Below are 57,671 nucleotides of genomic sequence, written 5' to 3' on the forward strand. Positions count from 1 at the left end.
GCTTCTGAATCGTCTCCAGATCGAACTTGGGAAAGATCTTTGCCAGCCCTTCGCGCGTGAGGCGCACGGCCGGAATGCCGCAGTCCACGTACGGTTCGTCTGTGCGCGGCATGTCCAGAACTTCTTTCTCCTTGTCGGCGTAGATCGGCCCTTCCACGATCAACAGGGCGGTCGCGCCCTTCAGTTTGGCATTGCCGACCTTGGCCCGTAAACCGGAATGTGCCGTGTAGTTGAGCCCTTCGAACTTGGAGGTCGAATCGAATTCGCCGGGCTCACCTGTGAAGCAAAGCACAATCTTGCCGGTTGCATCAATGTGCGCGAAATCATCATAGTTGTATTCCGGTGCAATAATGCCGTACCCGGCAAAGACCACCGTTCCCGTTACACTGGCGGCGGCGGAAAAACCGAGAGGCATAAAGCCCGAGGCCGTGTCCAGTTTGACCGTACCTGCCGTGAGTGTGTTGTTGGGGCCGAGTTTGACGCCCCAACCCATGTCGAATACTTGGAAATAACTGCCGTCAAACGCCGGTGCCAGGCCGATAGTCTTGAACTGCTCGGCAATATAATCGGCGGACTGGTCCAGTCCCTTGGTGCCAATACCGCGGCCCTCCCGGGCATCCGCCGCAAGGAAGTTCTCATGCTGCCGCAGATTGGCTTCAATGTCATCGCTCTTCGCGGCACAAACAGAGGCCAGCAGGACAACGCTCAGCGCGGCCCGCAAAAAATGTGAGATCATGCTTTAATCGCTACGGTTGTTTGGGAAGTGAATTGACCAATTTGGCAAGGTTTTCCGAGACTTGCAAGTCATTTGCCAAAGTGAAGGAAATTTGTATATTGCGGGCGTGAGTTTGCGGATAAACCAGACAAGCCGCCTATGACCGTACCTATCCGGCGAAGAGCCGATTTTCGCGATAATCCGATTCTTTTTGTGGAACTTGCCCATGAATGGGCAGCGGGCGGGCCGAGGCCGGAGCCCCAGTATGAGGCGTGGTTGCGCGAGCTGCCGCGCCCTATTATTTCCAAACCTGCCCTTGCCCGCGAGGCCCTCTGGGGAACCCTGTCCTATCCCCAGCGTGCCCAGTCGCTCGAGTGGCTGGACAGCGTCGGCCTCCTGCAGGAAATTCTTCCGGTGTGGGACGGCGATCCCCTGAGACGGGCATTGCGTTTGCAGGCTGCAGATGAAGTGCGGCGTGAACGCTGGTCCGGCGGACTTTCCGACACAGCCTTTGACTGGCTGAGCGTCTATCAGGATCAAAGAGTGGATGGCCGTCTCGGCGGCTGGGCCATGAGCGGCCTTACAACCCTGCTGCTCATCGGCGATAATCCGCCGGACATCCATGCGGCGCGCGTTGCCGCGGATCTGAAAACCCTCGGCGCCAATGATGGCGAACGTGAGCGCGTGCTTACGGCGATTCGTGAGGCCCCGGAACTCTTCCGGACCATCACCACCTGTTCGACCCCCGCCCGCACCTTCAGCCCCACCGTCATCGTGGCCGTGCTCTCCAGTTTGATGATCGAACCCGACATCAGCGAGGAAACCATGCACCGCTGGATTACCTGCGCCGACCGCCTGCTGACCCGCTATGCCGCCCCCGACCACGCCCCCGGACGGCTGCGCTAAGCGCGCAAGAGTCACTTTCCCGCACCCTCCGGCCACAACGCGTTACTACCCCGCCCCCTCTGGGTGCGGATGAAAAACTGAATTTCTTATCCTTGCGTGCCTCGTCTCTATCCTTCGCGGCGGCAGGGCTCTTCAGTTTTGCCCTGCCCTGCTTGGCATTCCCGTCACCAAGCCATTCGACCTCCGCCGACGGGGATCAAAGGGGTTCGCATCTCCCCCCGTTCACGGGGGGATTCAGGGGGGCGCTCGGGTCTCCCCCCTTAGAATAAGGGGGGACTAAGGGGGGTATTTCACACACACAAGGCTCTCGTTGCAATTCAATTCCATCATCTTCGCGGTCTTCTTCACCGTCATCTTCACCGGCTGCTGGACCATCGGCGGCCAGCGCCGCAGGCTGCAAAACCTGTGGCTGCTAACGGCCAACTGCCTCTTCTATGGCTGGTGGGATGCACGCTTCCTCGCGCTGATCTTCGGTGCGGCCCTGATCGATTTTGCTCTCGGTCTGAAGCTGGACAAAACCGAAGGACTTTCCTCCCGTCGGTTGCTGTTGGGCATCAGCCTGCTGGTGAACCTTGGGCTGTTGGGCTTCTTCAAATACTTCAACTTCTTTGCCCAGAGTGCTACCGACGTTCTGCACACTCTGGGGATGCAGGCCGACCTGCCCACGCTGCGGTTGGTTCTGCCTTTGGGCATCAGCTTCTACACCTTCAGCCGCCTAAGCTACAGCCTCGACCTCTACCGCAAACAGATCCCTGCCAGCAAAGACCTCCTAAGCTTCTTAGCCTTCTCCAGTTTCTTCCCACTGATCGTGGCCGGACCCATCGAACGCGCCAAGCGCCTGCTGCCGCAGTTCGAAAAGCCCCGGACTTTCACTGTCGATCAGGCCAAAGACGGCCTGCGCCAGATCCTCTGGGGACTCTTCCGCAAAATCGTCATCGCCGATAATCTGGTCGCCCCGGTCAATGCCGTCTTCCGCGACTATTCCACTATGACCGGCATAGACCTTTTCCTCGGCATCTTTCTCTATTCGATTCAGATCTACGTGGACTTTTCGGCTTATTCGGATATGGCGATGGGCGTGGGTAAGCTCTTGGGCTTCCGCCTGATGCGCAACTTTGCCTATCCCTACTTTTCCCGTGACATCGCCGAATTCTGGCGCCGCTGGCACATCAGCATGTCGAGCTGGTTTCGGGATTATGTCTACACTCCGCTGTCGATGAAAGTAAGTTTAGCGGCTCGCTGGCGGCGGATGCTGAACATCGTCATCACCTTCACCGTCAGCGGCCTCTGGCACGGGGCCAACTGGACCTTTGTCAGTTGGGGCTTGCTGAATGGTCTCTTTTTCGCCCCACTGATTCTGGGCAAAGCTCCCGAGCGTGACAGCGCCATGGTCGCCGAAGGCAAACTCCTGCCGTCCCTTGCCGATGCACTGCGCATTACCGCGACCTTTCTCGTGGTGATGCTCGCCTGGGTCTTCTTCCGCGCCGACTCGCTCTCGCAGGCCTTCGGCTATCTGCTGGCCATGACCACTCACACGTGGCTGGCCGTGCCGCACTATGGAACACAAATCCTCTGCTGCCTCGCTCTGCTCGCCCTCGAGTGGTTGCGGCGCGACAAAGTCTATGCTCTCGAAAAGATCGGCTTGCCCGTGCCCGCGCGCTGGGCACTCTATGTGACCATGTTGCTCGCCATTCTGGTCCTCGGAAACTTCGGCAGTCAGGAATTCGTCTATGCGCTTTTCTGAGTTCCGGCTGTTACGGTTTCTGCTGCGAGTTGCGGTCTTTGCCCTGCTGGCGCTGGTTGTGGGAGAACTCTTCTTCCGCACCGTCGTCCCCGCCGGCAACACGGCCTTTCGCGTGCATGATCCCGAATTCGGCATCCTGATCTATGACACCACTTCGATGCGCGAGGGCTTCTTCACCGCCGGACGTTTCGCGCAGCAGAAAGCCGTGTGGCATGTCAACAATTACGGCTGGCGCAGCGCGTGGAACTACCTGCCGCCGTCCCCGTCACGCAAGCCGGTGATCGCCCTCATCGGCGATTCCTACATCGCCGGCTTTCACGTCAGCGAGCAGGATCATATCGCCTCCGTGCTGCAGAACGGTCTAAAGGATTCCTATGACGTGTACACCTTCGGGGAAGGCGGCGCGCCGCTCTCCGAATTCGTCTGGATAGCCCGCTATGCCGCCAAACATTTTGATCCCGACGTCTACGTCATCGAAGTCGGTGACGGCGACTGGCGCTCCAGCATCACCAACTATCGTCATGATCCCCGTGTGCATCAGGTCACCTTCCGTGACGGACAGTTTGTGGATGCGCCGTTCTCCTATGATGACCGCCCCCGTGGCCGCCTGCCCAAGTACAGTGCGCTCATCCGCTACCTGACCTTCAATGCCGATCTGCAAATTTTCGATGCTCTGAAACGCACGCGCCCCAAACCGCCGCAAGCCGAGCAGCAGAAGAAAGCGTCGCAGGAAGAACTGATGCAGGTCATCGAACAGGAAGCCGTCTTCTTCGTGCAGCGGATCGCGTCTGAACATCCCGGCAAGCAAATCGTCTTTATGGTGGACGGCCAGCGCGATTCCATCTATGCCGGAAGCTCCGCCATTTCCCAGGCTTCGGTAGCCCGGTTGCAGCGGGTCTGCGCCGATTATTCCACCGTTCACGTGCTCGATCTGGCTCCCGCGCAGGCGGCGCGCTTCGCGGCGGATCACCGCCGTTTCGAATTTCCGTTTGATGATCACTGGAATGAGCATGGCCATCAGGTGATCGGTCAGGCGCTGGCGGATTTCCTGCAGCGCGAACACATTCTCAAACCGTAGAACCCGACTCTTGCAGTTCAACTCCGTCATCTTCGCCCTCTTCTTTACCGCAGTTTTCTTCGGCTATTGGTTGCTGGGCGGCCAGCGCCGCAGGCTGCAAAACCTGTGGCTGCTAACGGCCAACTGTGCCTTCTACGGCTGGTGGGACGGACGCTTCCTCGCGCTGATCTTCGGCGCGGCCCTGATCGATTTTGCGGTCGGTCTGAAGCTTGAGAAAGCCGAAAGACTTTCCTCTCGTCGGTTGCTTTTGGGCATCAGCCTGCTGGTGAACCTCGGGCTGTTGGGCTTCTTCAAATACTTCAACTTCTTTGCCCAGAGTGCCGGTGACGTACTGCATACGCTGGGGATGCAGGCCGACCTGCCCACGTTGCGGTTGGTTCTGCCTTTGGGCATCAGCTTCTACACCTTCAGCCGCCTAAGCTACAGCTTAGACCTCTACCGCAAACAGATCCCTGCCAGCAAAGACCTCCTAAGCTTCTTAGCCTTCTCCAGTTTCTTTCCGCTGATTGTCGCCGGACCCATCGAACGGGCCAAGCGTCTGCTGCCGCAGTTCGAAAAGCCCCGGACTTTCACTGTCGATCAGGCCAAGGACGGCCTGCGCCAGATCCTCTGGGGACTCTTCCGCAAAATCGTCATCGCCGACACCCTCGCCGTGCGCGTCGACAATGTCTTTGCCAACTATGCCACCACCAGCGGCATCGATCTCGCGGTCACCCTGTTTCTCTACTCGATTCAGATCTACGTGGACTTTGCCGCCTATTCGGATATGGCGATGGGCGTGGGCAAGCTCTTGGGCTTCCGCCTGATGCGTAACTTTGCCTACCCCTACTTTTCCCGTGACATCGCCGAATTCTGGCGCCGCTGGCACATCTCCATGTCGAGCTGGTTTCGGGACTATGTTTACACCCCCCTGTCGATGAAGGTCAGCTTAGCGGCTCGTTGGCGGCGGATGCTGAACATCGTCATCACCTTCACCGTCAGCGGCCTCTGGCATGGAGCCAACTGGACCTTTGTCAGTTGGGGCTTGCTGAATGGTCTCTTTTTCGCCCCACTGATTCTGGGCAAAGCTCCCGAGCGTGACAGCGCCATGGTCGCCGAAGGCAAACTCCTGCCGTCGCTTACCGAACTCTGGCAGATGCTCTCCACCTTCGTCGTTGTCACTCTGGCCTGGGCTTTCTTCCGTTCCGATTCCCTCGCCGCCGCCCTGGACTATTTTCGCGCCATGCTCACCGGCAACTGGGCCGTTGCCCCGCAGGGCGGCCTGCTCATTCTGATGTCGCTGGTTCTGCTCGCCATCGAATGGCTGCGCCGCGACAAAATTCACGCGCTGGAAATGGCCGCGCTACCCAAGGCCGGACGCTGGGCCATCTACTTCTGCATCATCCTCGGCATTCTTGTGTTTGGTGAATTCAACTCTCACGGCTTCTACTATGCGCAGTTCTGAGGTCTTGCCATGAGAGGATTTGTCCTCAACCTGCTGCTGTTCCTGCTGCTGCTGATCGCCGGGCTTGAACTGGTTTTCCGCACGGTCATTCCCGCGTCCAACATTGCCTACAAGACGCTGGACAAGCAGTACAGCATCCTCCTGCACGACACCACCGGCGAGCGCCAGGGCCTGTCCACGACGGGCCGCCTGCTCATGCAGCGCGTCCAATGGCGCATCAACAATTGCGGCTGGAGATGCGATAAGGATTACTTCCCGCCCTCCCCGCAGCGCAAGCCGGTGATCGCCCTTATCGGCGATTCCTACGTCGCGGGCTTTCAGGTCAACTACCCCGATCACTTCGGCGCGCGGCTTGAAGCGCGGCTCGATCATCAATACGATGTCTACAACTTCGGCTCCGGCGGCGTGCCCGCTTCGCAATATGTCTACGTCGCCAAGTATGCCCACGAGCGTTTCGATCCTGATGTCTATGTTTTCCTCGTCCGTGATCCCACGTGGAAAAACAGCATCGCCAACTATGACCGCGACGCCAAAGTCCGCCAGCTCCGCTGGAAAGATGACCACTTCGAGGAAGTCCTTCCCAAGTTCACCTCGAGCCGTCTGTCACGGCTGCGCAAACGCAGCGCGCTCATTCGCTACCTCGTGTACAACGCCAACGTCGACATTACCGACGGCGTTCTGGCCGCCAAACACCGCGTCTCTTTGCCGAGCGCCGAGGCCAAACCCAAAACCTATCTCGATGCCTATCCCTTGGTGAAACCCGCCATGGAGAAGCTGCTCGGCCAACTGCGCGCCGATCTTCCCGGCAAAACCATCATCTTCCTGACCAACGTCAACATCGAAAATATCTATGACGGCCTTCCGGGACAGAGCCAGAGCACGCTCCCGTGGCTGCGCGAACTCGGCGGGCAGAAAGGCATCTACGTGCTCGATCTCGCGCCCGCCTTTGCCGCCGACTATCAGGCGCACCGCGAGCCGCTCACCTTCGATATCGACTATCACTGGAATGAACGCGGCCACCAGGTGGTGGCCGATACACTGTTCAAGTTTCTGATGCAGGAGCATCTGCTGAATTCGCCGCGCCCCGATTCAACAGCCGCGGCTTCTCTGGCCAATGCTCAAAATCGAAACCGGGTGATTCCCTGATGAAAATTCGCATTGATATCTGGCTGCACCGCGCGCGCCTCTTCAAATCGCGCACGCAAGCTACCTCCGCCTGCCGCGAAGGCAAAGTGATGATCGGTGAGAAATTCGCCGATGCCGGCGACATGGTAGACGTCGGCGATACGGTCAAGGTTCGTATGCACGGCCTCTATCGCGCCTACCACGTCAACGAATCCGCGGACATTAATCTCTCCAAGATCGAAGCCAAACGCATGTACGACGAAGTTACCGCCCCGGAAACTCTCGAAAAATTCCGCCAGGTGGAAGTCGCCAACAAAGACTGGCGCGGCGGTCCCAAGCGTGAAGGCGGCCCGCGTCCCACCAAAAAATCCCGTCGCGATTTCGACAAACTCCGCGGCAAATAGGGCCGGCTCAAAGCGGGCGCAACACCATTCCGAATGACGAAGCGGCGGGCTCTGCCCCGCCGCTTTTCTTATTTGCCCAAAACATCCTTCGCCGCCTGCACCACCACCTGCGGCGAAATCGTGCGCAGATAACCCCGCCGCACAAACTCCGCCTCGTCGATCCCCTCGGGAATTCCTCCCGGCGCCGTCACCACCACGTTTCGCGGATTGTCCGAATCATTCCAGTTGGCCACCCGCGCCAAACCGAAAATCGTCACCGTCGGCAGCCCGCACGCCACCGCCACATGTTTCGGCGACGAATCCGGCCCCACATACAAATCCACATGCCGGTACAACGCCGCCAGTGTCGGCACCCGCGCCCCCCGCAGCAGCGGCGGCGGATCCTTTACCAGTTTCAACGCGTCTTCCGCCAGCGGTGTCTCGCCCGGCCCCGCCGTCACGATTACCGAAAATCCCGCACGGCGCAGTCCCGCTATCACCTCGGCGGTCAAATCCGGCGGATACAACTTGCCGGGATTGGGCGTCCCCGTCGACAGCGCCACCACCGGCGCGCCCTTGGGCAGCAGCGCCACCGCCGCGTCAACGCGGTCCCGTTCCACCGTGTCAATCGTGTCCGCGTAAATCTCCAGTTCGCGTCCGGCGGGCGGCACTCCCATAATCTCGAGTGCCTTCAGCCGCAAGTCCACCGCGTACAAATCGCGGTCCGCCGCCTCTTCGATGATCCGGTGTGTGTACGCCCAGCGACGCCCCCGGCGGTCCAGCCCCACGCGAACCGTCGCGCCGGAACAAAATGCAAACTGCGCGCTGCGCGGATTGGAGAGAAAATCAATCGTCCAGTCGTAGCGGTGCTCGCGGATCTTCGACACGAATTTCAAAAAATCGCGCACACCGCTCCCGCGCGGTGCCAGCAGCAAGCGGTCAATGCGAGGATTGCCCCACATCCCTTCATCCGAAGGCGACTCGGCGATAAAATCTATTTTCGCCTCGGGGAAACGCGTCGCAATCGCGCGCAGGGCCGGCGTGTCGAGCAGCACGTCGCCGATGCGCCGCACCTGAACAATCAGCACGCGCGAAGGAGTAGGAAAAGAGGCGGGACCACGGAGTTTCATGTGCGGGGAGCAAATCGCAGTTCGAGCAGGGGAGAGGAGCCCGCGCCGCGCGAAGAAAGCGGCAGGGCGCGCACCACAAGTTCCGTGTCGCTGACCGTCACGGATAAATAATGATACTGGTCGCCGGCGGACAGCAGCTTCGAGCCGCCGCCGCCGGAAATCACATAGGTCACACCGTCGCGCATTTCGGACAGCAGCGAGTGAATGTGCCCGGAGAATACCGCCGTCGCCCCGCGCTTGCGCAAAATGCTGTGCAGCCGCGCGGCATGCTCGCGGTTTTCCATCGCGTAGAAAACATCCTGCCGCAGTTCAAACGGCGGCTTGTGGCAGAAGACCAGCGTGTACGGCGCGGGTTTTTCCGGCAGAACCTTCTCCAGCCACACAAACTGCTGCGGCTGAATCGAACCCCAGCCGTTATTCAAGATAATAAACTGCACGGGTCCGATGCGGAACGCGGCGTTGTCCGCGCCGAAAAGCTGGTGGAAATACCGGTGCTCCCGCTCGCCCTGCGTCAGCAGATCATGATTGCCCGGCGTCACCGCCAGCGGCACCGGAATCTGCCGCAGCAGCGAGTGAATGCGCTGATACGAATACCTTGTAGCCTGCGACGCCAGATCGCCGAGGGAAACGGCAAACGCCGGGCGGTCTTCAGCCAGCTTTCTCATCAGCGCGCGGAATGCCAGAAATCCGCTGCGCCGCGTGCTGAAGGGGGATTCCGCTCCGGTTACGTCGCCAAAAATCGCAAATGAATACGTGCTGTCCAGAGTTGCCTGCAGGGCAACGGTCTCGCCCCCTTGGCCGTCACGCTTTAATGCGGTAAAGCGGCGGAAATTCTCTCCACTGAACAGATAGTCGCCGTCCTGCGTCGGCTTTTCTCCCCGCCGCAGCAGCAAAAAGAAGATCAGCCACACGGCTCCGCCGGCCATCAGCACCATCAGCAGAGGCAGGAGAGCAATGCCTGCCGGTGCCGCCGCGCCCGGATCGAAAACCAGAGACTCGCTCTGATTGGCTAACCGCGCCAGTAGAATTCCCGCGGCAAACATCAGCACAAAACTCCAGCGCGGCAAATTCTGGCTGATCGTCCACGCCAGCGCCGTCGCCAGCACAACAGCCATGATCCCTTGCCACACGGCCACCGTCGGATTTCCCTGTATATGCAGCGCCGACAGTAGCGGCAGCAATACAAGTATCACAACGGTCAGCACACCCGGCAGCGTGGTCAGCCGCTTTCGCGCGGCGGCAAATTCGTCGCGGAAATCCGTCCACACCATATCCGCGCCCAGCAGCGCAATCAACGGAGCCACCGCCGCTGCGGCCTTCACCATGCTCTCGCCGGAAAGCAGCGTGGCCACCACTGCCATCACCGTTACCGCGCAGGCATCCGCCCACCACGGCTTGGCGCTCGTGCTCCGCTTCAGCAGCGCCCACAGTGCGGGAAAAATGAAAAGTCCCCACGGCAGCAGCGGCAGCAGCGCCTGCCACACCATAACCGACTGCGGCGGGATCACCGAATCCGGCACGGGCAGCGTCAGCGGCATCAGTCCGTGAATCGCCGCACCCAAACCATAACAAATCATCAGCACCACAGACCACACCACTGCGTGTTTGCCCTGCCGCGCCGCAAGCAGCGCCGCAAACGCCAGCGCAATGGCGCCCGATCTCCAGCCAAACGCGTAGCCCGCCCCCACCAGCAAAACACCGATAAAGCCGAGGAAGAACGGACGCTCTTCACCGCGTGCCCGCGAGGCCATCCAGATCCCCACCGCCCCCACCATCATCAGCGCGGAATCCTGCAACATTCCCGGATCGGCCCCCACCATCCCTGTCGCGGGCAGTGAACAGAGCAGCGCCGCCGCATACAGCCCGCGCCCGTTGCCCAGCAGCCGCTCCGCCGCATCGTAAATCAGCCCCAGCGCAATCACCGCAAACGCCAGCGACACCGGCATCAAAAACCGTTCGATGAAGGGCAGCTTCAGAGACTCCAGCACGAACGGCCCCCAGCCTGCCAGGGCCATCGCCAAAACCAGAAGGGCGGCGATCACTTTCTCGTAAGTGCTCTGCGAGTGCGTCTCGCTCATGGCCTTGCCTGCAAGATGCGTTGAAAAAGGGATTCGAACCGTGACATGGAATAATCTACGCTGAACTCGGCGGCAATCCGCGCCCGCATCATCTCCGCCACCTGCGCCCGCCGCGCGTCATCACTCAGCAACTCACTTGCCCTTGCCGTCATGGCGGCAAGATCGCCCGCCGGAATCAGGCTCTCCGCCAGCGGACCCGCAAAAATTTCCGGTACCGCGCCGACGTCAAAACTTAAACACGCCGCACCCGCCGCCATCGCTTCCAACAGCACATTCGGCGTGCCTTCATCATCCGAGGTCAACAGAAACAGATCGGCGTCGCCCGCAATCTCCGCAAGATCCGGCACAAACCCCGCAAGCTGCACGTGATTTTCCAGCGTCAGCGTGTGAATCCTCTGCTGCAATTCCTCGCGGCGCGGTCCATCTCCGGCGATCAGAACTCGAAGCTGCGGAAACCGCGGTGCCAGCGCCGCCGCAATGTCCAGCAGCCGGTCAAACCGCTTTTGCGGCTCCAACCGTCCCGCACCCAGCACCAGCAGCGCATCGTCCGCAATGCCGAATCGCCGCCGCAACTCTCCGCGCTTCTGCGGCAGAAGAGCCGTGCCGTTGTGGATCACATCCACCTTATCTACGGGAAATCCGAGCCGCCTATACTGCTCGCGAATCGATGCCGCATTCACCACCAGTTTGCTCAACACACCCGTCGCCAGCCAGCGGTGATGGATCCCCCGCCGCAGCAGCGGAAACCCGTGCCGCGCCACCACCGGAATTCCGGCCAGTCGCGCCGCAATCCCGAACTGCCACGCTTCCTTGTTGAAGTTGACCATCGCCAGGTCCGCGCGAAAATTCTTCAGGAGCGCCCGCGCGCGCCAAATCGCCGGAGGAGAAAAATCTCCGCCAAAGATCGTTTCCGCAATCGTCAGTCCCCGCGCCTCGGCAACCTGCAGCAGGCGGGAATCTGGCCGCCCCACTACCAGCGTCTCGTGGCCGTGCGCTGCAAACCAGTGCGCGGCCTCTACCGTCCACTTTTCGCCGCCGCCCCAGCTCTGTGCCCAGGCGGAATTGACCAGCAGCAGCCGCACTACGCGTCGGCGCCGTGTTCGAACAGCCGCGTCAGCATCGCGTACAACGCGCTCGACCGCAGCAACTCGGTATGACTTCCCATGTCGGAAATTTTGCCCTTGTCCATCACCACAATCCGGTCCGCGTGGCGTACGCTCGTCAAGCGGTGCGCAATGATAATCACCGTCCGCTTCAAAAACAGCTCGTCGAGCGCCTTCTGCACAAACCGCTCCGATTCCGCATCCAGCGCCGACGTCGCCTCGTCGAATATCAGAATCGGTGAATCCCTCAGCAGCGCGCGCGCAATCGCTATCCGCTGCTTCTGTCCGCCCGAGAGCTGCGTCCCGCGCTCTCCCACCATCGTCTCCAACCCGTGCGGAAGCTGGCGGATGAACTCTCCCGAATGGGACCGCTCAATCGCTTCCTGCAAGCGCGCGTCTTCCACGCCGCTCAGCCCGTAGCAAATATTGTTGCGCACCGTGTCATTGAACAGGAACACGTCCTGGCTGACCGTACTCACCTGTGACCGCAGCGCGGTCAGCGGCAACTCCTTCAGCGGCTGGCCGTCCACCGTAATCAGTCCCTGCTGCGGCTCGTAAAAACGCGGAATCAGATTCGCCAGTGTGCTCTTGCCGCTGCCGCTTCGTCCCACCAGCGCGATTTTCTCGTTCTTGTGGATGATCAGATTGATATCCCTGAGCACCCATTCATTGGAGGTCTCATAGCGGAAATGCACCCGGTCGAACACAATCGCCTTCTCGAACCGGATCGGCGCCGTGCTGCCGGTTTGCACCGGCTCGGGCTTTTCATTCAGCACCTCCTCGATCCGCACTCCCGCCGCCGCGCCGATCTGCAGACTGTTCATCACGCTGCCGAGGTTGCGCGCCGGAGCCAAAATCGAAAACAGCACCACGATGAACCGGATAAAATCTTCCGCGTCCACGCCGCTGCCCGTCAACACCTGCTGCCCGCCGAAGAACAGCACCAGCGCGATAATAAACACGCCGATACTCTCCGAGAGCGGCGGCGCCAGCCGTTCCAGCCGCGCCAGCCGCAGATTCTGCCGGAACAGTTCCTGCGTGCCCGCTTCGAACTTCTCCGCTTCCCGCCGCTCCGTTCCGAAAGCCTTGATCACCCGCGCGCCGGAAATGGCCTCCTGCAAGTGCGACGTGATATTCCCCAGCCGCTCCTGAATCCGCCAGCTCTTGCGCTTGAGACTCTGCCCCGTCCACTTGTAGATCACCCCGAAGAGCGGCACGATGAGCAGCGCCATCAGCGTCATCTTCCACGAGATCGAAATCAGCACAATCAAGAGCGTGATCACCGTCAGCGGATCGCGCAGGAGCTGGGTAAACACTCGCTGAAAGGTGATGCTGATCGCCGCCACGTCGTTCATCACGTTGGACATCACTTCGCCCGTGGGCCGGCGGTCGAAATAAGAGTAGGGGAGACGAGCCACATGCGCGAATACCGTATCCCGCAGATCCTTGATCATCTTCTGCTCGACGTACGAGACAAAATGCAACTGCCCGTACCCGAACAGATTCTTGATCAGAAACACGATAATCAGCGCCACGCACAGCCGCGGCAGCATATGCACCGGATCGCTTCCGCCCAGCACATCCCATGACCATGTCTTCAGCGACTCGTACCAGCCCGACAGCCCGCCCATCGGCACCGGCGACGCGTTCGCATTCGGATTGTTCGGCAGAAAAATCACCTTCAGCACCGGAGCCACCAGCCACAGCGAGAGCGCGTTGAACACCACGTAAAACAGCGTACACGCCGCCGTCCCGATCAAATGCCCGGGATACCGCTTAAAAGGATTTATGAATTTGAGGTAAGTTGTCATGAAAGAGACTGGAGGCTAAAGACTGGAGACCTGAACACGTTGCCTAAGGGGTGCTATCAGACCGGGTGTGCTTGACCATCGTCACAAAAATCGCCATGAGTTCCGACATTTCGCCCTTCAACTGGGAAAGTCTCTCCGCCTTAACGATGCCGCTGTTTTCGATAACATATATCCAATAAATGGTTTCTTCGAGCTCCTGCATGGCACCGGTAATCTTGTTGGCAAAATCCGCTTTAGATTTTGAACGGCATGACTCGGCGTAATGGGCCCCGACCGATGTGCCTGAGCGGAGAAGCTGTTCGGCGAGGTTGCGCGTCGGTCCGGCCTTGGGTAGCGCGCCCGTCAACCGCACAATACGCACCGCAAATTCCCGCGTCCTTTGCCGCAGGCGGTCCTTGCGAACATCCATGACGAGGTCTCCTGATTTTCGAGTCTCAGGTCTCTGGTCTCAAGTCTTTCCGCGCCAGCCCTAAATATCCGAAATCTCCCCGACATATCAAATACCCGCAGCCATTTCCTCCCTGAAACAAACGCCAACTATCGCGAAATATGTCACGATCCGGCTTGACTCCGCACCAAGGTTTTCGCATATTCGGATATGAAAGAAGGGTATGCGCTAATGTTAGAAGCATCTAACATTAGCCGCCTGTAACATTTTAGTTTTTTGGAGTTTTGGATTTTTGGCTTTGAAAATATGACCACCGTCGACACCGCTCACACCGCCAATTTCACGCTGAAAGGCCCCGCCGTGCCTCTCACCCAACTCCCGCTTGGATCCCGCTGTCGGGTCGAGGCGGTCGATGAAAACTCCGAAAGCCTGCTCCGGCTGATGGAAATGGGCCTGACACCGGGAGCGGTCGTGGTGATGGAACGCGAAGCCCCCCTTAAGAGCCCCTACAGCCTGCGCCTGCCGGGCTGCACCTTGGCCGTCCGGCGTGAAGATGCCGAACGTGTGCTGGTTACCCTGTTGCCCGAGTCCTCTGCCGAAGGTAAGTAGACCTTGGCCCAATGCCATACAGATACCGTTGTTCGTGAGAAGGTCGCCGCCGGTCGGCGGGTAATTGCCATTGCCGGCAATCCCAACGCCGGAAAGACGACCGTTTTTAATGCCCTCACCGGAACCCGCCAGCGCGTCGGCAACTACCCCGGCGTCACCGTCGAACGCAAAGTCGGCACCCTCCACCTGCCTTCGGGTGAAGTGGCCGACATCGTCGACCTTCCCGGCTGCTACAGCCTCGTCGCGCGTTCCCCGGAAGAACAGATTTCCCATGACGTCCTTCTCGGTGAACTGGAAGGTGAGCCCCGCCCGGACCTCGTGGTCATCGTGGTTGATGCCTCCAATCTGCAGCGCAATCTCTTCTTAGCCACTCAGATCCGCGATCTGGGACTTCCCATGATCGTCGCCCTCAATATGATGGACATCGCCCGCGAGCGCGGCTCCGAAGTCATGCCCCACAAGCTCTCCGAGGCTTTGGGCTGCCCGGTTGTGCCTCTCGTCGCGCGCAAGGGTGAAGGGCTGGATGATCTGCTCGCGCTGCTCGAGCGTACCGCCTGCGGATGCAGTGAATGCACCTGTGGCCTCGCGCCGCGTTTCATTGATGCACTCCCCGCCGCGCTGGAAAAACCCGTTGAAGCCCTCTCGCAGGGCCTGATCCAAAGCGGTCTGGCCTCTGAAGAATCCTCCCGCGCCGAAGCCCTCTGGCTGCTCGTGTCTTCGTTCGAAGGCGAGGATGCCGTCAAGGTCTCGCCGACCCATGCCGCCCTCACACGCCGCGTGCGCACCGAGTTCAAGCTTTCGCCACGGCAGATGCGCGCTATTGAAACCAGTGCGCGCTATCACTATCTGAAGGACCTGATGTTCCTCGCGGCCTGCGTCGAAATGGACCGGCCGCACCGCCTCACCGACCGCCTCGACCGCGTGCTCCTGCACCGCGTCTTCGGTCCGCTGATCTTTCTCGCCGTCATGGCCCTGGTCTTCCAATCCATCTTCTCCTGGGTGACTCCCGCCATGGACCTCATCCAGTCCGGAGTCGGCCTCGTGGAAAGCGGCGTCAGTCATCTCCTTCCCGATGGCCTCTTCAAGGAACTGGTGCTGCAAGGGGCCATCGCCGGCGTCGGCAATGTGCTGGTCTTCCTACCGCAGATTCTTGTCTTATTCCTCTTTGTCGGTCTGCTCGAAGACATCGGTTACATGGCGCGCGCCGCCTTCCTCATGGACCGCATCATGGCCCGTGTGGGTCTGGATGGCCGCGCGTTTCTGCCGCTGCTCTCCAGCTTTGCCTGTGCCATTCCCGGCATTATGGCCACTCGCACCATCGCCGGACGCAAGGACCGCCTCGTCACCATTCTCGTCGCGCCGCTTATGTCGTGCAGCGCGCGTCTCCCGGTCTACACGCTGATCATCGGTACTGTCTTCGCCGCCAGCCGTCCCGTGTGGGGTTTCTTCACCGTCGGTGGTCTCGTGCTGATGAGCATGTATCTCTTTTCCATCACCGTCGGCATCACCATGGCGGCCATCTTCAAGCGCACACTCTTAAAGAGTCCGCCGCCGCCGTTGCTGCTCGAACTTCCGACCTACAAACTCCCGTCGCTGAAATCCGTCGCGCTCAATGTCTTTGATCGCGGCAAACTGTTCGTCATCCGCGCCGGTACCGTCATTCTGGCCGCCACCGTCATCGTCTGGGCCGTCATCCATGTGCCGCTGCGTCATGTCGACCTTGCGCCGCTGACTGCCGAACGCGCCGCCGTCATATCTGACGCCTCGCTCGATTCCCCCGCCCAAACCGCCGCGCTGAATCTCATTCAGGCAAAAGAAGACGCGCTGAGAATCGAACACAGCATCGGCGGATCTTTGGGCAAACTGATTGAGCCGGTCATTGCCCCCCTCGGTTTCGATTGGAAGATGGGTGTCGGCATCATCGCCAGCTTCGCCGCGCGCGAGGTCTTTGTCAGCGGTCTGGCCGTCGTCAACGGCGTCGGCAGTGCCGATGAGAACTCCTCCGATCTGCGCCAGACTCTGCGTGCCGAAAAACGCCCCGGCAGCGGTGCGCCCGTCTATACTCCGTTGCTCGGCCTCGCGCTGATGGTCTTCTTCGTACTGGCCTGTCAGTGCATGTCCACCGTGGCGATTGTCCGCCGGGAAACCAACAGTTGGCGCTGGCCCGCTTTCATGATCGCCTACATGAGCATCCTCGCCTGGCTCGGAGCCTTCGCCGTCTACCAGGGCGGCCACCTCCTCGGCCTCTCCTGACGCAAAACGAAAAACTAAAATGAAGAACCAAAAGATGAATCCGAGCCTTCTTCATTTTTGGTTTCTAATTTCTAATTTCTAATTTCGTCTCCATGTCCCCTCTCCTCGACACCTTCTTAGTCCTCACCGCCGTCGCCCTCGCCCTCGGCTATTTGGTGTGGCGCAAACTGCGCTCGAAGCGCCATGCCCAGCGGGACTGGACCAGCGGCCACGCCGACGTCTGCACCTCCTGCCCCGTCATCCAGATCCACAAGGCCCGCTTACAAAAAGCCTCCCGGAATCATGAATAAAAAAACGCGGGACGAGTCAACCTCGTCCCGCGTTTCATTATCCGTTTTCCCCTGCGCCGCATCCCCCATCCTGTCATCCTGCACGCGGTCTTCCTTCGTTCTGCCATCCTGCACCCCCTAACCTTGTCATCCTGCATTTGTCTTCAAATGCAGGATCTCTCTTTCCCGCTCAACAGAGGATTCCTATTTCCTATTTCCTATTTCCCCTCGCCCCACTCCTCGTTGCGCCAGCAGCCCCTCAAGCTGATCCACCACAAAACCCAGATCAAATTCCCGCACGGCATACTCCCGGGCTCGTGCACCGATCTCCCGCCGCTTGTCGCTATTCGCCAGCAACTCCCGCACCGCCTTTTCGAGGTCATTGAGGTTGGTCGCAAATCGTCCCAGCCCCTTGTCCGTCAGCAGCCGGTCGGGATTGACATCTAAGGAAACAATCGGCACTCCGCGCATCATCGCATGGATGAAGGTATTGGGATAGCCTTCTGCCTGACTGGTACTCACCAGCAGATGGGCCTTCTGAAAATACTCCCCCACCCGGTTGCGCGGCACCGCGCCATCATACCGCAAATGCGGCAGCTTCCGTGTGGCCGCATCCAAAATTGCCCGGTACTTCGGCTCCTGAATATTGCCGATCATCACAAAATCCGCATCCAAGTCCCGGCAACGGCGTGCCAACTCAATAAACAGGCGCGGCCTTTTCCAGTCTTTGATTCCCCCCGCCCACAACACCAGCGGCTTGCCCAGATGAGATTGAACTTCATTCTCCGGGACGCTTGTCTGTGGATTGTGCAGCACCACACTGTCAATTCCTCCGGCGGCCAGTGCCTCTTGCTGGCCGGTATGCTGGGCCAGCACCAGATCCGCTGCCCGTACTCCCCGCCGCGCCATCCAGGTGGGATAAACAAATCGCAACAGATGGGCATAGAACCGTGCTGCGCCGAAATTCTGCTTCACCAGCTTGAGTCTGGGCAAGAAGGACCCATCCGCCTCAGAGGCCGATGCCCAGACCTTTAGTGTTCCCGCAGGAGCCTCCAGCATGGTGTGATGGGTGTAGAGATCATACACAATACTCACCACCACCGCAGGCCTCAGCTTCGTGAGCAACCTGCGCAAGGCCAGCCGGTTCGCCACAAAGGGTGATCGCTGCGGTGGCAGTGCATGCAACGTCACGCCATCCACTACCGCCGGATCCGGCGTTTTCTTCATCTCACTTATGCAGTGGACATCCCAGCCCCGCCGCGCAAGTTCAGTTGAAAGCAACCACACCCGCTCCTCTGAGCCGCCCTGAATACTGGTCAGCAAATGGTACTTGGAGACAAACAGAATGCGGGGCTTTTCCATGCCGGGTAAATAACTTCCGTTGAAAAGGTGAGAAATACCAAGATAAAGACCAACATCAACAAAAGCAAGCAATTTCCAAGCCAGCAAGCGCCACCCTGTTCCGCCCCCCCACCTCAAAAAAACTAACCGGCACGCGCTCCATCGTGCCGGATCCCTTGTTCATGCTGCCCTCCGGGCTGACGGTCCGCTGAAGGCGAGATCTCGCTCCGCCGGACCGGAGGCCGCCGCTATGGATGGGGTTTGTCACCGCGCGGTCTCCATGCACAACCCCCACGCCGCCGAGCAGGCGACCCGGGTCAAGGGGTCACCCCTTGTTGCGGAAGGGAGAGAGATTTTGTAGATTCTTGGCATGCGGCTTGCCGTGAGTTCTCTTTTTGAGCGGCATGTGACCACAAACTTGGCAGGATATGGCAGAACCTCTGGAAACTGTAGCTACTCCCGTTCGTCCCCGCCGCCGTGTTGTGCAAAACACGGTTTTCTCGGCTCTGACCAAGGCACAGGGTGCAATTCTCAGCTATATCACCACGCTGATTCTGCTCCATGCGCTGTCGGTGGAAGGCTACGGTCTGTACTCGGTGCTGTTTGTGGGGGTGGTCGCCAACCTCAGTTTGCTGTTGCGGTTTGGCATCGCCAATGTGCTCACCCGGTTCATCCCGGAGTACTATTCGCAGGGCAACTTCCGGGTCATTGCCCGCCTGTTCTCTATGGCCAATCTGATCCAGACGGCATCGGCGGCACTGCTGGCCGTCATCGCCTGGATCTTTGCCCCGCAGCTTGCCACACTGATCCGTTTCCCCGGTTCGGAAAATGTGCTCCGCATTTTCGCCGTGGGTGCTGCCGCTTATCTGCTGACCGAGAACTTCCGCATTCTGTTCGGCGGGGTCTTCCAGCAGCGGGTGATTCTGATTGTCAATTTCATCTATGCGGTCATCCGGCTGGCCGCGCTGTATATCGCAACGCGCACTGCCGATCCGCTGTTCAGTGTCATGATTGCCGAGAGTGCGCTCTATGTCTTCCTGCTCGCGGCATACTATATCGCTTACCGTCTTCTCGTCCGGCCCCGCATCGAGGAACATCCCGATCATGAAATCCCGCCCCCGTGGCGGCGTTTCACCCGCTACGCCGGATTGTATTATCTGAATGAACTCGGCCTGACGCTCATCAATCAAGCCACAGACCTGTTCATCGTCTCCGGACTGCTCGGAGACCTTGCCGTGGGCCTCTATGGTCTGGCTAACCGCATCCTGCAACTGGCCACACAGGTGCTGCCCAACAAGGTTTTCGGGGATGTCATCGAGCCGCTGTTCTTCAGTGAGTACGGGGAAGCGCGCAAGCAGGAAGCTCAGTTCGGCTTCAATATGTTTTTGAAGGTTACCCTGCTCACGGCGCTGCCCATCGGCATCTGGATTTCCCTGATGGGCCGTCCGCTGATCGTGGAACTGTTCGATGCCCGCTATGCCGATGCCGCCATGATCCTCACCGTCAGTGGCTTGATTCTGCCGATGATCGCCATGCGCATGCCGCTCGGTCTCATCCTGCAGAATGCCGAACGTCCCGATCTGCTGCTCATCGCCAAGCTCACCGGAGTGCTGAAAATTGTCCTCGGCCTGATGCTCGTGCGGCAGTGGGGAGTCATGGCGATGGTCTGGGTCACCTTCTCCACGACGCTGGCCGAACTCATCGTCAATTTCTCCTTCGTCGCCACCAAACTGCATGTGCGTACCGACTTTGTAGGCCTGTTGCGCCTCGGGATCAACAGCCTGATTGCCGCCGCCCTCTTCTATCCGCTGCGGCCCTTCTTTGCCGGACGGATCGGAGTCATCATCAGCATCCCGCTGTTTGCCGCGCTCTACCTCGGCATCAATCTGCTGCACAAGACGTTCCGCGCCGAGGAACGCGAGTTCATCAATTCGAAAATGCCGTATCCTCTCTGGAAATTCTGACGCAGGCTTAAGGAAGCGAATCCTCTCTATGTGCGGAATCTGTGGTATCATCGACCCGGCGGGCATCGACCCGCTGCTGCTCGAACGCATGACCGACGGCCTGGCCCATCGCGGCCCCGATGCTCGCGGAACATGGATCAGTCCGGATCGCCGCGTCGGCTTCGGCCATCGCCGCCTTACCATTATCGATCTCGATCCCCGCAGCAACCAGCCGTTCATCAGTGATGATGGGGAAATGGCGCTCACCTTCAACGGTGAGATCTACAACTTCCATGATATCCGCCGCGAACTCGCCGCCAAAGGACACCGCTTCCGCACCGAGTCCGACACCGAGGTCATTCTCCATGCCTATGATGAGTGGGGCTTCGATTCCGTGCATCGCCTGCGCGGCATGTTCGCCTTCGCCATCTATGATCGCCGCCGCAACCGCGTCTGGATTGCCCGTGACCGCATCGGCATCAAACCCGTCATCTACTATCAGAAAGACGGCCTGCTCGCCTTCTCCTCGGATATTCAGACCCTGTCTTCCGCGCCGTTCGATGCCGCGCTCGATATCACCGCGCTCTATGACTGTCTGATCTATCAGTATATCCCCGCTCCCAAAACCGCCTTCCGCTATGTCCACAAGCTCGAAGCCGGACACTGGATGCTCTGGGAGAATGGCCATCTCACCGATCAGAAATACTGGGATGTACCCGCCTTCGGAGAGAATATCGTCGATGAAGCCACCGCGATCAAACGTGTGCGGGAACTGATCGATGAGTCCGTGCGGCTGCGCCTGCTGGCCGATGTGCCCGTCGGCACACTGCTCTCCGGCGGCATTGACTCCAGTGCCGTCACCTACTATGCGCAGAAAAATGCCAGCGGCCCTCTCCACGCCTTTTCCGTCGGCTTCGATGTCGCATCCAAAAATGAACTCGAATATGCCGAACTGCTGGCGCGGGAATTGGGCAGTGACCATGTCACTCGCATGTACACCTCCGATGCCGCTCGCGAACGCGCCGCGGAAAGCATGTTCCTCTACGGCGAGCCGCACGGCGACATGTCCATCTTCCCTACAGCCGTGGTCAGCCAAATGGCGCGCGATCAGGTCACCGTGGCCCTCTCGGGTGATGGCGGCGATGAGGTTTTCTGGGGCTACAAGCGCTATCTCGAATATCCCGCCTACAACCGCCGCAATTTCCCCTTCCGGAAGATGCTGCGCGCGGCCGCACACAAGTCTCTGCATCCGACCGCTCATGGCCGCATCCGCCTGCTGCGCCGCTGCCTCGATGATTTCGATCTTTATACTCTGCTGATCGGCGGTATTACCCGTACCGAAATCGGACAACTGATGGCGCCTGATCTCTTCGAACACTTCCGGGATTACGACGACTACTGGGCCTATCGCAAATTCTGGCGCGAGGATGTGCCCCTCGCCACGCGGCTGCAATACCTTGATCTGAAGGTCTATCTGGCCGACGATATTCTGGTCAAGGTCGACCGTGCCAGTATGTCGGTCGCCCTCGAAGCCCGTGTGCCGCTCCTCGATCACAAACTCATCGAAGAAGTTTTCTCCTGGCCCGATGCGATTCGCTCGGATGGCCATACGCTGAAATATATTTTTAAGAAAGCGATGCGTGGTGTCCTGCCCGAAGCCATTCTGACGAAGCCTAAGCATGGCTTCAGCCCACCGTGGAATGAGTGGATCAAAGAGTGGGATGAGGTCCGCGAAGCCCACGGAGACGGCAGCTTCTTTGCCAAAAACCGTGCGCTGCCCCCCGACTACACCGTGCTCATGATGCAGCACTGGCTGACCTCCCGCCGCTCCCAGCAGCCGGCCCTCCGGCCTCCCGCCGTTCCTACGGCCGCCGCCTGATCAACGCTACACCTCACACAATGTAACAGCGCCTTCGAGATTTTCGAAGGCGCTGTATTATTTTCGCTTTTCGCTTTTTCGCTTTTTCGATTTACTTCCTGCACGTCGCCATCAACCGGTGCTTCAGCCCGCAGAACAGCGGCGTTTCGCCCATCAATTCCATAAGCAACTGCAAACCCAAAAACCACCGCGGGTGGTACATGTTCGGCACTCCCCAGCGGTAAATCTTGATATCCTTGAACCCTGCGCCCTTCAAATACTTGATCAGTGCGTGGCGCGTGTTGATCCGGTACGGCGCGGGATAAGTCCCCTCGCTCTGAATCTTCATCTTCTTCTTCAGCCACTCGCGCTGATCGATGGAGAGAAACTTGTTCGGAAACATGAACGGATTGAACACGCTGTTGGTGTTGATGATTACCCGCCCGCCCGGCTTCAGCACCCGGTAGAATTCCCCGCACACCTGCTTCGGATCCGTGATATGTTCGAACACCGAATCGCAGTACACCCCTTCTACACTGCCATCGGCCAGCGGCAGCCGTTCCAAAATCCCCTGCATCTTATAGCGCACTGTGGGATTCATTAAAATATCTTCATGAATCGGCTCCAGCCCGATCAGCTTCCGTAGCGGCACCTTCCGCTCCGCAAGGGTGGTCGTCTGCCCGCACCCCGCCTCCAGCACCAGAGCATCTTCCAGCCCATTGGCCCAGTCGGCCATGAACACATGGTTATAATAATGGTTCTTCTTGGCCAGTGATTCCCAGTATTTGCGGAACATGGGAGGCACCGCTGCCAACTGCTGGGCATGGGTCAAACTGAAAGCGCCCTTGGGCAGAAGTTGCGGCTCGGAGGTCGTATTGGACATGGTAGTTCCCTGATGGATCGCGATTCCGGCCCCGTCTTCCGGCCCGGACCTATAGCGTCTGTCCGTGTAAGCCTATTATTCACAAATGCTTATCCACAAACACCGCTATCGCTAATATAATGCATCTCATCGATACCCTGCAAGCCCCATTCCAAGCCCCGTCAGAAAAAAACTGAAATTCTGAAATGCCAAACCAGCGCCCGCACCCCATGTTTTGCCGCGGCATGCGTCTTGAGTATTCTCCTTCCCCTACTATAGTGGGGGAAGGCCGGGATGGGGGGCGCTCCCCCGGCCAAGGCAGGATTGTGCTGGACCTTCTGCTCCCCTTTCCCAATTCTATGGGGAAAGGGGCGGGGGATAGAGGTCTGCCCTCGCATGACTAGGCACCACGCTCCCGCGTGGTGCGGGTGCGGCGAATCCTTTGGATTTCGGCCCTTTCCCCCTTTGAAAAAGGGGGAATCAGAAGGGGGTTCCGCTCTAGTCCCCTTCCCCTACTTTAGTGGGGGAAGGGTTAGGGTTAGGGGGAAGTTAGATGGGGGTAATGCACAAGCCGGGGGATAGAGGTCTGCTCTCACATCCACTAAGCGTCACGCTCCCGCGTGGCGCACTCTGTTAAGGACTCCGCCGCAGGGGATAGGAGGTCTGTGTTCCGCTTACTCCAAGGGGGAAATACGAAGGGGTGGGGAAAGGGGGCCGAGGAACGGGGGCCTGCCTGCATCCGCCACCACCTCCCCGCTGTGATCCCGGCGTGTACATCCCGTGTAGGGGCGGGTTAAGCAGAAGGAAGCAACTCATCAGAGGATGCACCACGCGCAACCCGCCCGTGCCACATCCTGCAATCGCTAACACGGGAGGGTTGCGGCAGACCTTAACCCTCCCCTACACCGATCACATCAAGGGTATGGCATCCGCCGTAGGGGCACGGCATGCCGTGCCCGTCTTCGATCAGGGGGGTGGCCGAAGGGCCATCTCGTGCCCGTGCCCCCCTCATTGCCTTTAACGCTTTTCTCCCCTACATTATAGCATTATCACTTCCGTTGATCTCGAGGAGAATATCATGCGCGGTCTATTTCTATCTCTTCTGCTGGCGGTTTTGTTTCAGATGGCCGGCGCCACCGTTACTCCACGGCCCGAATCTCTGGTCCCCTTAGCCCGGGCTCGCCTGTATGAGGCCGCTGCCTCACCCGTTTTGCCTTTGGATTATGTCAACCGTCGCGTCAACAGTGACAACACCACACAGGTACAGAATGAGGAGATGGCCTGCATCTCACCTCTTGATTCGCAGAACTTCGTCGCCGCCTGGCGCGATTTCCGCCTCGGGTATCGCCGCATCGGTGTGGGCTACACCACCGATGGCGGTCAGGTGTGGCACGATACGCTGCTGCCGCAGATGTTTTATCCGTGGCAGAGTGATCCGGTAATGGTGGTCAACCATGAGGGTGTCTTCACCACCATGATCGTCACCTTTGATCCTGCACCCGGCGGGGAAGATGGCCTGTTGCAGGTCTCCTCGAACGATGGTGGAGTCACGTGGCATGACAGTGTCTTTGCTGCCGATTCCGTGCAGCCGCTGGGTTTCGAAGATAAGGAAATGCTGGCCGTTGATGCCGATCCCACCTCGCCGTATCTGGGCACCTATTACACGGCCTGGGCGCATTTCTACGGCCCCAACCCCTATGACTCCACTCACATCTGGCTGGTCTACAAACGTCCCGGAGAACCCTACAGCACGCCGCGCGTTCTCAGCCAGACCTCCGGCAACCAGTGGGCAAATGTCTGTACTGGACCGGATGGGGAAGTCTATGTTTCGTGGCTGAGCTATGCGTTGTCCGGCCTCATGTTCTCGCGCAGTACGGACGGCGGCCAGACCTTTGCCGATCAGCAGTTTGTCACGTCTACCAATTTTGTCGCAGCGGAAATTGCCCCGCGCAACATGACTCCCGAGTTCGACATCTTTGCCTATGGGGCCATGGCCGTCGATCTGTCTAACGGTCCGCACCGCGGGCGGCTCTACATGGTGTTCACCGATGCCGATGCGGCCTTTACCCGCACGGACATCTACAGCATGTACAGCGATGACCACGGCGCAAATTGGTCACCCCGCCGGCGGCTGAATGATGACAACACGGCATTTCCCGTGGACCATTTGCATCCGTGGATTTCCGTCGATGAAGAGGGCCGCGCGTGGGTCGTTTTCTATGACCGCCGCAATGATCCCAACAACATTTTGATGGATGTGTACTTCACTCTTTCCACCGATGGCGGCGCCACGTGGCGCGCCAATGAGCGGCTGAGCACCATCTCCTCCAATCCCGCCGCCGGCAGCTCCCTCGACGCCGGACTCATCGGAGAGTACATCGGCTGGCAGGCCCGTCACGGCAAAGCTCTCTGCACCTGGACCGACACCCGCCTCGGCAATCAGGATGTCTTCGCCACCTACATCGACACCATCCAATTCCCCACCGCCGTTTCCGGCCACTCATCCTTCATCCTTCCGCCTTCTTCCTTCAATTCATTTCCCAATCCCACCAACGGCAGCGCCATGCTGCGCTACGTGCTCGATTCGCCGCAAGACGTGCGCATCCGTCTCTACAATGTGCTCGGCCAGATTGCCGCCGAGGTCAACCTCGGTCGCCTTGCCGCCGGTGAACACACCTATGCCCTCGATCTGAACCGCTATGCTTCCGGCCTCTACTTCGCCGAACTCACCTCCCAGACCCATCACACCTTCACCAAAGTCATGCTCCTGAAATAGCAGCTATCACGACTCAATTCCTCATCCCGACCTTGAACTGCAGCCCCCTCTCGCCGGCTTCAATCCGGTTGAACCCTGACCACAAACTCCCGCCGCCATTCAGCACCTTCGGTCCCAGTGCGCCGTCCAGTTGATACGCGTCATCGATGTGCCAGTGCCCGTGCAGAATCAGATCCACGCCGTGCGAGATGAACAGCGCCGAAATCTCCTCGCGGTTCCGTAGCTGCATCTCCCGCGCAAACACTCCCGATGTCAAATCCTCCACATGCGGCAGCGGATACAGGTAGTGGTGCATCACCACAATCTTGCGCCGCCCTTCGATCTGCGGCATCTCCAGCGCCGCCTTCGTCGTCGCAAAATCGAGAAACCCCGTCGAGCCGCTCAGGTTGTCGCCGATCGGAGTCAGATCCCACGTCTTCATCGCGCTGCGGCTGCCCCGCAATATCCGCAGCAGATTATACGAGCGCGGCATCAGATGATTGGTGTCCAGTCCGATCAGCGCAATGTTATCCGGCAGAAGTTTGACAAACGGAAACCCACCCGGGCTCTGCCGCATCGTCAGGCAGTTCTCATAGGCTTCGACAAAGTGCGCCCGAAATGCCGCGACGTCCTGCTGATACGCCGCATCATTATACGCCAGCAACCTCCTGCGGAAATGCCACAGTGTGCGGATCGTATTCAGCAGATCCCGGCGCGTGCGCACCTTCACCACCGCATTGGGTTTGGAATAGGTCTGATAGATAAATCCGAAGATATCATGATTGCCGGGGATCACCGTCAGTTGCGCGCTCGTGCGAAAGCCGCTGGCAAAGAGCAGGTCGCGCACCTGAATCAGATGCTCCTCGCGCGCGTCGGCGGTCAGATCGCCGGTCACAATCAGATGATCGATCCCTGCGCGCCGGACTACATCGAACAGCGCCGCCACTCGGGCGCGATTGGCTTCGGTATAATGCAAATCGGAGATATGGGCAAGTTGTAACATGTGGGATCGGGTGATAACATTTTCATAGGGAGATGCGGTCTTTTTGGTTTAACGCCCAAGCCCTTGCGCGCGAACCCGCCGCAAAAAAACGGCGGCCAGTTGGCCGCCGCTGCTATCATCGGTGTACTATGTCGAACCCTTACCCCAGGTAGGTCCGCAAGGATTTGCTGCGCGAGGTGTGGCGCAGGCGGCGCAGGGCCTTCTCTTTGATCTGCCGCACGCGTTCCCGTGTCAGCTTAAACAGCTCGCCGATCTCTTCCAGGGTCAGCGGGTGTTCGCGCCCCAACCCGAAGTACAGCCGCACCACTTCGGCCTCACGCGGCGAGAGGGTGGCCAGCGCGCGGTCGATCTCCTGCCGCAGCGATTCCTGCATCAGCTTGGCGTCGGGCGGCGGCTGGTTCTCATTATGGACGATGTCCAGCAGCCGGTTGTCTTCCCCCTGGCTGAAGGGCGCGTCCATCGACAGATGCCGGCCCGACATGCGCAGCGTGTCGGTGACTTCGGCGGGCGTAATTTCGAGCTGCTCGGCGATCTCCTCGGGAGTGGGCTCGCGCTCATACTCCTGCTCGAGGTTCGAATACATCTTGCCGATCTTGTTCAGCGCGCCCACGCGGTTGAGGGGCAGCCGCACCACGCGCGACTGCTCGGCCAGCGCCTGCAAAATCGACTGCCGGATCCACCACACGGCGTAGGAAATAAATTTATAGCCACGGGTCTCATCGAACCGTTTGGCGGCCTTAATCAGACCGAGGTTGCCCTCGTTAATCAGGTCCCCCAGTGAGAGCCCCTGGTTCTGATACTGTTTGGCTACACTAACCACAAACCGCAGATTGGCCTTGGTAAGCTGCTCGAGGGCAATCTGGTCGCCGCGGCGAATGCGGCGGGCGAGCTTGATCTCCTCTTCGGGCGTGAGGAGCGGAACCTCCCCAATCTCCTGAAGATACTTCTCCAAGCTCTGGTTGGCGCGAATATTCACTTTTTTCGTGATTTTGGTCAAAGGTGGGCCTCCAAATTGCGATCAAGCAAGATCAAGCGGAAAACTCCCATTACGACGCTAACTCCCACTGTCAAAGAAAAGTTCCCGTCGGTTTTACAAGAACTTACGATCACGAGGAGGGTTCCCCAAATTTTGAGCCTCTCGGGGAAAGGAGGACCAAACAGTGAATAACCTTTTTTGACCAAACGAACTGGTTTACTCCTTGGGATTAAAGGTACTTAGGGAGGTATTGTCGCGCTTCCAATAGAGGGATTTCAGGCGATTATGCAAGGCGCGAAGCTGCTGGCTGATGCGGGTATCATAGCGGGACAGGCGGTCGAGGTGGCGGAAGATGGACTCGGTTGCCAGAGGATCATGGCGGCTCTTGCTGGTGGCCAGGTATTCGAGGTCATAAAGCCGATACTGGCGGAAGTGCTGAATGGCGATCTGGTCCACCAGCAGTTTCTCATGGGCGGTTTTGGGTTTGTATTCCCGGTGGAGGGCGGTGCGGAAGTCCGCAAAAACCTCGCGTTCATGCCGCTTAAGGTGGGTGAGGAACAGTTCATCCGTAGCGCGCAGCCCATGCTTGAGAGCATTGCTGCGGCTACGGGCTTTTCCTTCGGGTGATTTTGGTCCGCTCATAGTCGAAAATCCTGAAATGCTGAAACACTGAAACGCTGAAATCAGAAGCCCGGAAGCCAAAAACGATAATTGGGCCGATGTAGTTGCGCAGCTTGCTGCGCGTCTAAATACCCTACCCGCCACCCCTAAACCTTGTCATTCTGACGCCGTCTTCGGCGGAAGAACCTCGGGCGAATTCGGTATGCCTTCCTCTTGGTAGCCGCGCGATTCATCGCGCTTCTGGAGGGGAAAGGCAAACAGCCGATTCGACAAAGGGTTAGATGATGGGCTGGAAGAAGAAAGGGCAAACTCCCAGCACTGTTCAAATGTACAACATTTTTGGCCTGAAAGCAAGAGAAATTTGGGCAAATGTGCAAATGCTGAGTACATCGATAGTTGGGGTGGTGCGAATGAACATAAGAGAATGAAAAACAGGCTGTTCAAGCAGTGAAAGAGAAGGGGAGACGAGTGGCTAGAGGATAACGCATGGAGGGCTCTGACATGGGTTGAGTGCTCGGTGCGTTAACACATGACATATAGCGGTCGGAGGAGAATGACTATATGTAGTGCTTGAAAGGCAACGGTGGGATGTCCTCAGTTAGTGTAGAGACCAGTATTTTTCCGACTGCGTCGGCGAAGCGTAAAGTAACGGGAGACCCTGTGGCGTATGTGCATGCATTATAATTCAGTTTTGTCAGCCCCAAGATATCGCGCGCGACCACTCCAAACTCACATTCACCGTGTGAAACGTCCAAGTAAAGAGGCCTAGGGACTTCGAGGCAGAGTTGCGTGCGCAGTCTGGGAACGAAACCCATGGTCATGAGGTACCCTGATGATTCTGTCATACGCAAAAGAGTGCCTCTGAGAACCGAACTGTTTCGGAGTGTGAAGAGGTTGAAATTCGAGGCGATGCGCACACGAACACCGACGATGGATGTGTTGCAACCCGCTGCACTTCGGAAGCCCTCCCATTCACGGTCGTTGAACCTGCATTTCCCGTGTATGACAACTTCCTTGGGTGGAGTGCCATTCAGTTTCGTGTAATTGTCTATGACCATTCCAAGAATCTTCTCGGATGACCTTGGGTCCAAATGGAATTCGCCGCGCCGCTTCGTGTACCATGGCCCCACGGCACCGCGAAATACCATTCCATCACCGGAACCAAGAAACATTTGCGCGGCGCAACATGCTTCGCCTTCACGGCCAGAGAGAGTGTTATTGAAAACCATTCCTACATAGCAGACTCCGTCGCGCACACCGGAGAGTCTCCATGGCAGCGCGCCATGTTTGTAATACACGGCAGACGCGAGATTCCATGCAATCTGTGATTGCTGCTTTCTGTAAGAGTCAATTACGAACTGGAGCTTGCTTCGACGATCGGGCGGGAGGAGTGTCTCCTCGACTATAAGCTGAGTGACTATTTCCTTTGGCAGAAGCCGGGCCTTCAATTGGTTGTGAAAGTGGTCGGAAAACTCCTCGGTCTCCTTCATTTCACTTAGTTGCAGGTCGAGCTGGTTGATGGTAGCGAATGGTCTCATGCGTGAGTGCTGACCACGGACGTGTCGACTCTGCGGCTCGTCGGACGATCGCGGCAGCGCCATCTTCTTGAGCTTTCCGGACACGAGCACAAACCACACCGATACATCCCGCTCCTGTGTGCGCCTCGCTTCCAGAATCCGGTCCCGGTACAAATTTACCAGCGTTGTGATCCGGTCAGATCGTCTCGTTTGCTTTAAGATGTGCTCTATGTGTGCGGAATCGAGTTCGACCGCTATTAGTGGTTCGGCGGGCCACTTGACATTGAATGCAGCTTCAAATCCGGGAAAGGAAGGTCGTGAAACACTGTCCTCTCCGTTCAGTATCGGACCTTGAATTCTGCATACCCAGTCTCTGAATGCTTCTATCGCCGAGCGGGTGCCGATCACGCCTGCCCTGATGGTGTACTCCGGTGAATTCACTAATGGGCCAAAGAGTGACAGCCCGTCGCGGGGGTCGTCAACGGCCTGAGACTTGCCGACCTCAACTAGAGGTTCGTCGATATACTCAATCGCCTGGCTCGATGTCTTCATCATCTTGGTCTTCCACCTGTTCGGAAATAAGATCTATCTCTTCTTCGATTCCATAGATGTAGGATTTGGGACACTCATGTAGCGTTGGAATACGGCTTACTGCTAGCGCACTTTCGTCTCCGAATTCAATTAGCACATCGTCAGTTCCGCGACTAACACATGCCATGGCGGCTAAAAGTCTCTCGCGCCAAAGCTCGTTGAACCAGCGCCTGCACGCTGACCGTCTTGCCTTGTGGAGTTTTGGCTTGCTCTCCCATATAGTACGCGCATCGTCTGAGAACAAGACGTGTCTGCGAATGGCGAAATGTGGAAACGGGCGCATTTCAGCCTTGGCAGAAATGGCGAAATGCCAATATGATGACTCATATTTGCCAACAAGCACTCGATCTGTGGGTGCTCCTTCGAGTGTGTCGTACTGAATGGAGTCAAGGTCCGACCCTTTGTAAAAGAAGAAGCAGTGCTTCTTTGATGCCTGCAAATACGGGCGAAGACCCCTCTTGATTAGAGCGTATTCGAACGTGTTCGTCAACAGCTCAGTCACAAGCCTGCTGTCATCTGTTTGCAACACATCTCGCAAGGCGGCATACGGGGCATCTGATCGCATAGGAAGGCGCGTCGAATTCAGAATCTCGTATGGGTACGTGACATAGGACGAAATCGAGTTTGCCGGAAAGAAAGAAATTATTTTCTTTTCCGAAAATGCAAAAGGTTGTCCGACCTCTGGGTTCAGATTGTAAGGGCCGACACCAGATCGGCCAATGTCGTGAATAAATATATGTGATGGCCATCGGGTGATAGGAAAGACGTTGGTGACATAAGTTTCAGGCTTGTCGAGAAGAGTGCGGGGCGAAGCGTATTTGTATTCCTTTGCCCACCATTCGGATACTGCACTGGGGCCGTTGACAGCACAACCAACAATTCCGGCTTCTTTCAATTTGTCAAGAAGTTCGCGAAGCCCTGCACCCCAGCGTCCGAAGAAGTCAACTGTGTACCGATCTATCACGTAAGCGTTGGCGGTTTTGAAATCAATATCGTCACATCGAACTGGTAGGATGAACTCTTGATCACCATCGTCTGACGACCTGCGTACTGCATCGGCCACCGCGAGCTCCTTAAGGCAGCCGTCTGATTGATGATTCGAGACTTTGCTGAGGACAAATATGAATCGGTCTGTATTCGCCCGGATTTGACGCTCAATTGTTGGCCACATCGATGCGCCGCCCGGCATATCTGTGAGATCACACCAAGCTTGGAATCCCATGGCCCTTAGGCGAAGGGTCAGCCATAGACTGAATTCATTGTCGATGGGATTTGCATGGGAAATAAAAAGACGGTCTTTCATAACTGCATTCCCTAAGATACCGAGGCCTTTGCGTTTTATCCCTACGTGGATTGGCCAAACATTTCGGTCATAGCGGCACGAACGAACTGTTCGGCGTCTCATTACGTTGGTGACCCATGATTCTGTCCAATGCTGCAATATACGGATAGAACAGGCTACAGTCAAGGCTTGAATGTTATCATGGTATTATAAATTGACAGGTCGTTTTATAAAAGAATTCTGTTGGGCGAGTATGGGGTGGAAGTGAATCAGAACTGTGGGGTTAAGGTGGAGAAATAGGAAATTTGAAATAGGAAAGAAGAGGGCGCTTTTTGAAGGATGAAGGATGAAGGCGGAAGGATGAAGGGAAGAAGCCGATGCGGGGGCGTTTTTGTCTGCGGGGCGCGATGAATCGCGCGGCTACCGAGGCGAGGGCATGCCGGATTCGCCTGAGGTTCTTCCGCCGAAGACGGCGTCAGAATGACAATGTTTTTTTGGGGTGGCGCGGGCTCTGGTCGGAGGCGGCCGGAGGCCGCCTGAAGTATAGGGGGACAGAAGCCGAGAAGCCAAGGCGGGAGAGTGCGGATGCGGGGTGGGGTTTCGGCCGGGTTGTGTTTTCTGTTCGGGTTAGTATTTGACGCGGCTCAACCCGGCTCGGCAAGGGGTGGGCAGGGTGATGCAGGAAGCGAGAGGCGCGATGAATCGCGCGGCCACCGAGACGAGGGCATGCCGGATTCGCCCGAGGTTCTTCCGCCGAAGACGGCGTCAGAATGACAAGGGCGCGGGGAAAAATAGGAAATTTGAAATAGGAAATAGGAAAGAAGAGGGCGCTTTTTGAAGGATGAAGGATGAAGGCGGAAGGATGAAGGGAAAAAGCCGATGAGGGTGGCGTTTTGGTCCGCGGGGCGCGATGAATCGGGCGGCTACCAAGATGAAGGCATGCCGGATTTGCCCGAGGTTCTTCCGCCGAAGACGGCGTCAGAATGACAAGGGTTGGGGGGCGGTGAGGGGAGTTGGAGCAGCAATTGCACCAAGAGACGGTATGCTAAGTTTGATTATTTCAACCGTCGTCTTCTTTGCGGCCAGCTTTCTGCTGCACCGCTATCTCGAAGACTGGGGACTGGACAAAGGCCGGGCACGCACCCTGCTGGTGATCGCGCTGGCGTCGCTCCTCTCCTATGGAGCCTCCTCCGCCGTAGGCCACTTCACCGGCAAACCGGACCTCATCGACAGCGCCCTCAAGCTTCAAACCTCCGGGTTGGAAAAATAGGAAAGGGCACGACGTGTCGTGCCCCACTTGCAGATTCAGATCGCCCTGCTTACACCCCTACGAGTCCTCGATGGGGGTTTCGCGTTTGGGGTGCTTGGGTTTGCGCTTGTAAAGGTCTTCCGGGGGGATGACCTTGGGCGGCTTGGGCGGAAGAGGGATGCGCTTTTTGGGAGGGCGCAGCGGAGTGCGAGGGGGGCTCATGTGCCTTGGACCTTGGCCTTCTGGCCTTTGAGGAGTTCGCTAAAGGCCCTGACGTCCGAAGGCGCATGGCCGGAAAAATGATTGTTGAAGAAGGCATAGATGGGCAGCTTCTGCTTGAGCCAGAGCTTGGCACAGGCGGCCCAGAAGACGAGATTCTTCTGCATGTCCTTCTGCGTGTGATCGAACACGGTCAGTGCCTTCTGGTCACCGAGAAACCGCAGATAGACGAACGTGCCCGTGACGCGAGTCTCGCGCGGCATCCAGGGGTGATCGACCAGGCACATGGTGAGTTTGCGCGCGGCCAGCTCGTCGGGCAGCCGGGTTTTCAGCCAGGCACGGTTGCGGATCTCCACGGCAAAGCGGAAACTGGTGTCGCGCGGCAGAGTATCGAGAAACTTCAAGAGGTCGTTGATGCGTTCGGGCTTGAAGCCATAGGGGAACTGAAAGAGAACCGGGCCGAGATGTTCGCCGAGCAGTTCCACCACAGAGAGAAATTCGCTCATCTCCGCCTCGCAGTTGATGAGCGATTTTTCATGGGTAATCACCTGTGGGACTTTGAGCGCGAACTCGAATCCGGGAGGCGCGACCTCGGCCCAGCGTTCGACGCGGGAGCGGGGCGGAATGGCGTAGAAGGTACTGTCCACTTCCACCGCGCCGAACTGAGAAATATAGTATTCCAGCCACTGGCCGGAGGAGGTTTTGGGCGGGTAGAAGTTTCCCTGCCAGTCGTCGTAGCTCCAGCCACTCGTGCCGGCATGCAGCAGCGAGTTGGCGTGCTTGTTAGACGGGAAAATCGAGTCCATACGTCGGCACCAAGGTTCCAATCTCCGGAGGCGTTTTTTCGAGCCACTCCTCGCGGGCCAGCCGCGCCAATCGCAGGGTGTGCGGCCGGTGCATGTCATTGTCCGCGGGAAGATACCCGTTCAATTGCCTGCGCTGAGAGTCGCTGAGCAGGGCGACTCCCGGCCCGACCAGCACCATATCGGCGGTCAAATGGGAGAGCAGATCATCATAGGCGACGATCTGCGACTGGTCTTGCGTGGTCTCGAGAGCCTGACCTGTGAAGCGCGCGAAATGAGCATGCCCGCGGCGCGCAGGAGAGATGACGGCGACGGCATCCCAGCGGCCTAAGAGATTCAGGGCCACGACTTCCAGCGACGAGACCGGCCAGATGGGAATTTCGAGCCCGCGCGCCAGTCCTTTGGCAAAGGCGAGACTGACCCGCAAGCCGGTGAAGGATCCGGGGCCAATGCCGATGGCAATGGCCTTCAGGCGGCTGGGCGTGATGCTCATGTCGCGGAGCATGGTGGTGACTTCATCGGCGAATTTGGCGCGGTCGGAGAAGGTGTTCTCCATCACCAACTGGTCATGATGCACGAGGCCGATGACGGACGGATTGGCGGAGCTTTCGAGACAGAGAATCATGGTGCGCCCCGCTTGACGGCAATCCGCCGCTCGCTGCTGTTGGCGATGGTTTCGATTTCAATCCAGAGTGCGTCGGGCGGCAGCAGGTCGCGCACGCGTTCGGCCCATTCGATCACAAAGACTCCATTGCGGTCAAAGTACTCATCGAAGCCCATAGCTTCAAAGGTGGCCGCGCCCTCGATGCGGTAGAGGTCGGCATGAAAGAAGGGCAGTTTGCCCTTGTATTCGAGCACATAGTTGAAGCTGGGACTGATGACGGCATCACTGACGCCGAGCCCCTTGCCGATGCCCTTGGCAATCACCGTTTTGCCCGCGCCCAAATCGCCGAAGAGCGCGATGACCGTGCCGGGTGTGAGCGAGGCGGCGAAGGCCTCGGCCCAATGCTCGGTTTCGGCGGGGGAGTGGGTGGTGATGATGTCTGACATTGGTTGCAGGATATTTCTTTGTGTTACACGGGCGGGTCTTAGACCCGCCCCTCCGAATGACACGGCATGCCTTTCGAAAGCCCTTCAGTCGCGGGCACGACATGTCGTGCCCCTACGGCGGAGTCTGATCCTCATTTAGATTGTGGCGGCAGACCCGTATCCCCCGGCCCCCGCCTTCGTCGAGGTCCGGGACCTTTCCCCACCCCCCTTTTTATTCCCCCCACTAAAGTAGGGGGAAAAGAGGGAAAGGGGAGCAGAGCAGAACCCCCTTCTGCTTCCCCCTTTTTGCAAAGGGGGAAGGGCAGAGACAAGGGGCTAAAGCCCCTTGCCCTCCCGGCATGTGGGGAACGGCAGAGCCGAATCTTCAGAACGATAGCGCGCCGAAGGCGACGCGGGTGAAGGGGTCACCCCTTCCCTTCCATGATGACGACGGGAAGGATCATTTCCTCTAAGGAGCAGCCGCCGTGGAGGAAGCTGTCTTTGTAGAGGGCGAGGTACTTGTGGTAGTTGGTCGGGTAGACGAAGTAGTAGTTCTCTTTGGCAATGATGTAGCCGATATTGAGGCCGCGCTTGGGGAGGCGGAAACGCTCGGGGCGCGGGACTTCGATGGCTTGACGGGAATCGACTTTCAAGTTACGACCGTGCTTGAAGCGCAGGTTGGTGGAGGCTTCGCGGTCGGAGACGACTTTGGCGCCCTTGGTGGAGCGGATGGAGCCGTGATCGGAGGTGACAATGACCGTCCATTTCTGGCGGGCGAAGGCCTGCAGAATCTGGCGGAGGCTGGAATGCTCGAACCAGGCACGGACGACGCTGCGGTAGCCGGCTTCATGGGGCAGCATTTCACGGATGACGTCACTCTGAGAGCGGCTGTGGCCGAGCATATCCACGAAGTTGAAGACCATCGAGACGAGGCGGTTGTTGAAGTATTGCGGCACCTTTTTGGCGGTGGCGTTGGCTTCTTCGGGGTCGAGGATCTTCACATATTTGGGCTCAGGCTCGACGGTGAGGCCGAGGCGCTGCAACTGTTTGTCCAGAAGCTGGCGTTCGAAGCGGTTGCAGGAGAGTTCGTCATCATCGCTCTTCTTCCAGAGGTCGGGATAGATCTCCTCGATCTCGCCGGGGTAAAGGCCCGAGAACAGCGCATTGCGGCTGTAGGGAGTGGCGGACGGAAGAATGGAGAAATGGAAATCGCGCGTGATGCGGAAGTTGTCATAGAGCAGCGGCTCCATAGCCATCCACTGGTCGGCGCGCAGGCAATCGATGACAAGGAAGAGCACATTTTCCCCGGCGGCGAGGCGGGGCATGACCCACTTCTGGACGACGTCAACGGACATGGGTGGGCCTTCATTGCGGCCCCAGGCCCAGTCCTCATAGTGTTCTTCGACGAATTTGCCGAATTCGATATTGCATTCTTCGCGCTGGCCTTCGAGGGAGTGCTTGAGGCCTTCATCGGGCAGGCGGTCCAGTTCGATTTCCCAGCCGCAGAGACTGGCGTGGATGTCGGCCCACTCGCGCCACGTCGGACCTTCCATCAGCTTGAGGGAGATTTGACGGAACTCGGTGAGGTAATCGCGGGTGGCGATCTTCTGTTCGATGGCGTTGCGCTCGAGAACCTTTTTCAGCGCGACGAGGATCTGCGTGGGGTTGACAGGCTTTGTCAGGTAATCGGTGATCTTGCCGCCGAGGGCCGAATCCATCAGGGCCTCTTCTTCCGACTTGGTGATCATGATCACGGGCAGATCGGGACGCTTATCCTTGATGGCGGCGGCGGTCTCGATGCCGTCCATTCCGGGCATGTGTTCATCCATGAGCACCGCATCGAACGGTTCGGTGATGACGCGGTTGATGGCGTCCTCGCCGTTGGTCACGCCGGTGACGTCATAGCCGTATTGTCCGAGGAACAATACGTGAGCTTCGAGGAGATCGATCTCGTCGTCTGCCCAAAGAATTCGCTTGTTATCTGGCATGATGTCCTTTAGAAGCTATTTCGAAAAAATTAGAAATCAAAAATCAAAAATGAAAAAGTGGAAAATGAAGACGGGCGGGTTGCGGGGTGGCCTATGATTATCGCGTAGCCCTTATCTCCGGACCTTTTCTCATTATTGCCTCGCAGACCTCTATCCCCTACGGCCTTAGTTCGTTACCCCCATCTAACTTCCCCCACCCCCTTCCCGGCCTTCCCCCACTGAAGTAGGGGAAGGGGACCCGTGCAGAACCCCCTTCTGATTCCCCCTTTTCCAAAGGGGGAAGGGCAGATGGAAGACGCACGGCCGTGCGTGGCTATGGTGCGGGGTGCTTTCTTTTTGGGCAAGGTGCAGATCTGTATCCCCTGGCCCGCGCCTTCGTCGAGGTCCAAGGACTTCTCCCACGCCCTTAGCTCATGGTTCTTGTTAGGCGGACCTCTATCCCCCTGCCTTGTTCGTTACCCCCATCTAACTTCCCCCACACTGTGGGGGAAGGACTTGAGCCTGCTGTGGGTGTAGGAACAGAACCCCCTTCTGATTCCCCCTTTTGCAAAGGGGGAAGGGCAGATGGAAGACGCACGGCCGTGCGTGGCTATGGTGCGGGGTGCTTTCTTTTTGGGGAAGGTGCTGATCTCTATCCCCAGCCTTCCCCCAGCGGGGCAGGCCCAAGTCAAAAATAGGCCTGCAGCCGCGACGGTTAGCGCGTGCGGTGCGTCTGCGACGCGATGATGTAATCTATTACGGCCTTGTAAACCTTCATCAGCTCGGGATCGGTGTCTCGCAATGCCCGCAGATGCTTCTGAATGGTGGCCTTGTCGCCGCGGACGGCGGGGCCGGTTTGGGCGGCGGCGGGGCCTAAGGCGGCGACCTGAGAAAGGGTTTCCCGCGCAATGGGCAGCACGGCTTGCAGGGCGCGGGCCTCGGGGACGCCGGTTCTTTTCAGAACATCTACCGCCATGTGCAGGTCGGCGGCGACAAAACCGCAGGCCAGGACGGCGGACAGGTGGTAGAGCACCCGGTCCTCTCCGGAAACCTTGAGCGGTTTCCCGCCCAGCAGGCGGGTCAGCTTGTTGGCGGCGAGGATGCCTTTGCGGTTGCCGTCGGTGCCGAAGGTCACGCCGGCGAGGGTGACGGTTTGGGCGCGGCGGGGAAAGGTCTGGTACGGATGCCAGGCGGCAATTCCCGCGCCGAGCGACGCCAGCGGCTGCAAGACCTCGGCTCCGATGGAGCCTGCGGTGTGCAAAACGGCAAGCTTGGGCCACGGCAAGGGCAGGCGGGCCAACTCTTCAGCCAAAAGGGCGAGTTGGCCCTCCTTGACGGCAAGGATAATAACTCCGTGTTCTTGCTGAAGTTGTTTGGTCTTCCTCAGATGCCTAACTTTTAACGCTTTAGAGAGCCTTTGCTCTCCCGCACGCCCTCTGCTTACAAGGGTTAGCTGACGGCAGCCTGCCGCGCAGAGGGCCCGGGACAGGCCGGAGCCTACCGCGCCGAGTCCGATGATGGTGATTGGCCCGGTGGCCATGGAAGTTGCATACAGCGGCATATTGCAAAGTTACAATGAACGGTTCGCAAATGCAAGCAATTTGTTATGTTTGAAGGGCATTTGAGAGGCGGTTTCCTTGACAATCCCCGGAGGAATCGTTACTTTTAAGGATTAATTTGGCAGGGCTAAGCCCTGCACCTGTATCCGCCTGCGGCGGGGGGACAACGCGGGAATACCGCGTGGTCCCACTCCCTGTATCACCCTTAAATCCTTCCCCCACAGCCTGTCCTGAACACCGTGAAGGATGGGGGAAGTTAGATGGGGGTGGGAAAGGCAGCCCGAATTAGTCGCTTCATCAGATCTGCCTCTTGATTTTCGATGCATCAAAGGAGTTTGCAATGGCATTAGGACGAGTGTTAGAGCTTTCGTGCCGGCTGAATGTATATATCCGCCAGCCGGGCGGGCATGTGAAGGCGATGAGCGCGGACGGCTGGGGCTTCAGCCAGATCACGGGCCGCAAGTGCCTCGTCGCGCGGGACGGCCATTCGATGGTGGTGCATGTGATCGGCCACGTAGTGCGCCGCGGCATGGTGACCCCCGAGGAACTCGCACTGTTGAACCGCGTCAAGGTCGTTGAAGAGAGCATCACCTCCTCCGGCCGCAGCGAATGGGATTTCTTCATCGAGGAAGTGGATGATGAAACGGCGTCGCGGGTGCTGCGGGGGCCGATCATTGAACCGAGTTCGGTTGTGGGCGGGGGGGTTAGGCTCTAAATCGTAAACCAAAAATAAAAAACGAAAAATGGCAGAGCCGGACGATCAACTCCATAGCATGGTGGACGATCCCCCCAAAGCCAAACGGGACTTGTCTGCACGTACGCGTGCGTTTGCCCTGAGGATCATTCGTCTGTACCAAGCGGTCCCCCAGAGCGGGTTAGGGCGAGTAATCGGCATGCAGTTATTGAGATCTGGAACATCTGTCGGCGCTCATGTAGCGGAATCCAGCCATGCCAAATCTCGCGCAGACTTCACCAACAAAATAGACGGTGCCATGCAGGAACTTGCAGAGACCGTGTACTGGATGCATTTGTTGGCGGATTCGGATACGGTCAAGCCCGAAAAATTAACCGCATTGCAGGCCGAGTCCCGCGAGCTAATGGCAATCTTTGTTTCGATGGTCAAAAAGACCCGTGCGGTTTAGCGGGTTCTTCTTTTTGATTTCTAATTTCTGGTTTTTTGACTTTTTTGCTTCACCAACAACTATGCGGGACTCATGAAAGGTGTTATCCTCGCGGGTGGTCTTGGCACCCGACTGTTGCCCTTGACCAAGATTACCAACAAGCACTTGCTGGCGATTTACAATCAGCCGATGATTTATTACCCGATCCAGACACTGGTGCGGGCGGGGATCGATGAGATCGTGCTGGTGACCGGCGGCCATTATGCCGGAGATTTTCTGAATCTGCTGGGCAACGGCAAGGACTTCGGTCTGCGCTATATCAACTATGCCTATCAGGAAGGCGAAGGCGGCATTGCCGACGCGCTGCGCCTGGCGCGCGTGTTTACGGGGAAGGATAAGGTGGCGGTGATTCTCGGCGACAATATTCTCGAGAAGGATATCACGGCCCACGTGCAGAAGTTCAATCAGCAGGAAGGGGCGAAGATTCTGCTGAAGGAAGTGCCGGATCCCGAGCGGTTCGGTGTGGCGGAAGTGGATTCCACGGGCCGCGTGGTGAGCATTGTGGAGAAGCCCAAGAAGCCGAAGTCGAACCTGGCGGTGATCGGAGTCTACCTGTATGACGCACAGGTGTGGGACATTATCACCACCCTGCGGCCTTCCGAGCGCGGCGAACTGGAAATCACCGACGTGAATAATGCGTACCTGCGGATGGGCAAGCTGACCGCCGATGTGATCGACGGCTGGTGGACGGACGCGGGAACGTTCCCGTCGCTCTACCGCGCGTCGCGACTGGTGGCGGAAAAGGTGGATCCGAAGCTGAAGGACCACTGGTTTTAGAATGAGGGATGAAGGCGGACGGTGAGACTTGAGACCAGAGACTTGAGACTTGAATTTGGGTCTTTCGCTTTGTTGGTTTGCAGGCCGTAACCCCTTCCGATTGTGTCCGCAGACTTCTATCCCCCGGCCTCGCCTTCGGCGGGGTCGAAGAACTTTTCTTGCCCCCTTGTATTTTTCCGACTAATGTAGGGGAAAAGAGGGAAAAAGGGGAATTAAGATTAAATCGGAATTTGTGGGATGCACATGAAAGTGCGCGATGTCATCAAGCTCATCGAATCCGACGGCTGGTATCTGGTGGCGACACGTGGAGATCACCGCCAGTACAAGCATTCGAGAAAGCCCGGCCGTGTGACGGTGGCTGGCCGGTTGAGTTTTGACCTTGCGCCGGGAACATTCAACAGCATCTTGAAACAGGCTAAGCTAAAGGGCTCCCGATGAGTTCGCGCCAGTATTTGATTGTGATTGAAAAGGCGGATGGAAACTACTCCGCTTATTCGCCGGATCTGCCGGGGTGCGTGGCTGTCGGCAAGACCCGGGAGCAGACCGAAGCGAAGATGCAGACGGCGATTCAGATGCACATCGAAGGGCTCCTTGAAGATCACCTGCGGATTCCCGCCCCGCATTCCAGCGCGGAGTATGTGCAACTGACTATTCCGGCGCGCGCAAAGGAAACTCCCAGCAAATCGGGTCCTCGCAGTGCGGGCATTAAGAAAATGTGATTCCCGGGGTGGATGCTTTGTTTTCGCATATTCGGCCTTTCAGTATTTGCTTTTAACGGAGAGACCGCATGAATGGCAACGACCGTTTTCTGCAATTGTTCTGGGGACTGGTGGCGGTGGCGGTGGGATTTGTGCTGACCGGGCTGCTGGTGTCGGGAGCGCTGCGGGCGATCAAGCGGGCGAACGACAATATCACCGTGACCGGCTCGGCACGGCGGACCGTGCGTTCCGACTATGTGGAGTGGAACGGCAACTACGCGGTCAACGACATGAGCATGCAGCACGGCTATGAGACGATCACGCGCAACCAGCAGCGGATCCGGCAGTGGCTGAACTCCCGCCGTATCTCCGACAGCCTGATTGTCTTTTCCGGTGTGCACACGCGGGATATGACGCGAAGCAAGCGGAATGCGCAGGGGGAGTATGTCGAAGAGTTTATCGGCTACCAGCTCACGCAGTCCTTTCAGGTGCACAGCACACAGGTGGATTCGATTGAAGCGATTGCGCGGGACATCAGCCAGCTTACGGCGGAGAGCCTGCCGGTGAATTCCGATCCACCGCAGTTCTACTTTACGGCACTGGCTCCGATGCGGATGGAGATGCTGTCCGAAGCGACAAAGGATGCGCGAACCCGGGCCGAGCAGATTGCCGGCAGCGCGGGCGGCAGGGTGCGCAGCCTGCGCAATGCGCGGCAGGGAGTGTTTCAGGTAACCGCGCCGAACTCCCGCGAAGTACGCGATTATGGCATCTACGATACCTCGACGATCGAGAAGGACATCACTGCGGTGGTGTCGGTGACGTTTTCGGTGAACTGAGACAGGTTTCAAGCGGGCGGGCCGGTCTTAGACGGCCCCTACGACGGACACGGCAGGCCGTGTCCCTACCACACAAGATGACTTCGATTATCTGACCTGAGGATAGGCTCATGAAGTTCCGTTCCGTGCTCATCATGGTTGCGCTGTTGGCCTTTGCGTTTATGGCGGCGGCGGAAAGCACTTACACCAAGGCGAACTGGGACAAGGCTATGAAAGAGTTGGCTCCCGACGCCGATCTGCTGAAGTTGTATCAGGACTGGTGTTCCCAAGCTCCGGATCCGGAACTGGTGCGGCGCATTCAGGGAGACTGGTTCGGGGTGGACAGCGCCGGGATGGTGGACTTTTTCAAGGCGCAGTACGAGAAGAATCCGAACAGCGCGAAGTGGCTGTACTTCTATGGCCGTTATGGCACCAACGCACAGAAGCTGGACCTTGGCCGCAAAGCGATCTCCGCAGATCCGAAGTTTCCATACGGATACCGGCTGGTGGCTGCGACCTATAAGCCGCTGTTCGAACGGAGCGCCACGCCGAAGGACCAGAGCAGTTTGAGCGCCGAACTGCCGAAGGATGCGGCGGTTTTTGAAGGGTGGGCAACGCTTGCTCCCAAGGAAGCGATTGCTCAGTCGACGCTGTTCGAATACCTGATTTACAGCAAGAAGACGGATCAGGCCGCGGCGTTGCTGGCGCAGGCGAAGAAGGATAGCGCCAACTGGGCCGACGGTGGCAGCGAGCGGATTCTGAAGGCCGCGCAAGGGGATTTCGACGCGGTGGCGGCGTCGGCCATGAAGGACGCGAACGACATGGTAGGCGAAGGGCAAATCACTTCTGCCGATCAGCACGGCGCGGCGCGCGATCTGTATTTGGAAGCGGTGCGGACGGCGGGCAACTATCAGAAGTTGCAGGAGCGGATTATCGTCAGTTCCAATGGTGAGGATTTTGCTCCCGAAGTGCGGTATACGCTGGCGGGCGACGCGGTGCGATTCGGCCATCCGCAGGATGCTCTGGGCGATCTGAACAGCGCGTTGGAGGCTGGGTTTGCCGATGTGGAGCGGCTGAAGAACGATCCGACGTTCGAGTCTTTGCACACGGATGCGGCCTGGAAGGATCTGATGGCCAAGGCCGAAGCCGCTGCCAAGACCAACGCGGGCAAGGTGCGGGACGACGTGCGGAAGGGAAAGACCACCAAGGACGCGCCGGACTGGACGCTGACGGATGCGTCGGGCAAGACGGTGAAGCTTTCCGATCTGCATGGGCAGGTGGTGTTGCTGGATTTCTGGGCGACGTGGTGCAATCCCTGCCGGATGGCGATGCCGGTGATCAACAGATATGTCAAGACCCAGATGCCGAAGCAGGGTGTGCGGGTGTTTTCGATCAACACTTGGGAACGCGGACCGCAGCAGAAGCCGCGCATTTTCTTCGCCAAGACGGGCTATGCGATGGAGTTGCTGTTCGGCAACGAGGACGTGGCCAAGGCCTATGGGGTGAAGGGGATTCCCTATCTGTGCGCGATTGACAAGAACGGCAAGATTCGTTACGAGGAACTCGGTTATTCCGACGATCTGGGGCAGAAGCTGCCGTTGTGGGTGGAAGATTTGATGCAGGAAGGGCGGTGAAGAAAGGATGAAGGATGAAGACTTCTCCTTGCTGGCTTTGATTTTCTGAATTTTCGGTTTTTGCTTTTTGAAATTTTTTTGGGAGGGCTCCGCCATGCGATTCTGGATTCTTGCACTGCTGCCGGTGGTGCTATTCTTAGGTTGCCAGGACAAGGCGACACCGGTTCACGGTGATCCGCCGGAACCGCCGGCGCACGGCCATGTGCCCAATGCGCCGGACAGTGTAAAGGCGAGTACCTATGTGGGTTTTGGTGTGGTTGTGAGATGGTCGGACAACAGTCTGGACGAGACCAAGTTTGTCCTCGAACACGGGCGCAGAAGCTTCACCATGCAGCACGATACCCTGGTGGCCAACACGGCCATGTACTGGGATTCGCTGCGGCTGGCGGAAGGCGACTATGCCTACCGCGTGCGCGCGGGCAATGACTCCGGCTGGTCTGCCTGGTCGGAAACGTTGTTTGTCAGTTACCGTCTGAAATCGGACGGGCTGATTCCGCTGCGCGAGGGCAACTGGTGGGAGTTCAGCGCGGACAGCGGCCAGACCCATTACACTTACCGCCATGCGGTGAGCGCATTCCGGTTGATCGGCCTCGATGACTATTACCTGCTGACGGCGAGCATCGCGGATACTCTGGCGGCGGATTCGATTTACTATTTGCGGAATTGCGCGACCGGCGTCACGCAACTTGCCTTTCCATCGGACAGCGGCGCGCATGCGGATACGCTGTTCCGCTACCCGAATATCCATTCGGGCGACCATTACCTGTACCGGGAAGACAGCATTGTGGTGCTGAATCCTCCTCCGGGGATTGCGAAGATTGTCGGCGACACCACCTTTACCGGGGTGATCAGCTACCAGCGGTTCTTGAATCACGACCGCAGCCATTCCATCCGTTACTACCTTGTGCCGCAGCGCGTGGGGCTGGTGCGGGAGGAAGAGATTCGCTCGGGTGACATTATTGCCCACCACGATATTGTGACCTACCACGTGGAAAACTAAGCGGCAGGCGTCCCGCTGACCGGCATTTTACAGGGAGACACATCATGCGATACGGACTGCTTTTTCTGCTCCCGCTACTTCTAATTCTGGCATGCAAGGACAAGGTCACCGATCCGGGAGACGGCGGCGGTGGCGGCGGGGAGAATCCCCTGACCTCGTCGCGCGGGCTGATGCCGCTGGCGGTGGGCAACTGGTGGGATTACCGGTACTCCACCAGCGCGGACACGGTGGTTGATTTTCGCCGCATGGTCCGCGCCAAACGCACGCTGAACCAATCGGAGTACTATGTGCTGGTGGACAGCACCATCGGCGGCGCGGTGGACACGGTGGGGTATATGCGCAACGATCATGACGGCGGCGTGATGATGCTGAATTTCCCGGCGGACAGCAGCACCGTGGAAGACACGCTCTTCAAGTACCCCCATGTCAACTCGGGGAACTACTACCATTTCAACCAGGATTGCGTGCTGGTGCTGTACGATTTCCCGGGCGGTCCCTGGTCCCACAATGGCAGCCTGATCCACGCGATGGTGTACCAGCAGTTTGCGATTTCATTACCGGGGCATTCCCGCACCTTTGTGCTGCGGGAGGACAGCCTGGGCATTTTGTCGCAGACGAGCGGCGGTCCGGCGAATCGCTCCTTTGCACTGGTGGCGTACCGCGTGGTGATGTAGTTTTGCAGGCAAGCCCTGATGTCCGCGATACCTTCGGTTTCGTAAAACAGCCTTCGAAATTTGACCTTGCCGGGATTACCCGGGCAACGTCGAAGGATACCACCTTTTATGGCAGCACATTCCCCGGTTGGATCATCGGAGGTCCGCAGGCCGCCCGCGCTTGAGGCGGCGGCTCCGAAAACGCTGTTCGGTTTCGTGCACGGCTACTGGATGCTGTGCGGGATGGAGATGTGGGAACGGATGGCGTACTTCTGCGTGCGCAGTGTCGTCGCCGTATATATATTGCAGGCGGATGATCCGGGCGGGCTGCACTTTACCGCGGCGCAGAAGGGGACGATCTTTGCGTGGTGGTTCGTGTTTCAGTCGGTGCTGCCGATGTTCACCGGAGGCTATGCCGACCGCTACGGCTACAAGAAGACCATTGCCTTTGCAGTAACGATGAACATTCTGGGCTATCTGATGATGGCCTATTTACGCACGTTTGCGGGGTTCTTCGGTGGCGTGCTGGTGCTGGCTTCGGGAACGGCATTTTTCAAACCCGGTTTACAAGGGTCTCTGGCGCAAAATCTCTCCAAGTCCAACTCTTCGGTCGGATGGGGGATTTTTTATTGGATTGTGAACGTGGGCTCGGCGGTGGCGCATCCACTGGCGGGTTTTCTGCTGAAGATCGACTGGAAATGGGTGTTTATCTCCTCGGCGGTGTTCACCGCGCTGAATTACCTGATGCTGTTCACCTTCAAGGATTTTGCCAGCGGGGCGAACAAGACGGAAAATCCCTTGCAGGTATTCGCGCGCACGATGACGAACATTTTCGAGCCGCGGCTGATCAGTTGGCTGCTCATCATGTCGGGTTTCTGGCTGATGATGTACCAGCTCTGGGATCTGCATCCCAATTTCATTACGGACTGGGTGGACAGTTCGGGCGTGGCGTCGGCGCTGTCTCTGCCGGCATTCATGACGAAGATGACCGACCGCGGCCTGCAGGTGATGCAGCAAAATATGCTCTTTTTGAATTCGCTGCTGATCGTGGCGCTGATGATTCCGGTGTCGTGGGCGGTGCGGCGGTTGCGCACGCTGTCGGCGATGGTGATCGGCATGTCGGTGGCGACCTGCGGGATTTTGCTGGCGGGCCTGACGGGCAGCGGCTGGGTGTTCCTGGGCGGCGTGGTGTTTTTCTCTCTGGGAGAGATGCTGACCGGGCCAAAAAAGAGCGAATACCTTGGGCTGATTGCTCCGGCGGGCAAGAAGGGATTGTACCTGGGGTATGTGAATATTCCCGTGGGGCTCGGTGGATTTGTGGGCTCAAAGATGGCGGGGTATCTTTACGGGCACTTCGGCGAGAAGGCGGTGCTGGCGCAGAAGTATCTGCTGGAGCACACGCCGCTGGGGCAAGGCAAGGTGTGGAACGGCGATCCGGAGGCCCTGACGAATCTGCTGGGCGTGCCGCGCACGGAGGCGATGGCGAAACTGCAGGAGACCATCGGCCAGGATGCGACGCGGACTACGGAACTGTTGTGGAACACCTATTCACCGCACCTGTATGTCTGGCTGCCTTTTGCCGCGGTGGGAGTGGTGTCGGTAGTTGCATTGCTTATCTTCAATCGCATGGCGACTCGCTGGTCGGACATGAACGCTTAAACGGCTCTGGTTATGAAATGCTGGCTTTTGATTTTGCTTCCGCTGCTGTTTTTCGGCTGCGATGACCGGGTGACGAGTGCGCCGGGGGACACCGGCGGGGAGCCTATGGTGACGGTATCGAAGGGGCTGATGCCGCTGGCGGTGGGCAACTGGTGGGAGTACCGGACGGACGCGGCGGAGCCGGAGTCGACTTGCACTTTCCGCCGCAGTATTGTCGCGGTGCGGGAAATCAGGAACAACCGCTACTATCTGTTCGTGGACAGTATACGCGGCAGCGCTCCGGACACGGTGTTTTACCTGCGCAATGAACGCGGCACGGGGGTGATGCAGCTTCCCTATCCGGCGGACAGTTGCGCGAGGGAGGAGTTGCTGTTCCGGTACCCATATGCCCGCTCGGGCAACTACTACTGGTTCGATCAGGACTGCGTGCTGGTGCTATACAATTTCCCGGGCGGCCCGTGCGTCATCGGGGACAGCGTGCTGCGGACGATGATGTACCAGCGTTTCGAAGACGGCGACCGTCACCGGTCGGTGAGCTATGCGGTGAGTTCCGACAGTCTGGGGCTGATGTCGCAGACGGGAGACGGCCCCGGCGGGTACGGTTTCGACATTGTGACGTGCCATGTGAACCGTTAGGGAAATGCAGATGATGAGCGATAGCACGAGCGGCGACTCTTCCGTTGTCTTCTGGCGGGATGTGCTGTGGCAGCAGTCCGGCGCGGCGATTGACATGCTGGAAAATGCCATTGTCGCCTGTCCCGAATCCGTATGGAGCGACCGGTCTTTGCAGCCGGAGTTCTGGTATACGGTGTATCACACGTTGTTCTGGTTAGATTACTATCTGTCGTATCCGTCGAAGGATTTTGCGCCGCCTGCGCCGTTCAATCTGGACGAAATGGATCCGGCCGGGCTGCTGCCGGAGCGGGTGTATACCAAGGAAGAGATGCTCGGGTATCTGGAGCATGGCCGCCGCAAATGCCGCGAGACCATCACCGCGCTGACCGAAGAACAGGCGCGTGAGCGCCTTCCTTTTGGCAAGGCCCCGATGAGCCGCGCGGAATTGATGCTGTACCAACTGCGGCACCTTCAGCATCACGCGGGACAGCTTCACATGCATCTGCGGCAGAAGACGGATTCGGCGCCAAGGTGGGTCAGGCAGGCGAAGGGAAGCAAAGGATGAAGGAGGAAGGATGAAGGATGAGCGCGCACAGGAAGTGTGGGAGTTTGTTCAGGCCTTGAACCGGGCGTGGACGGTGGAGCGGGACGCGTCGAAGCTATCGGAGTTTTTCCACGAGCGGATGGTGGCGCTGACGCCGATGGACCATCTGCGCCGCGAGGGACGCGCGGCGTGTATTGAGGGCTGGCAGATGTTTGTGGATGTGGCCAAAATTCACGGATGGAAAGAGACAGATCCCAAGGTGGATTTGTTTGCGGACGGAAATTGTGCGATGGTGACTTACTACTATGAGATGGATGCGGAACTGGGCGGCCAGCGCATGATTTTGCCGGGCCGGGATATGCTGACGCTGATCAAAGAGGATGGCCGCTGGTGGGCGGTGGCGGATCAGTTCTCGCCGTACCCGGGGAAGCGGGGGTAAGGAGAGTAGTTTATTATTGGAACTGAACCTATATGGCAAGAGCAATGAGTGGCCGATCTCCATTAGACGGTGAATCTCCGATTTGCTCTAACTGCGTGACCAACGAGCATCTTCGGAAGTACATGGCAGACAAAGGAGCGCGCAGCAAGTGCGCGGTTTGCGGCAACAAAGGGATGACACTTACCGTTTCGGAAATCGCTAAACGGGCTGATGCGAATTATCGAATTCATTACAGACCGGGCGAGGAGGAGCCCTACTTAGACATTGATGCGGAGCACACCCGGTGGGTGCAGCAGGGTGAGGCCCCCGACGAAATTATGTCAGAAGAGATGGGTTCCGACATCGATATTGCCGAGGCTGTAGTAAAAGCGCTCAGCGATCGAGAGTGGCATGATATCGCGCAAGGTGGTCTTGCATATTACGCTACAGATACCTGCTATGAACTTGATCAAAACAGCCAGCACCCGCATCATAGCCTCTGGAGAAGATTTTGCGACTTGATCAAGTATGACAGAAGGTTCTTCGATGATGCGGCTGAGGATGCCCTCAAGCAAATTTTCGTTGGCTTGGAGCAGCTTGGTTGCGTCGTTCCTAAAGGGCACTATCTTCCGTTCCTCGAGCTTGAGGCAGGCACTCCCATCTATAGAGCACGTGAAGCTCGATCAGATCGTCAGGCGTTTGAATTCCTTGACGCTCCTGCCAAAGAACTTGGACCCCCACCACGTGCAATGCGACGTGCCGGGCGCCTTAACGCGGCCGGAATTCCTGTATTCTATGGTGCATTCAATGCCGAAACTTGTGTTGCCGAAATTCGCCCACATGTTGGGTGTTATGTTGTGGTCGGCAAATTCACAGCTACGAGGATCCTGCGCGTGATAGACTTGACGGCTGCAAGTGTTGAGCCTATCCCTCCCAATATTTTCGATCCGTGTTTTGCTGAACTGAATGACTGCTATCTGCGGCTAAAATTTCTCAACGTCTTCCACAGTCTTGTCACTCAGCCGATTCATCCTGACGAAGAACCCATCGAGTACGTGCCGACTCAGGTTGTAGCGGAGTTCCTCTCGAACAAGATGAATTTAGATGGTGTGATCTATACATCAGCGCAAGTTGAAGGGGAAGATCATTGCAATATTGCTCTATTCGCAGCAGATGGTATTGTGGAAGGCGTGAAATCCGAAAGTGCGGGTGAGACCACCAGCGTACTGGTTAACTGGATGACATCGTGCCCGCCAATACCGTTTCCGACTATCCGTGAACGCAAGCCATCTCTGCGCAATGACGGAGCTTTTACAAAGATGATTCAAATAAAGAGTGTTCGCTACGGCAGAAATGGGCGACTGGAGTAACACAATCACACAAGCTGTCAAATGAACCGAATTCTCATCACCGGGCATAAGGGGATGCTGGGACGCGAGCTGATGAAGGTCGCGGGGGCGCTGGGCAAGGACGCGCTGGGCGTGGATTTGCCGGAGTGCGACATCACCAGCCGCAAACAGGTGGAAGGCTGCATCCTCGATGCGCAGCCGGATCTGATTCTGCACGGCGCGGCCTTTACGGCGGTGGACCGCTGCGAAAGCGAGCCGGACATCGCGTATCTGGTGAACGCCACGGGGACGCAGAACGTGTGCCTGGCGGCACAGCGGCTGAATGTGCCCGTGATGCATATTTCCACGGACTACATTTTCGACGGCACCAAGGATGCAACGTACGATGAATGGGATGCGGCGAATCCGCAGAGTGTGTACGGCAAATCCAAGTACGCCGGCGAGTGGTTCGTGCGGGCGCTGTGCGCGAAGCACTTTATTGTGCGGGTGTCTTGGCTGTGCGGGCACGGGGGGGCGAACTTTGTAGAGACCATTCTGAAGCTGGCCGCAGAGCGCGACGAGCTGAAGGTGGTGAATGATCAGCACGGCAGCCCGACCTTTGTGAAGGACCTTGCGCCGGAACTGTTCCGGCTGATGGAAAACGGCGCCTACGGCACGTATCATATCACCAATCGGGGTGAAACCACCTGGTATGAGTTCGCCCGGAAGATCGTGGAACTGGGCGGCGGCAAGGCGCGGGTGCTGCCCTGCAGCACGGAAGAGTTTCCCCGGCCTGCGCCGCGACCGAAGAATTCGAGGATGTCGCCACGGCTGTATGAAAATGCGATTGGAAACCGGATGCCCTCGTGGGAAGAGGGGTTGAAGAGGTATTTGAGCGAAAGATAGGGCTCTCTGATGTGGCGGGCGGATCTTAGATCCGCCCCTCCGACGGGGCGGCTGTGCCGTCCCACACTGGCGCGATGCATCGCGCGGCTACCAAATCAAAATCGCACTTTGTGATTGGGGCTATGGAAAGTTTTCGCGACATACTGAAGGATAAGGTTGCCGTGGTCACCGGCGCTTCACGGGGCGTGGGGAAGGGGATTGCGTGTGTGCTGGGGGAGGCGGGGGCGACGGTGTCTGTGACGGGGCGGAGCACGCGGTCCAAGGGGTCGACAGAAAATCTCGCGGGGACGGTGGAGGATACGGCTGAGGAAGTGAGCAAGCGGGGGGGCGAGGGGATTCCGGTGCTGCTGGACCACACCAGGGATGCCGAGGTGGAAGCGTTTTTCGAGCGCGTGTTCAGCGAGCAGGGGAAGCTTGATCTGCTGGTGAACAACGCGTGGGGCGGCTATGAACGCTATGACAGCGGCGGGTTTCAGAGTCCCTTTTGGGAGCAACCTTTTGCCGACCGGTGGAACGGGATGTTTATCTCCGGGGTGCGGGCGCATTTGCTGGCCGCGCGCTGTGCCGCGCCGATGATGCTCTCGCAGCGCGCGGGATTGATGATCAGCACGGTAGCATGGGATGAGGGGAAGTATCTGGGCAATCTTTATTACGACGCGGCGAAGAGCGCGCTGGTGCGGATGATGTGGGGGATGTCGCGGGAGCTGTTTCCCTTTGGCGTGGCCTCCGTGGCGCTGGCTCCGGGTTTTGTGCGCACCGAGCGGGTGATGGCGGCGCATGCCGAGCAGCCGTTCGATTTGCGCCAGACCGAGTCTCCCGAATACGCGGGACGCGCGGTGGCGGCACTGGCGGCAGATCCGGACTATGTGCAGCAGACGGGCAAAGTGCTGTATGCGGGAGACCTGGCTAAGCATTACGAGTTCACAGATATTGATGGACGGTGGGTGCCGAAGTTTCGATTGCCGGAAGAATACGCGTGAAGAAAATGCTGAAAGGCTGAAATACTGAAAAGCTGAAAAGCAGACGGAAGACAACCTGACGGGCGCTATTTACTGATCCTATATATGTTATGCAGGTCGCTGTGCGCGGGGAGTAGTTATGGACGTAAAGAAAGTGTTATCAGCAAAGAATGTCGCCGTGGGCAGCATTGTGACCGTGGCGGCGGTTCTTTCGAGTATTCAATCCATCAGAGACAATGTGGCAAAGCTGTGGCCGCATCAAACGGAAACAGCGGCTTTGCAGTGGAACACCCTGGAGGATGACCGGGCCACAGGACGGTTGACACTGGACTTTTACTGGCCCGGGACCAAGGATGCGGATGCGCCGGTGGTGAGGAGTTCGCGGATTGAAGGGGCGCGGCGGGTTCCCGATAATGATTCGGTGGTGTTTGCGGTGGGCCAGAGATTGGGACGGGATAAGTGGCCCCTTGCCCTGCAACGCATGAGGAACGGAAAAGTCTGGCAGGACGTGAAGATTACGGTTCAGACCGACCGTGCGGGCGTTGCGCAGATTTACGTTCCGCAGGAAGAGGTGAGCAGCCCGCCGGAAGCGGCGGCTACTCCGCCGGAAAAGGCAACCCCGGGGAGGGTTCCGCAGCGGACGACGCCGGAGAAATCCTCACCGCCGCCTGTGCAGCCGGGGCGCAGAGATACGGTGATCGGTTCGGTTCAGAGCACCGTGGAGCAGGCGGCGCTCAAGAAGCTTCAGGAGATTCTGACCTCGGGCACGAAGCCGCAGAAAATTGTGGCGCTGGAGGCTTTTATTGCCAATCCGCACTACTCCGGAACCGCGGCGCAGAAGCAGGCGGAGCAGGAACTTGCCCAAATGCTGAAACGCTGAAATCCTGAAAGGAAGACGAGCGGGGTTTATGATTCTTTTTGCCATCATCTCCCTGTTTCTGGGCCTCAGCGTGGTGGCCTTCGGCTTCATTTTGGAAGCGAAGGCGGGCGTGATGGTGGCCGGGTTGGTGGTGTCGGTGTACACATTGCTGGCCGGGCTGCGGATGGCGGCGGGTGGCCGTTCGAATGCCGCGCTGGTGGTTGGCGGGATCTGCGGCCTGATTCCGATTTGGGTGATTCCCTTCTTTCAGGGCACGGAGCAGTTCATCCACTTTCTGCCGGCGCTGATTGCATCGAGCGTGTTCCTGATTGCGGGGCTGGGAATTGGGTACGGGCAGGAGAGGAAGAAGAGGGGGAGGAAGCCAGTGGAACTCAGGTGAGCGTCAGACGCGATTCCCAATGGCGCGCGGGGTAAGGACACCCCGCGCGGCGAGGTTAGGCCATATGCGATTTCGCACAGAGATTTCTATAATCAAGGATTGTCCTGTTGATAGCATAGCCACCAGATCATAACTTGGGAGGTGAATAATGAGGTTGCTGCATTCGTTTTTTGCTGCCCTGCTGCTGCTTGCAGTCGTATGTTTTGCTGACGTCCAAGCGTCCGCTGCTGATGGTGGAATTTTGTTGGTGCAAAGTCATCTGTTGACTCAAGGCTATTTACACGCTCCTGAGCAGTTGGATGGGCAGTATGGCCAAATTACCGATGACGCATTGCGGCGTTATGCGAATGACAGATACTTCAACCTTGCCTCCAGCGATAGCTTTGCAGTACAGCTCTACTCTGAGGTTGCTCATGACAGCGCTGCTTTTGTGCAGCTCGAATCGAAGGGATATTCCAAGACACAAGTTACCGATTGGCTGGCCTACTACCGATCAAACAGGCTAATCGCTAATCCTAAATGGGTAAGAGTTCCGACCTCAGTTACAACACCTTCAAGCAGTCAATCTTCCCATATTGGCTCTGGGTCGTATTCCGGTGGAGGATCGGTGCACGTAAGAGGATATTATCGGAAAGACGGCACGTACGTGCGGCCTCACACTCGGAGTAGACCGAGGCACCACTAGTTCCGAAATATGTTTATGGAGTTCAATTTCAGCAAGAGTAACCTGGAACTTTAATGATCCACGACGTCATCACGCACAAGTTGCGGCTGATTCCCGATGAACGGGGGCGGCTGCTCGAGATCCTCCGCACGGATGATCCGCATTATCTGCCCATCGCACAGGTGTATATGACCACCAACTATCCGGGTGTGGTCAAGGCCTGGCATTTCCACAAAAACCAGAACGACCAGATGACCTGCGTGAAGGGCATGGTCAAGGTGGTGCTGTACGACGCGCGCGACGACTCGCCCACCAAGGGCGAAGTCAACGAGTTTTTTGTGGGCGAGCACAACCCGATGCTGATCCGCATTCCCAAGGGCGTCTATCACGGCTGGAAGTGCGTGTCCGAAGGCGAATCGGTGGTGGTCAACTGCCCCGACCAGCTCTACGATTACAAGAATCCCGACGAGCACCGCGCCGCCTACGACGATCCGAAGATTCCGTACAATTGGGACATTGTTTACAAATGAAAAACTAAAAATGAAAAACAAAAAAGCGGAGATCCGCGGAGGTTTCTTTTTGGTTTTTCATTTCTGATTTCTGATTTTCAGCCATGTCAGACCCTGACCCTTATCCATCGCCGAATAACGGCGGCCTGTCCAACAATGACATTGAGCGGCGCACCTGGGAATGGTTTTCCAGCGCCGTGGAGGTGATCTTTGGCCCGGCCTATTATCATGTGCTCAATCATGATGTGGGCGATCTCTGGCCGGATGTGATCGCGCTGCGGGCGCATGACCGGGTCGGGTTCGAGATCACGTCTCCACTGCGGCCTGAGGATGTGGTGAAGAAGCACAGCTCCAGCGCGGCGGATGACGAGGCGGAGATGCCGGTGCAGCGGCAGCTTGAAAAGCGGGTGATCGAGGCGCTCAAACGCAAGATCAAGAAGTACGGCAACCGCAAGATGCAGTTGCCGCTGGCGCTGCTGATCACGCTGGCGCATCCCTCGACGATGAAGTTCTTCTCCCACACGGATCTTGAGCACCTGTCGCAGGTGGTGAAGAGCGTCCTCGGCCATCTGCTGCACCAGCCGATCGACGCCGTGTATTTAGTCGGTCCCGGCGAGCGGGCGCATCTTTTGTGGCGGCGGCGCGGCGCGCAATGGAAGAAATTGTTTCCGGAATTGGAGCAGGGGTGACCCCTGCACCCGGGGCCGATCACGCTGAGGCGTGATCGGGGGACAGCGCTGCGCGCAGCCCAAATGCACGAGGAGGACATTTGTATCGAAATTGGAAGTGAGAAGATGAAGATGCATCATCGTATTGTTGTCGGAGATTCGCGGCGTATGTCGGCCGTGGCGGACGCATCCGTGCAGCTTGTCATCACGTCTCCGCCGTACTGGCAGCTCAAGGACTACGGCGCGGACGGGCAGATCGGGTTCGACGACAGCTATGAGGCCTACATCAACAACCTGAATCTTGTCTGGCAGGAGTGTGAACGTGTACTGAGTCCGGGCTGCCGGTTGTGTATTAACATCGGTGACCAGTTCGCGCGGTCGGTGTATTATGGCCGCTACAAGGTGATTCCCATTCGCACGGAGATCATCCGCTTCTGTGAGACTATTGGCTTGGATTACATGGGGGCTGTGATCTGGCAGAAAGTCACAACGACGAACACCACCGGCGGCGCGACCATCATGGGATCCTTTCCGTATCCGCGCAACGGCATTCTGAAATTAGATTACGAATTCATTCTCATTTTCAAGAAGCTCGGCGAGGCTCCGCGTCCGGATCCGCGTGTGCGGGACGAGGCGAAGATGACCACAGAAGAGTGGAACACCTACTTTGCCGGGCACTGGAATTTTCCCGGCGAGCGGCAAGAGGGACATATTGCGCGCTTTCCCGTGGAACTGCCGCATCGTTTGATTCGCATGTTTTCCTTTCCCGGTGAGACCGTGCTGGATCCTTTCACCGGAAGCGGCACGACCAATATTGCGGCAGCGCGATTGAACCGCAGCTCAATGGGGTACGAAATCAATCCGGAATTTGCCGCACTGGCAGCGCAGCGGTTGGAGGGCGAGAAGAGTTTGGTTTCGAATTGCGCGGCGAGCACAACTCATGAACCATCGCTAACCACCGAAGACATCCGCTCGCTGCATTTGCGCCTTCCCTATCTGTTTGAAGACAAAGTCAAAATTGCGAGGAAGACGGATCCGAGGCAACTGCTGTTCGGGAGTAAGATTACGGGGAAGGAGACCAACGGCCGACAGGATTTTCGCGTGGCGCGGATCATTTCTGCGAATCAAATCGAGATTGAAGGCGGGCAAGTGGTGCGGCTGCTCGGTGTGTCACCGTTCGCGGCGCGCAAAGATGACGCGGTCGAGTTCTTGCGGACGTTGTTCCAGGGTCAGCGCGTGTCTCTCAAATTCGATAAGGACAAGTATGATGGCGAGGGGCGACTGTTGGCTTATGTGTATCTGCCCAACAAGACTTTTGTTAACGGGCATCTGTTGAAACAGGGATTGGCGAAATTGGATACCTCTTTAGAGTTTTCGAAGCGCGAGGCTCTGAAACAGTACATTGAGAAAGGACGCGCAATTCGTGCAGATTAAGCTTTCGTCGGATCGGATTCGAGCATTGTTGGATGCCGATCCATTGCAACTTCCCCCGTACACCAGTCAACTGCTAAACCTTGCAAATCAAAATGCTCAAGGTACCCGGCCACGAGTCGTGGGCCAAATGAGCGAACTCATTCAGGAATTCGACGGCAAGACTCTGCAGGAATGGGAGGCATGGTACCTTGGCCGCTACGCGGACCGGTTGACGGTAGCCAAGGATCGTATCAAGGCGATGGTGACTAAGTTGCAGGCAGCCATCTTGGCAATAGATGATCAGATGATTGATGACTGGCTCCGGGATCTGGTTATCGTAAAGACTTTCGTTGGGCTGAGATTTCAGGAGGCGATTCTCGCGGAAGTGTCCCGCTCTGTTGATGGAGGTTATCGCCTGTCTGAGCCTTCCGAGGAAGCGCGCGGTATAGACGGCTTTATTAATGGAGTCCCCGTCTCCATTAAGCCCGTCACGTACAAAGTGAAAAGTCAACTTGCAGAGTCTTTGCAAGGCTGCCTGATATATTACGAGAAAATTGATAACGATCTCCGTGTGGAGTTCAACGAAAAAGACCTTAAACCATGAACCGTTTACTTGTCACCGGAGGGGCTAGGTTTTTCGGATAGGATGACGGGGTTTGCGGCAGGTCTCAAGTGGCGGGAGGTGACGAATGAAGGCCGGGGCGAAGGTTAAAGTTGAGGTGCCGAAGCCAGTGCAGCAGCCTGCTGCGCAATTGCCGACGCTGCCTCAGGGCTACGCGGAGTTCGTGACCGAACTGAAGGCGGAAATCCGGTCAGCGCAGGTGCGCGCGGCGTTGTCTGTTAACCGCGAACTGGTGCTGTTGTACTGGAATGTGGGAAGGCAGATTATCAATCATCAGGAGCGTGAAGGATGGGGCGCAAAGGTGATAGACCGACTGTCCCATGATTTGCAACTTACGTTCCCTGAGATGAAAGGGTTCTCTGTCCGTAATATCAAGTATATGCAGAAAATAGCTTTTGCGTATCGCGATCTCGAATTTGTGCAACAAGTTGTTGCACAAATTCCTTGGGGGCATAACGTTTTCGTACTGGACCTTGTGCATGATTCCGCCGAGCGCGAATGGTACATCCGTGAAACGATTGAGCATGGTTGGAGTCGCAATGTGCTTGTGCATCAGATCGAAAGCGGCCTCTATCATCGCAAAGGCAAAACACTAACGAATTTCGAACACACTCTGCCGTCGCCGCAATCCGAACTGGCACAGCAGATTCTCAAAGATCCCTACAACTTCGACTTTCTGAGCTTGGGCGAAGATGTCAAAGAGCGTGATCTGCATCGCGGTTTGCTGGCACACTTGCG

At 57.9% G+C, this 57,671-nt stretch carries 54 protein-coding genes (2 of these 54 only partly in view); 36 read left to right on the plus strand and 18 right to left on the minus strand.

The window, feature by feature from the left end:
* On the minus strand, positions 1-736 hold the 5' portion of the coding sequence (locus tag VGL38_07225) for a M28 family peptidase (protein HEY3295212.1). 1,046 nt of this gene lie to the left of the window's left edge; only the first 736 of its 1,782 coding nucleotides appear in the window; it begins with the start codon at positions 734-736; the stop codon falls past the left edge of the window.
* A gap of 138 nt (positions 737-874) precedes the next feature.
* Between VGL38_07225 and VGL38_07230 the strand changes: the two genes are divergently transcribed.
* The 6 genes from VGL38_07230 to VGL38_07255 all read left to right on the plus strand — a co-directional run bounded on the left by VGL38_07230 (position 875) and on the right by VGL38_07255 (position 7,416).
* Positions 875-1,621 (plus strand): hypothetical protein, encoded by a 747-nt coding sequence (locus VGL38_07230; GenBank protein HEY3295213.1) that lies wholly within the window; start codon positions 875-877, stop codon positions 1,619-1,621.
* 310 nt (positions 1,622-1,931) lie between these two features.
* The gene (locus VGL38_07235; protein ID HEY3295214.1) at positions 1,932-3,365 is read left to right on the plus strand and encodes an MBOAT family O-acyltransferase; all 1,434 of its coding nucleotides are present in this window, start codon (positions 1,932-1,934) and stop codon (positions 3,363-3,365) included.
* A complete protein-coding gene (locus VGL38_07240; GenBank protein ID HEY3295215.1) occupies positions 3,352-4,443 on the plus strand; it encodes a hypothetical protein in 1,092 nt (363 codons plus the stop codon). Before VGL38_07235 ends, VGL38_07240 begins: the two co-directional genes overlap by 14 nt.
* 10 nt (positions 4,444-4,453) lie before the next feature.
* On the plus strand, positions 4,454-5,887 hold the full coding sequence (locus VGL38_07245) for an MBOAT family O-acyltransferase (GenBank protein HEY3295216.1): 1,434 nt from the start codon (positions 4,454-4,456) through the stop codon (positions 5,885-5,887).
* A 9-nt stretch (positions 5,888-5,896) separates the two neighbouring features.
* A complete protein-coding gene (locus VGL38_07250) occupies positions 5,897-7,033 on the plus strand; it encodes an SGNH/GDSL hydrolase family protein (protein HEY3295217.1) in 1,137 nt (378 codons plus the stop codon).
* Positions 7,033-7,416, plus strand: a complete 384-nt coding sequence (locus VGL38_07255; GenBank protein ID HEY3295218.1) for a S4 domain-containing protein — start codon at positions 7,033-7,035, stop codon at positions 7,414-7,416. The genes VGL38_07250 and VGL38_07255 overlap by 1 nt, the downstream gene beginning before the upstream one ends.
* Positions 7,417-7,484: 68 nt before the next feature.
* Here the strand turns inward: VGL38_07255 and VGL38_07260 are convergent, their stop codons facing one another.
* The 5 genes from VGL38_07260 to VGL38_07280 are packed head-to-tail and all read right to left on the minus strand — an operon-like array spanning position 7,485 to position 13,926.
* Complete coding sequence (locus VGL38_07260) at positions 7,485-8,525, minus strand: glycosyltransferase family 9 protein (GenBank protein ID HEY3295219.1); 1,041 nt, start codon at positions 8,523-8,525, stop codon at positions 7,485-7,487.
* A complete protein-coding gene (locus VGL38_07265) occupies positions 8,522-10,603 on the minus strand; it encodes a metallophosphoesterase (GenBank protein ID HEY3295220.1) in 2,082 nt (693 codons plus the stop codon). The genes VGL38_07260 and VGL38_07265 overlap by 4 nt, the downstream gene beginning before the upstream one ends.
* Positions 10,600-11,685, minus strand: coding sequence for a glycosyltransferase (locus VGL38_07270; protein ID HEY3295221.1), 1,086 nt, complete (start codon positions 11,683-11,685; stop codon positions 10,600-10,602). The genes VGL38_07265 and VGL38_07270 overlap by 4 nt, the downstream gene beginning before the upstream one ends.
* Positions 11,685-13,517 carry an ABC transporter ATP-binding protein gene (locus tag VGL38_07275; GenBank protein ID HEY3295222.1) on the minus strand — a complete coding sequence of 611 codons (1,833 nt, stop codon included), beginning with the start codon at positions 13,515-13,517 and terminating at the stop codon, positions 11,685-11,687. The genes VGL38_07270 and VGL38_07275 overlap by 1 nt, the downstream gene beginning before the upstream one ends.
* Positions 13,518-13,560: 43 nt before the next feature.
* Entirely contained in the window at positions 13,561-13,926 is a 366-nt protein-coding gene (locus tag VGL38_07280; protein HEY3295223.1) for a four helix bundle protein, read from the minus strand.
* Positions 13,927-14,211: 285 nt separating this feature from the next.
* Between VGL38_07280 and VGL38_07285 the strand changes: the two genes are divergently transcribed.
* From VGL38_07285 to VGL38_07295, 3 genes are all read left to right on the plus strand, one after another.
* Positions 14,212-14,514 carry a FeoA family protein gene (locus VGL38_07285; protein ID HEY3295224.1) on the plus strand — a complete coding sequence of 101 codons (303 nt, stop codon included), beginning with the start codon at positions 14,212-14,214 and terminating at the stop codon, positions 14,512-14,514.
* Positions 14,515-14,517: 3 nt separating this feature from the next.
* Positions 14,518-16,767, plus strand: a complete 2,250-nt coding sequence (gene feoB, locus VGL38_07290; protein HEY3295225.1) for a ferrous iron transport protein B — start codon at positions 14,518-14,520, stop codon at positions 16,765-16,767.
* A gap of 92 nt (positions 16,768-16,859) precedes the next feature.
* A complete protein-coding gene (locus VGL38_07295) occupies positions 16,860-17,057 on the plus strand; it encodes a hypothetical protein (protein ID HEY3295226.1) in 198 nt (65 codons plus the stop codon).
* Positions 17,058-17,240: 183 nt separating this feature from the next.
* Here the strand turns inward: VGL38_07295 and VGL38_07300 are convergent, their stop codons facing one another.
* Complete coding sequence (locus VGL38_07300) at positions 17,241-18,398, minus strand: glycosyltransferase family 4 protein (GenBank protein ID HEY3295227.1); 1,158 nt, start codon at positions 18,396-18,398, stop codon at positions 17,241-17,243.
* A 407-nt stretch (positions 18,399-18,805) separates the two neighbouring features.
* Between VGL38_07300 and VGL38_07305 the strand changes: the two genes are divergently transcribed.
* Positions 18,806-20,341: an oligosaccharide flippase family protein gene (locus VGL38_07305; GenBank protein HEY3295228.1), complete on the plus strand. Its 1,536-nt coding sequence runs from the start codon at positions 18,806-18,808 to the stop codon at positions 20,339-20,341.
* Positions 20,342-20,369: 28 nt separating this feature from the next.
* The gene (gene asnB, locus VGL38_07310) at positions 20,370-22,199 is read left to right on the plus strand and encodes an asparagine synthase (glutamine-hydrolyzing) (protein ID HEY3295229.1); all 1,830 of its coding nucleotides are present in this window, start codon (positions 20,370-20,372) and stop codon (positions 22,197-22,199) included.
* A 91-nt stretch (positions 22,200-22,290) separates the two neighbouring features.
* On the opposite strand, the gene VGL38_07315 is transcribed toward asnB, so the two are convergent.
* Positions 22,291-23,061 (minus strand): methyltransferase domain-containing protein, encoded by a 771-nt coding sequence (locus tag VGL38_07315; protein ID HEY3295230.1) that lies wholly within the window; start codon positions 23,059-23,061, stop codon positions 22,291-22,293.
* 1,057 nt (positions 23,062-24,118) lie between these two features.
* Here VGL38_07315 and VGL38_07320 point away from each other — a divergent pair.
* A complete protein-coding gene (locus VGL38_07320; protein ID HEY3295231.1) occupies positions 24,119-25,816 on the plus strand; it encodes a T9SS type A sorting domain-containing protein in 1,698 nt (565 codons plus the stop codon).
* Positions 25,817-25,829: 13 nt separating this feature from the next.
* Here VGL38_07320 and VGL38_07325 read toward each other — a convergent pair whose 3' ends face one another.
* From VGL38_07325 to VGL38_07345, 5 genes are all read right to left on the minus strand, one after another.
* Complete coding sequence (locus VGL38_07325) at positions 25,830-26,798, minus strand: metallophosphoesterase (protein ID HEY3295232.1); 969 nt, start codon at positions 26,796-26,798, stop codon at positions 25,830-25,832.
* Between the two features lie 139 nt (positions 26,799-26,937).
* Entirely contained in the window at positions 26,938-27,795 is an 858-nt protein-coding gene (locus tag VGL38_07330; GenBank protein ID HEY3295233.1) for an RNA polymerase sigma factor RpoD/SigA, read from the minus strand.
* Positions 27,796-27,990: 195 nt separating this feature from the next.
* On the minus strand, positions 27,991-28,416 hold the full coding sequence (locus VGL38_07335) for a hypothetical protein (protein HEY3295234.1): 426 nt from the start codon (positions 28,414-28,416) through the stop codon (positions 27,991-27,993).
* Positions 28,417-28,952: 536 nt separating this feature from the next.
* Positions 28,953-30,467: a hypothetical protein gene (locus VGL38_07340; GenBank protein ID HEY3295235.1), complete on the minus strand. Its 1,515-nt coding sequence runs from the start codon at positions 30,465-30,467 to the stop codon at positions 28,953-28,955.
* Entirely contained in the window at positions 30,439-31,806 is a 1,368-nt protein-coding gene (locus tag VGL38_07345; GenBank protein ID HEY3295236.1) for a toll/interleukin-1 receptor domain-containing protein, read from the minus strand. The genes VGL38_07340 and VGL38_07345 overlap by 29 nt, the downstream gene beginning before the upstream one ends.
* A gap of 1,021 nt (positions 31,807-32,827) precedes the next feature.
* Between VGL38_07345 and VGL38_07350 the strand changes: the two genes are divergently transcribed.
* Entirely contained in the window at positions 32,828-33,055 is a 228-nt protein-coding gene (locus tag VGL38_07350; protein HEY3295237.1) for a hypothetical protein, read from the plus strand.
* Between the two features lie 197 nt (positions 33,056-33,252).
* On the opposite strand, the gene VGL38_07355 is transcribed toward VGL38_07350, so the two are convergent.
* The 5 genes from VGL38_07355 to VGL38_07375 form a co-directional block, all read right to left on the minus strand.
* Positions 33,253-34,059, minus strand: coding sequence for a DUF72 domain-containing protein (locus VGL38_07355; GenBank protein HEY3295238.1), 807 nt, complete (start codon positions 34,057-34,059; stop codon positions 33,253-33,255).
* A complete protein-coding gene (gene tsaB / locus VGL38_07360; GenBank protein ID HEY3295239.1) occupies positions 34,037-34,681 on the minus strand; it encodes a tRNA (adenosine(37)-N6)-threonylcarbamoyltransferase complex dimerization subunit type 1 TsaB in 645 nt (214 codons plus the stop codon). Before tsaB ends, VGL38_07355 begins: the two co-directional genes overlap by 23 nt.
* Positions 34,678-35,106 (minus strand): tRNA (adenosine(37)-N6)-threonylcarbamoyltransferase complex ATPase subunit type 1 TsaE, encoded by a 429-nt coding sequence (tsaE, locus tag VGL38_07365; GenBank protein ID HEY3295240.1) that lies wholly within the window; start codon positions 35,104-35,106, stop codon positions 34,678-34,680. Before tsaE ends, tsaB begins: the two co-directional genes overlap by 4 nt.
* A gap of 404 nt (positions 35,107-35,510) precedes the next feature.
* A complete protein-coding gene (locus VGL38_07370) occupies positions 35,511-37,073 on the minus strand; it encodes a response regulator (protein HEY3295241.1) in 1,563 nt (520 codons plus the stop codon).
* Positions 37,074-37,767: 694 nt separating this feature from the next.
* Entirely contained in the window at positions 37,768-38,613 is an 846-nt protein-coding gene (locus tag VGL38_07375) for a Rossmann-like and DUF2520 domain-containing protein (protein ID HEY3295242.1), read from the minus strand.
* Positions 38,614-38,951: 338 nt separating this feature from the next.
* Here VGL38_07375 and VGL38_07380 point away from each other — a divergent pair, with 338 nt between their 5' ends.
* The 23 genes from VGL38_07380 to VGL38_07490 all read left to right on the plus strand — a co-directional run.
* Positions 38,952-39,326: a hypothetical protein gene (locus tag VGL38_07380; GenBank protein HEY3295243.1), complete on the plus strand. Its 375-nt coding sequence runs from the start codon at positions 38,952-38,954 to the stop codon at positions 39,324-39,326.
* Between the two features lie 28 nt (positions 39,327-39,354).
* The gene (locus tag VGL38_07385; GenBank protein ID HEY3295244.1) at positions 39,355-39,753 is read left to right on the plus strand and encodes a four helix bundle protein; all 399 of its coding nucleotides are present in this window, start codon (positions 39,355-39,357) and stop codon (positions 39,751-39,753) included.
* A gap of 72 nt (positions 39,754-39,825) precedes the next feature.
* Positions 39,826-40,569, plus strand: coding sequence for a sugar phosphate nucleotidyltransferase (locus tag VGL38_07390; GenBank protein ID HEY3295245.1), 744 nt, complete (start codon positions 39,826-39,828; stop codon positions 40,567-40,569).
* A gap of 243 nt (positions 40,570-40,812) precedes the next feature.
* Positions 40,813-41,007, plus strand: coding sequence for a type II toxin-antitoxin system HicA family toxin (locus VGL38_07395; protein ID HEY3295246.1), 195 nt, complete (start codon positions 40,813-40,815; stop codon positions 41,005-41,007).
* Positions 41,004-41,288 (plus strand): type II toxin-antitoxin system HicB family antitoxin, encoded by a 285-nt coding sequence (locus VGL38_07400; protein ID HEY3295247.1) that lies wholly within the window; start codon positions 41,004-41,006, stop codon positions 41,286-41,288. Before VGL38_07395 ends, VGL38_07400 begins: the two co-directional genes overlap by 4 nt.
* 68 nt (positions 41,289-41,356) lie before the next feature.
* A complete protein-coding gene (locus tag VGL38_07405; protein ID HEY3295248.1) occupies positions 41,357-42,103 on the plus strand; it encodes an SIMPL domain-containing protein in 747 nt (248 codons plus the stop codon).
* Positions 42,104-42,213: 110 nt separating this feature from the next.
* Positions 42,214-43,716 (plus strand): TlpA disulfide reductase family protein, encoded by a 1,503-nt coding sequence (locus VGL38_07410; GenBank protein HEY3295249.1) that lies wholly within the window; start codon positions 42,214-42,216, stop codon positions 43,714-43,716.
* A gap of 94 nt (positions 43,717-43,810) precedes the next feature.
* Positions 43,811-44,716 carry a hypothetical protein gene (locus tag VGL38_07415; GenBank protein HEY3295250.1) on the plus strand — a complete coding sequence of 302 codons (906 nt, stop codon included), beginning with the start codon at positions 43,811-43,813 and terminating at the stop codon, positions 44,714-44,716.
* 44 nt (positions 44,717-44,760) lie between these two features.
* Positions 44,761-45,390: a hypothetical protein gene (locus VGL38_07420; GenBank protein ID HEY3295251.1), complete on the plus strand. Its 630-nt coding sequence runs from the start codon at positions 44,761-44,763 to the stop codon at positions 45,388-45,390.
* Between the two features lie 108 nt (positions 45,391-45,498).
* A complete protein-coding gene (locus VGL38_07425) occupies positions 45,499-47,028 on the plus strand; it encodes an MFS transporter (GenBank protein ID HEY3295252.1) in 1,530 nt (509 codons plus the stop codon).
* A gap of 12 nt (positions 47,029-47,040) precedes the next feature.
* Entirely contained in the window at positions 47,041-47,664 is a 624-nt protein-coding gene (locus tag VGL38_07430; protein HEY3295253.1) for a hypothetical protein, read from the plus strand.
* Between the two features lie 10 nt (positions 47,665-47,674).
* On the plus strand, positions 47,675-48,208 hold the full coding sequence (locus VGL38_07435; GenBank protein HEY3295254.1) for a DinB family protein: 534 nt from the start codon (positions 47,675-47,677) through the stop codon (positions 48,206-48,208).
* Between the two features lie 10 nt (positions 48,209-48,218).
* Positions 48,219-48,626, plus strand: a complete 408-nt coding sequence (locus VGL38_07440; protein ID HEY3295255.1) for a nuclear transport factor 2 family protein — start codon at positions 48,219-48,221, stop codon at positions 48,624-48,626.
* Positions 48,627-48,748: 122 nt separating this feature from the next.
* On the plus strand, positions 48,749-49,975 hold the full coding sequence (locus VGL38_07445; protein ID HEY3295256.1) for an RES domain-containing protein: 1,227 nt from the start codon (positions 48,749-48,751) through the stop codon (positions 49,973-49,975).
* Between the two features lie 21 nt (positions 49,976-49,996).
* Complete coding sequence (gene rfbD, locus VGL38_07450; GenBank protein HEY3295257.1) at positions 49,997-50,839, plus strand: dTDP-4-dehydrorhamnose reductase; 843 nt, start codon at positions 49,997-49,999, stop codon at positions 50,837-50,839.
* Positions 50,840-50,961: 122 nt separating this feature from the next.
* Complete coding sequence (locus VGL38_07455; protein HEY3295258.1) at positions 50,962-51,819, plus strand: SDR family NAD(P)-dependent oxidoreductase; 858 nt, start codon at positions 50,962-50,964, stop codon at positions 51,817-51,819.
* A 118-nt stretch (positions 51,820-51,937) separates the two neighbouring features.
* Positions 51,938-52,678 (plus strand): hypothetical protein, encoded by a 741-nt coding sequence (locus VGL38_07460; GenBank protein HEY3295259.1) that lies wholly within the window; start codon positions 51,938-51,940, stop codon positions 52,676-52,678.
* 28 nt (positions 52,679-52,706) lie between these two features.
* Complete coding sequence (locus tag VGL38_07465) at positions 52,707-53,057, plus strand: hypothetical protein (GenBank protein HEY3295260.1); 351 nt, start codon at positions 52,707-52,709, stop codon at positions 53,055-53,057.
* 738 nt (positions 53,058-53,795) lie between these two features.
* The gene (locus VGL38_07470; GenBank protein HEY3295261.1) at positions 53,796-54,251 is read left to right on the plus strand and encodes a dTDP-4-dehydrorhamnose 3,5-epimerase family protein; all 456 of its coding nucleotides are present in this window, start codon (positions 53,796-53,798) and stop codon (positions 54,249-54,251) included.
* An 83-nt stretch (positions 54,252-54,334) separates the two neighbouring features.
* The gene (locus tag VGL38_07475; GenBank protein HEY3295262.1) at positions 54,335-54,919 is read left to right on the plus strand and encodes a hypothetical protein; all 585 of its coding nucleotides are present in this window, start codon (positions 54,335-54,337) and stop codon (positions 54,917-54,919) included.
* A gap of 111 nt (positions 54,920-55,030) precedes the next feature.
* Positions 55,031-56,332 (plus strand): DNA methyltransferase, encoded by a 1,302-nt coding sequence (locus tag VGL38_07480; GenBank protein ID HEY3295263.1) that lies wholly within the window; start codon positions 55,031-55,033, stop codon positions 56,330-56,332.
* Complete coding sequence (locus tag VGL38_07485; GenBank protein HEY3295264.1) at positions 56,322-56,915, plus strand: MjaI family restriction endonuclease; 594 nt, start codon at positions 56,322-56,324, stop codon at positions 56,913-56,915. The genes VGL38_07480 and VGL38_07485 overlap by 11 nt, the downstream gene beginning before the upstream one ends.
* Positions 56,916-57,000: 85 nt before the next feature.
* A protein-coding gene (locus VGL38_07490; protein ID HEY3295265.1) for a PDDEXK nuclease domain-containing protein crosses the window boundary here: on the plus strand, positions 57,001-57,671 show its 5' portion. Its footprint extends 415 nt past the window's final position; only the first 671 of its 1,086 coding nucleotides appear in the window; the start codon lies at positions 57,001-57,003; its stop codon lies beyond the right edge, outside the window.

Source organism: bacterium, assembly GCA_036504735.1.
In the GTDB taxonomy this organism is placed as follows: domain Bacteria; phylum Electryoneota; class RPQS01; order RPQS01; family RPQS01; genus DASXUQ01.

Bases quoted from the DNA above. Each gene is read 5' to 3' on its own strand.
- VGL38_07230 (HEY3295213.1), top strand. From the start codon at position 875: ATGACCGTACCTATCCGGCGAAGAGCCGATTTTCGCGATAATCCGATT.
- VGL38_07240 (HEY3295215.1), top strand. From the start codon at position 3,352: ATGCGCTTTTCTGAGTTCCGGCTGTTACGGTTTCTGCTGCGAGTTGCG.
- VGL38_07250 (HEY3295217.1), top strand. From the start codon at position 5,897: ATGAGAGGATTTGTCCTCAACCTGCTGCTGTTCCTGCTGCTGCTGATC.
- VGL38_07255 (HEY3295218.1), top strand. From the start codon at position 7,033: ATGAAAATTCGCATTGATATCTGGCTGCACCGCGCGCGCCTCTTCAAA.
- VGL38_07260 (HEY3295219.1), bottom strand. From the start codon at position 8,525: ATGAAACTCCGTGGTCCCGCCTCTTTTCCTACTCCTTCGCGCGTGCTG.
- VGL38_07265 (HEY3295220.1), bottom strand. From the start codon at position 10,603: ATGAGCGAGACGCACTCGCAGAGCACTTACGAGAAAGTGATCGCCGCC.
- VGL38_07275 (HEY3295222.1), bottom strand. From the start codon at position 13,517: ATGACAACTTACCTCAAATTCATAAATCCTTTTAAGCGGTATCCCGGG.
- VGL38_07280 (HEY3295223.1), bottom strand. From the start codon at position 13,926: ATGGATGTTCGCAAGGACCGCCTGCGGCAAAGGACGCGGGAATTTGCG.
- VGL38_07285 (HEY3295224.1), top strand. From the start codon at position 14,212: ATGACCACCGTCGACACCGCTCACACCGCCAATTTCACGCTGAAAGGC.
- VGL38_07295 (HEY3295226.1), top strand. From the start codon at position 16,860: ATGTCCCCTCTCCTCGACACCTTCTTAGTCCTCACCGCCGTCGCCCTC.
- VGL38_07300 (HEY3295227.1), bottom strand. From the start codon at position 18,398: ATGGAAAAGCCCCGCATTCTGTTTGTCTCCAAGTACCATTTGCTGACC.
- VGL38_07305 (HEY3295228.1), top strand. From the start codon at position 18,806: ATGGCAGAACCTCTGGAAACTGTAGCTACTCCCGTTCGTCCCCGCCGC.
- asnB (HEY3295229.1), top strand. From the start codon at position 20,370: ATGTGCGGAATCTGTGGTATCATCGACCCGGCGGGCATCGACCCGCTG.
- VGL38_07315 (HEY3295230.1), bottom strand. From the start codon at position 23,061: ATGTCCAATACGACCTCCGAGCCGCAACTTCTGCCCAAGGGCGCTTTC.
- VGL38_07320 (HEY3295231.1), top strand. From the start codon at position 24,119: ATGCGCGGTCTATTTCTATCTCTTCTGCTGGCGGTTTTGTTTCAGATG.
- VGL38_07325 (HEY3295232.1), bottom strand. From the start codon at position 26,798: ATGTTACAACTTGCCCATATCTCCGATTTGCATTATACCGAAGCCAAT.
- VGL38_07335 (HEY3295234.1), bottom strand. From the start codon at position 28,416: ATGAGCGGACCAAAATCACCCGAAGGAAAAGCCCGTAGCCGCAGCAAT.
- VGL38_07340 (HEY3295235.1), bottom strand. From the start codon at position 30,467: ATGATGAAGACATCGAGCCAGGCGATTGAGTATATCGACGAACCTCTA.
- VGL38_07345 (HEY3295236.1), bottom strand. From the start codon at position 31,806: ATGAAAGACCGTCTTTTTATTTCCCATGCAAATCCCATCGACAATGAA.
- VGL38_07350 (HEY3295237.1), top strand. From the start codon at position 32,828: ATGCTAAGTTTGATTATTTCAACCGTCGTCTTCTTTGCGGCCAGCTTT.
- VGL38_07355 (HEY3295238.1), bottom strand. From the start codon at position 34,059: ATGGACTCGATTTTCCCGTCTAACAAGCACGCCAACTCGCTGCTGCAT.
- tsaB (HEY3295239.1), bottom strand. From the start codon at position 34,681: ATGATTCTCTGTCTCGAAAGCTCCGCCAATCCGTCCGTCATCGGCCTC.
- tsaE (HEY3295240.1), bottom strand. From the start codon at position 35,106: ATGTCAGACATCATCACCACCCACTCCCCCGCCGAAACCGAGCATTGG.
- VGL38_07370 (HEY3295241.1), bottom strand. From the start codon at position 37,073: ATGCCAGATAACAAGCGAATTCTTTGGGCAGACGACGAGATCGATCTC.
- VGL38_07375 (HEY3295242.1), bottom strand. From the start codon at position 38,613: ATGCCGCTGTATGCAACTTCCATGGCCACCGGGCCAATCACCATCATC.
- VGL38_07380 (HEY3295243.1), top strand. From the start codon at position 38,952: ATGGCATTAGGACGAGTGTTAGAGCTTTCGTGCCGGCTGAATGTATAT.
- VGL38_07385 (HEY3295244.1), top strand. From the start codon at position 39,355: ATGGCAGAGCCGGACGATCAACTCCATAGCATGGTGGACGATCCCCCC.
- VGL38_07390 (HEY3295245.1), top strand. From the start codon at position 39,826: ATGAAAGGTGTTATCCTCGCGGGTGGTCTTGGCACCCGACTGTTGCCC.
- VGL38_07395 (HEY3295246.1), top strand. From the start codon at position 40,813: ATGAAAGTGCGCGATGTCATCAAGCTCATCGAATCCGACGGCTGGTAT.
- VGL38_07400 (HEY3295247.1), top strand. From the start codon at position 41,004: ATGAGTTCGCGCCAGTATTTGATTGTGATTGAAAAGGCGGATGGAAAC.
- VGL38_07405 (HEY3295248.1), top strand. From the start codon at position 41,357: ATGAATGGCAACGACCGTTTTCTGCAATTGTTCTGGGGACTGGTGGCG.
- VGL38_07410 (HEY3295249.1), top strand. From the start codon at position 42,214: ATGAAGTTCCGTTCCGTGCTCATCATGGTTGCGCTGTTGGCCTTTGCG.
- VGL38_07415 (HEY3295250.1), top strand. From the start codon at position 43,811: ATGCGATTCTGGATTCTTGCACTGCTGCCGGTGGTGCTATTCTTAGGT.
- VGL38_07420 (HEY3295251.1), top strand. From the start codon at position 44,761: ATGCGATACGGACTGCTTTTTCTGCTCCCGCTACTTCTAATTCTGGCA.
- VGL38_07425 (HEY3295252.1), top strand. From the start codon at position 45,499: ATGGCAGCACATTCCCCGGTTGGATCATCGGAGGTCCGCAGGCCGCCC.
- VGL38_07430 (HEY3295253.1), top strand. From the start codon at position 47,041: ATGAAATGCTGGCTTTTGATTTTGCTTCCGCTGCTGTTTTTCGGCTGC.
- VGL38_07435 (HEY3295254.1), top strand. From the start codon at position 47,675: ATGATGAGCGATAGCACGAGCGGCGACTCTTCCGTTGTCTTCTGGCGG.
- VGL38_07440 (HEY3295255.1), top strand. From the start codon at position 48,219: ATGAAGGATGAGCGCGCACAGGAAGTGTGGGAGTTTGTTCAGGCCTTG.
- VGL38_07445 (HEY3295256.1), top strand. From the start codon at position 48,749: ATGGCAGACAAAGGAGCGCGCAGCAAGTGCGCGGTTTGCGGCAACAAA.
- rfbD (HEY3295257.1), top strand. From the start codon at position 49,997: ATGAACCGAATTCTCATCACCGGGCATAAGGGGATGCTGGGACGCGAG.
- VGL38_07455 (HEY3295258.1), top strand. From the start codon at position 50,962: ATGGAAAGTTTTCGCGACATACTGAAGGATAAGGTTGCCGTGGTCACC.
- VGL38_07460 (HEY3295259.1), top strand. From the start codon at position 51,938: ATGGACGTAAAGAAAGTGTTATCAGCAAAGAATGTCGCCGTGGGCAGC.
- VGL38_07465 (HEY3295260.1), top strand. From the start codon at position 52,707: ATGATTCTTTTTGCCATCATCTCCCTGTTTCTGGGCCTCAGCGTGGTG.
- VGL38_07470 (HEY3295261.1), top strand. From the start codon at position 53,796: ATGATCCACGACGTCATCACGCACAAGTTGCGGCTGATTCCCGATGAA.
- VGL38_07475 (HEY3295262.1), top strand. From the start codon at position 54,335: ATGTCAGACCCTGACCCTTATCCATCGCCGAATAACGGCGGCCTGTCC.
- VGL38_07480 (HEY3295263.1), top strand. From the start codon at position 55,031: ATGCATCATCGTATTGTTGTCGGAGATTCGCGGCGTATGTCGGCCGTG.